Origin of the sequence: Pseudomonas sp. YQ_5, from assembly GCF_043103305.1 — a bacterium.
Lineage (GTDB): Bacteria > Pseudomonadota > Gammaproteobacteria > Pseudomonadales > Pseudomonadaceae > Aquipseudomonas > Aquipseudomonas putida_Y.
On the sequence record NZ_JBICJS010000001.1, the window covers coordinates 56,563 to 113,509 of the forward strand.

At 62.7% G+C, this 56,947-nt stretch carries 45 protein-coding genes and 2 pseudogenes (2 of these 47 running past the window's edge); 19 read left to right on the forward strand and 28 right to left on the reverse strand.

Annotation, left to right across the window (positions count from 1 at the left end; genetic code table 11):
* The 5 genes from ACF8EA_RS00250 to ACF8EA_RS00270 form a co-directional block, all read right to left on the reverse strand.
* Positions 1 to 267, reverse strand: partial view of an FAD-binding oxidoreductase gene (locus ACF8EA_RS00250; RefSeq protein WP_103444271.1) — the beginning only. The gene continues 978 nt to the left of window position 1, outside the view; 267 of the gene's 1,245 nt are visible here — the first part of the coding sequence; the start codon lies at positions 265 to 267; its stop codon lies off the left edge, out of view.
* A gap of 16 nt (positions 268 to 283) precedes the next feature.
* On the reverse strand, positions 284 to 994 hold the full coding sequence (locus ACF8EA_RS00255; RefSeq protein ID WP_021781694.1) for an ABC transporter permease: 711 nt from the start codon (positions 992 to 994) through the stop codon (positions 284 to 286).
* Entirely contained in the window at positions 991 to 1,710 is a 720-nt protein-coding gene (locus ACF8EA_RS00260; RefSeq protein ID WP_021781693.1) for an ABC transporter permease, read from the reverse strand. The genes ACF8EA_RS00255 and ACF8EA_RS00260 overlap by 4 nt, the downstream gene beginning before the upstream one ends.
* A gap of 84 nt (positions 1,711 to 1,794) precedes the next feature.
* Positions 1,795 to 2,547, reverse strand: a complete 753-nt coding sequence (locus tag ACF8EA_RS00265; RefSeq protein ID WP_392520907.1) for a transporter substrate-binding domain-containing protein — start codon at positions 2,545 to 2,547, stop codon at positions 1,795 to 1,797.
* A gap of 22 nt (positions 2,548 to 2,569) precedes the next feature.
* On the reverse strand, positions 2,570 to 3,442 hold the full coding sequence (locus tag ACF8EA_RS00270; protein WP_392520908.1) for a MurR/RpiR family transcriptional regulator: 873 nt from the start codon (positions 3,440 to 3,442) through the stop codon (positions 2,570 to 2,572).
* Positions 3,443 to 3,584: 142 nt separating this feature from the next.
* On the opposite strand from ACF8EA_RS00270, the gene ACF8EA_RS00275 reads away from it, so the two are divergent.
* The 3 genes from ACF8EA_RS00275 to ACF8EA_RS00285 all read left to right on the forward strand — a co-directional run bounded on the left by ACF8EA_RS00275 (position 3,585) and on the right by ACF8EA_RS00285 (position 7,829).
* On the forward strand, positions 3,585 to 4,610 hold the full coding sequence (locus tag ACF8EA_RS00275) for an Ldh family oxidoreductase (RefSeq protein ID WP_103444273.1): 1,026 nt from the start codon (positions 3,585 to 3,587) through the stop codon (positions 4,608 to 4,610).
* Between the two features lie 162 nt (positions 4,611 to 4,772).
* The gene (locus tag ACF8EA_RS00280; protein ID WP_103462591.1) at positions 4,773 to 5,969 is read left to right on the forward strand and encodes an amino acid aminotransferase; all 1,197 of its coding nucleotides are present in this window, start codon (positions 4,773 to 4,775) and stop codon (positions 5,967 to 5,969) included.
* Between the two features lie 579 nt (positions 5,970 to 6,548).
* Positions 6,549 to 7,829, forward strand: a complete 1,281-nt coding sequence (locus tag ACF8EA_RS00285; protein ID WP_392520909.1) for a serine/threonine transporter — start codon at positions 6,549 to 6,551, stop codon at positions 7,827 to 7,829.
* 71 nt (positions 7,830 to 7,900) lie between these two features.
* Here the strand turns inward: ACF8EA_RS00285 and ACF8EA_RS00290 are convergent, their stop codons facing one another.
* The 3 genes from ACF8EA_RS00290 to ACF8EA_RS00300 are packed head-to-tail and all read right to left on the reverse strand — an operon-like array spanning position 7,901 to position 11,070.
* On the reverse strand, positions 7,901 to 9,088 hold the full coding sequence (locus tag ACF8EA_RS00290) for a Bcr/CflA family efflux MFS transporter (protein ID WP_367251256.1): 1,188 nt from the start codon (positions 9,086 to 9,088) through the stop codon (positions 7,901 to 7,903).
* Complete coding sequence (locus ACF8EA_RS00295; RefSeq protein ID WP_392520910.1) at positions 9,085 to 10,011, reverse strand: diiron oxygenase; 927 nt, start codon at positions 10,009 to 10,011, stop codon at positions 9,085 to 9,087. Before ACF8EA_RS00295 ends, ACF8EA_RS00290 begins: the two co-directional genes overlap by 4 nt.
* A 3-nt stretch (positions 10,012 to 10,014) precedes the next feature.
* Complete coding sequence (locus ACF8EA_RS00300; RefSeq protein WP_392520911.1) at positions 10,015 to 11,070, reverse strand: SagB family peptide dehydrogenase; 1,056 nt, start codon at positions 11,068 to 11,070, stop codon at positions 10,015 to 10,017.
* Between the two features lie 550 nt (positions 11,071 to 11,620).
* On the opposite strand from ACF8EA_RS00300, the gene tpx reads away from it, so the two are divergent.
* The 6 genes from tpx to ACF8EA_RS00330 all read left to right on the forward strand — a co-directional run bounded on the left by tpx (position 11,621) and on the right by ACF8EA_RS00330 (position 23,690).
* Positions 11,621 to 12,121 carry a thiol peroxidase gene (tpx, locus tag ACF8EA_RS00305; protein WP_323601591.1) on the forward strand — a complete coding sequence of 167 codons (501 nt, stop codon included), beginning with the start codon at positions 11,621 to 11,623 and terminating at the stop codon, positions 12,119 to 12,121.
* A gap of 332 nt (positions 12,122 to 12,453) precedes the next feature.
* Entirely contained in the window at positions 12,454 to 13,764 is a 1,311-nt protein-coding gene (locus ACF8EA_RS00310; RefSeq protein WP_021781685.1) for an MdtA/MuxA family multidrug efflux RND transporter periplasmic adaptor subunit, read from the forward strand.
* Entirely contained in the window at positions 13,761 to 16,859 is a 3,099-nt protein-coding gene (locus tag ACF8EA_RS00315; RefSeq protein ID WP_392520912.1) for an MdtB/MuxB family multidrug efflux RND transporter permease subunit, read from the forward strand. Before ACF8EA_RS00310 ends, ACF8EA_RS00315 begins: the two co-directional genes overlap by 4 nt.
* Entirely contained in the window at positions 16,856 to 19,963 is a 3,108-nt protein-coding gene (locus ACF8EA_RS00320; RefSeq protein WP_274102262.1) for an efflux RND transporter permease subunit, read from the forward strand. Before ACF8EA_RS00315 ends, ACF8EA_RS00320 begins: the two co-directional genes overlap by 4 nt.
* Positions 19,960 to 21,450 carry an efflux transporter outer membrane subunit gene (locus ACF8EA_RS00325; RefSeq protein WP_274102263.1) on the forward strand — a complete coding sequence of 497 codons (1,491 nt, stop codon included), beginning with the start codon at positions 19,960 to 19,962 and terminating at the stop codon, positions 21,448 to 21,450. Before ACF8EA_RS00320 ends, ACF8EA_RS00325 begins: the two co-directional genes overlap by 4 nt.
* Before the next feature lie 131 nt (positions 21,451 to 21,581).
* Entirely contained in the window at positions 21,582 to 23,690 is a 2,109-nt protein-coding gene (locus ACF8EA_RS00330; RefSeq protein ID WP_392520913.1) for a putative bifunctional diguanylate cyclase/phosphodiesterase, read from the forward strand.
* A gap of 57 nt (positions 23,691 to 23,747) precedes the next feature.
* Here ACF8EA_RS00330 and ACF8EA_RS00335 read toward each other — a convergent pair whose 3' ends face one another.
* Positions 23,748 to 24,008 carry a DUF1652 domain-containing protein gene (locus ACF8EA_RS00335; RefSeq protein WP_003247746.1) on the reverse strand — a complete coding sequence of 87 codons (261 nt, stop codon included), beginning with the start codon at positions 24,006 to 24,008 and terminating at the stop codon, positions 23,748 to 23,750.
* Positions 24,009 to 24,282: 274 nt separating this feature from the next.
* Positions 24,283 to 24,930 (reverse strand): DUF1345 domain-containing protein, encoded by a 648-nt coding sequence (locus tag ACF8EA_RS00340; protein ID WP_021781680.1) that lies wholly within the window; start codon positions 24,928 to 24,930, stop codon positions 24,283 to 24,285.
* Between the two features lie 173 nt (positions 24,931 to 25,103).
* On the opposite strand from ACF8EA_RS00340, the gene pgm reads away from it, so the two are divergent.
* The 4 genes from pgm (at position 25,104) to ACF8EA_RS00360 (ending at position 30,746) form a co-directional block, all read left to right on the forward strand.
* On the forward strand, positions 25,104 to 26,741 hold the full coding sequence (pgm, locus tag ACF8EA_RS00345; RefSeq protein ID WP_392520914.1) for a phosphoglucomutase (alpha-D-glucose-1,6-bisphosphate-dependent): 1,638 nt from the start codon (positions 25,104 to 25,106) through the stop codon (positions 26,739 to 26,741).
* A 78-nt stretch (positions 26,742 to 26,819) separates the two neighbouring features.
* Positions 26,820 to 27,332: a sigma-70 family RNA polymerase sigma factor gene (locus tag ACF8EA_RS00350; protein ID WP_021781678.1), complete on the forward strand. Its 513-nt coding sequence runs from the start codon at positions 26,820 to 26,822 to the stop codon at positions 27,330 to 27,332.
* Positions 27,329 to 28,273 (forward strand): FecR domain-containing protein, encoded by a 945-nt coding sequence (locus ACF8EA_RS00355; RefSeq protein ID WP_392520915.1) that lies wholly within the window; start codon positions 27,329 to 27,331, stop codon positions 28,271 to 28,273. The genes ACF8EA_RS00350 and ACF8EA_RS00355 overlap by 4 nt, the downstream gene beginning before the upstream one ends.
* 67 nt (positions 28,274 to 28,340) lie before the next feature.
* Entirely contained in the window at positions 28,341 to 30,746 is a 2,406-nt protein-coding gene (locus tag ACF8EA_RS00360) for a TonB-dependent siderophore receptor (protein WP_392520916.1), read from the forward strand.
* A gap of 93 nt (positions 30,747 to 30,839) precedes the next feature.
* Here ACF8EA_RS00360 and ACF8EA_RS00365 read toward each other — a convergent pair whose 3' ends face one another.
* From ACF8EA_RS00365 to ACF8EA_RS00375, 3 genes are read right to left on the reverse strand one after another with little or no spacing between them, the layout of a single operon-like run.
* Positions 30,840 to 31,256, reverse strand: coding sequence for a RidA family protein (locus ACF8EA_RS00365; RefSeq protein ID WP_014590706.1), 417 nt, complete (start codon positions 31,254 to 31,256; stop codon positions 30,840 to 30,842).
* Complete coding sequence (locus ACF8EA_RS00370) at positions 31,256 to 32,575, reverse strand: flavin-containing monooxygenase (RefSeq protein ID WP_392520917.1); 1,320 nt, start codon at positions 32,573 to 32,575, stop codon at positions 31,256 to 31,258. The genes ACF8EA_RS00365 and ACF8EA_RS00370 overlap by 1 nt, the downstream gene beginning before the upstream one ends.
* Positions 32,576 to 32,589: 14 nt before the next feature.
* Positions 32,590 to 32,793: a hypothetical protein gene (locus ACF8EA_RS00375; RefSeq protein WP_392520918.1), complete on the reverse strand. Its 204-nt coding sequence runs from the start codon at positions 32,791 to 32,793 to the stop codon at positions 32,590 to 32,592.
* A gap of 99 nt (positions 32,794 to 32,892) precedes the next feature.
* Here ACF8EA_RS00375 and ACF8EA_RS00380 point away from each other — a divergent pair, with 99 nt between their 5' ends.
* Positions 32,893 to 33,570: a DUF1028 domain-containing protein gene (locus ACF8EA_RS00380; RefSeq protein WP_103462584.1), complete on the forward strand. Its 678-nt coding sequence runs from the start codon at positions 32,893 to 32,895 to the stop codon at positions 33,568 to 33,570.
* Entirely contained in the window at positions 33,563 to 34,723 is a 1,161-nt protein-coding gene (gene argE, locus ACF8EA_RS00385) for an acetylornithine deacetylase (protein ID WP_392520919.1), read from the forward strand. The genes ACF8EA_RS00380 and argE overlap by 8 nt, the downstream gene beginning before the upstream one ends.
* A 41-nt stretch (positions 34,724 to 34,764) precedes the next feature.
* Here the strand turns inward: argE and ACF8EA_RS00390 are convergent, their stop codons facing one another.
* The 3 genes from ACF8EA_RS00390 to ACF8EA_RS00400 all read right to left on the reverse strand — a co-directional run bounded on the left by ACF8EA_RS00390 (position 34,765) and on the right by ACF8EA_RS00400 (position 39,173).
* Complete coding sequence (locus tag ACF8EA_RS00390; protein WP_392520920.1) at positions 34,765 to 36,033, reverse strand: carbohydrate porin; 1,269 nt, start codon at positions 36,031 to 36,033, stop codon at positions 34,765 to 34,767.
* 109 nt (positions 36,034 to 36,142) lie between these two features.
* Entirely contained in the window at positions 36,143 to 38,560 is a 2,418-nt protein-coding gene (locus tag ACF8EA_RS00395) for a glucose/quinate/shikimate family membrane-bound PQQ-dependent dehydrogenase (RefSeq protein WP_392520921.1), read from the reverse strand.
* 262 nt (positions 38,561 to 38,822) lie between these two features.
* Positions 38,823 to 39,173: a cupin domain-containing protein gene (locus tag ACF8EA_RS00400; protein ID WP_392520922.1), complete on the reverse strand. Its 351-nt coding sequence runs from the start codon at positions 39,171 to 39,173 to the stop codon at positions 38,823 to 38,825.
* A 117-nt stretch (positions 39,174 to 39,290) separates the two neighbouring features.
* On the opposite strand from ACF8EA_RS00400, the gene ACF8EA_RS00405 reads away from it, so the two are divergent.
* Both ACF8EA_RS00405 and ACF8EA_RS00410 read left to right on the forward strand, forming a co-directional pair.
* Positions 39,291 to 40,196: a LysR family transcriptional regulator gene (locus ACF8EA_RS00405; protein ID WP_135192588.1), complete on the forward strand. Its 906-nt coding sequence runs from the start codon at positions 39,291 to 39,293 to the stop codon at positions 40,194 to 40,196.
* A 106-nt stretch (positions 40,197 to 40,302) separates the two neighbouring features.
* Positions 40,303 to 41,502, forward strand: a complete 1,200-nt coding sequence (locus tag ACF8EA_RS00410) for an MFS transporter (protein WP_135192587.1) — start codon at positions 40,303 to 40,305, stop codon at positions 41,500 to 41,502.
* 48 nt (positions 41,503 to 41,550) lie between these two features.
* Here ACF8EA_RS00410 and ACF8EA_RS00415 read toward each other — a convergent pair whose 3' ends face one another.
* Positions 41,551 to 42,162 (reverse strand): LysE family translocator, encoded by a 612-nt coding sequence (locus tag ACF8EA_RS00415; RefSeq protein WP_392520923.1) that lies wholly within the window; start codon positions 42,160 to 42,162, stop codon positions 41,551 to 41,553.
* 104 nt (positions 42,163 to 42,266) lie between these two features.
* On the opposite strand from ACF8EA_RS00415, the pseudogene ACF8EA_RS00420 reads away from it, so the two are divergent.
* Positions 42,267 to 43,279 (forward strand): annotated as a pseudogene (locus ACF8EA_RS00420) (GlxA family transcriptional regulator).
* On the opposite strand, the gene ACF8EA_RS00425 reads toward ACF8EA_RS00420, so the two are convergent.
* From ACF8EA_RS00425 to ACF8EA_RS00460, 8 genes and pseudogenes are all read right to left on the reverse strand, one after another.
* On the reverse strand, positions 43,246 to 44,097 hold the full coding sequence (locus ACF8EA_RS00425; RefSeq protein WP_021781664.1) for a CAP domain-containing protein: 852 nt from the start codon (positions 44,095 to 44,097) through the stop codon (positions 43,246 to 43,248). The pseudogene ACF8EA_RS00420 and the gene ACF8EA_RS00425 overlap by 34 nt on opposite strands.
* A gap of 206 nt (positions 44,098 to 44,303) precedes the next feature.
* Positions 44,304 to 44,915: a cell wall hydrolase gene (locus ACF8EA_RS00430; RefSeq protein ID WP_392520924.1), complete on the reverse strand. Its 612-nt coding sequence runs from the start codon at positions 44,913 to 44,915 to the stop codon at positions 44,304 to 44,306.
* Between the two features lie 34 nt (positions 44,916 to 44,949).
* Positions 44,950 to 45,867, reverse strand: coding sequence for an AEC family transporter (locus ACF8EA_RS00435; RefSeq protein ID WP_392520925.1), 918 nt, complete (start codon positions 45,865 to 45,867; stop codon positions 44,950 to 44,952).
* Positions 45,868 to 46,002: 135 nt separating this feature from the next.
* Complete coding sequence (locus tag ACF8EA_RS00440) at positions 46,003 to 46,866, reverse strand: LysR family transcriptional regulator (RefSeq protein WP_252459178.1); 864 nt, start codon at positions 46,864 to 46,866, stop codon at positions 46,003 to 46,005.
* Between the two features lie 93 nt (positions 46,867 to 46,959).
* Positions 46,960 to 47,808: an ABC transporter permease gene (locus ACF8EA_RS00445; RefSeq protein WP_392520926.1), complete on the reverse strand. Its 849-nt coding sequence runs from the start codon at positions 47,806 to 47,808 to the stop codon at positions 46,960 to 46,962.
* Positions 47,805 to 48,821 (reverse strand): ABC transporter substrate-binding protein, encoded by a 1,017-nt coding sequence (locus tag ACF8EA_RS00450; protein WP_392520927.1) that lies wholly within the window; start codon positions 48,819 to 48,821, stop codon positions 47,805 to 47,807. Before ACF8EA_RS00450 ends, ACF8EA_RS00445 begins: the two co-directional genes overlap by 4 nt.
* Positions 48,822 to 48,916: 95 nt before the next feature.
* A complete protein-coding gene (locus ACF8EA_RS00455) occupies positions 48,917 to 49,672 on the reverse strand; it encodes a methyl-accepting chemotaxis protein (RefSeq protein ID WP_241792063.1) in 756 nt (251 codons plus the stop codon).
* A gap of 102 nt (positions 49,673 to 49,774) precedes the next feature.
* Positions 49,775 to 51,061 (reverse strand): annotated as a pseudogene (locus tag ACF8EA_RS00460) (HAMP domain-containing protein); the annotation flags it as partial.
* Between the two features lie 247 nt (positions 51,062 to 51,308).
* Here ACF8EA_RS00460 and ACF8EA_RS00465 point away from each other — a divergent pair.
* Positions 51,309 to 52,628, forward strand: a complete 1,320-nt coding sequence (locus tag ACF8EA_RS00465) for a Na+/H+ antiporter family protein (protein ID WP_252459174.1) — start codon at positions 51,309 to 51,311, stop codon at positions 52,626 to 52,628.
* Between the two features lie 13 nt (positions 52,629 to 52,641).
* Here ACF8EA_RS00465 and ACF8EA_RS00470 read toward each other — a convergent pair whose 3' ends face one another.
* The 3 genes from ACF8EA_RS00470 to ACF8EA_RS00480 form a co-directional block, all read right to left on the reverse strand.
* A complete protein-coding gene (locus tag ACF8EA_RS00470) occupies positions 52,642 to 53,649 on the reverse strand; it encodes a FecR family protein (RefSeq protein ID WP_392520928.1) in 1,008 nt (335 codons plus the stop codon).
* Positions 53,650 to 53,922: 273 nt separating this feature from the next.
* On the reverse strand, positions 53,923 to 55,692 hold the full coding sequence (locus ACF8EA_RS00475; RefSeq protein ID WP_392520929.1) for an acyl-CoA dehydrogenase C-terminal domain-containing protein: 1,770 nt from the start codon (positions 55,690 to 55,692) through the stop codon (positions 53,923 to 53,925).
* A gap of 92 nt (positions 55,693 to 55,784) precedes the next feature.
* Positions 55,785 to 56,947: the 3' portion of an acyl-CoA synthetase gene (locus tag ACF8EA_RS00480; protein ID WP_019437073.1), read on the reverse strand. 460 nt of this gene lie beyond the right edge of the window; 1,163 of the gene's 1,623 nt are visible here — the last part of the coding sequence; its start codon lies off the right edge, out of view; its stop codon occupies positions 55,785 to 55,787.

The window sequence follows — 56,947 nt, forward strand, 5'->3', positions numbered from 1 at the left end:
CCACGGTGCGGCCTTGGGCAGGTGCGCCAGGCTGTAGCGCACATCGGGCTGGCGGTTCAGGCCGTAGCGCAGCAGTGCGCTCAATTGCCGTGGAAAGGCATAGGGGATGACACTGGAGCGCTCGATCAGCCCGGCGTTGCCATGGCTGGTGCCGCTGCCCGGTTCGTCGCGGTCGATCAGAATTACCTGGCGCCCGCGTGCCTGCAGGTGCAGCGCGGTGCTGACGCCGACAATGCCGGCGCCAAGGACAAGGGTCTGGCAATGCATGAAACGTATCCTTCGGTCAGTTCAGGTGGCGGCCCAGGCGGGCTTCCAGGTGTTTCAACAGGCGCCGCACCAGTTCGACGATCACCAGGTAGAGCACGGCGGCCCACAGGTAGATCTGGAAGTCGAAACTGCGCGAGAAGGCCAGTTTGGTCACGCCCATCAGGTCGTAGATCGTCACCAGCGAGGCGATCGCGCTGGCCTTGATCATCAGGATCAGTTCGTTGCCCAGCGGGCCAATGGCCACCAGCAGCGACTGTGGCAATATCACCTTGAAGAAGGTGGTCGAGCGTTTCAGGTTCAGCGCCCGAGCCGCTTCATGCTGGCCAGGCGCAACCGCCATCAGGCTGCCGCGGAAAATCTCGGCCTGATAGGCGGCGGTGTTCAGAGTGAACGCCAGCAAGGTGCAGAACCACGCTTCGCGGAAGAACCACCACAGGCCGACGTCCTGCCAGAAGCCCTTGAGCGAACCCAGGCCGTAATACAGCAGGAACAATTGCGCCAGCAGCGGCGAGCCACGGAAGAAGTACACGTAGCCGGCAGCCATGCGCTGCAGCAACAGGCTGTGAGACATGCGTGCAAGGGCCAGCAGAAGGCCGAGCACAGCGCCCAGGCTGAAGGAAATCGCCACCAGTTTGGCGGTTACCAGCAGGCCGTCGATGAAGCGTGGGCCGTAGCGCTCCAGCAGGTCGGGGTCGAGCACCATTGCCAGCAGTTGATCGAAGCTCATGCGCGTGCTCCTTGCAGGTGGCGGTTGCTGCGCCGTTCGATGTAGGCGAATACGCGCCCGGACAGTGCCGCGAACAGCAGGTAGCCCAGGCAGGCGACGCCGTAGAAGAACATCGGCTCCTTGGTTACGCTGACCGCCAGGTTGGTCTGGCGCATCAGGTCGACCAGCGAGATGGTCGACACCAGCGAGGTGTCCTTGAGCAGCGACAGCCAATTGTTGGACAAACCGGGCAGGGCGATGCGGGTCAGTTGCGGCAGCAGCACCTTGAAGAAACCGGTGCGCTTGCTCAGGCCAAGCGCCGAGCAGGCTTCCAGTTGGCCCTTGGGCAGGGTCTTGAAGGCGGCCAGCCAGATCTCGCTGGAAAACGCGGCGAACACCAGGCTGAAGGCGATCATCGCGGCGAGGAAGGTGTTGATGATGAACTCACCTTGATAACCCATGGCGGCGAGGATCTTCTGTGCGGCGATCTGGCAGCCGTAATAGATGATCAGCAACGTCAGTAGCTCGGGCAGGCCGCGGAACACGGTAGAAAAGGTGGTGGCCCAGGCCCGTGGCAGGCGTTTGCGTGAGCGCGCCGCCAGCGCGACCACCAGGCCCAGTGGCAGGCCGATGGGCAGGCAGGCCAGGGCCAGGGAAACGGTAACCAGCGCGCCGGCCAGCAACGCCTGGCCCCAGCCTCCGCTGGCGAAAGACAGCAAGGACAATTGATCGAGCATGACGAACCCCTAACTTGGAGGGGCGCTCACCCTTGCAGGCGCGGGCAAGCCCGTGCCTGCAAGGGTGAGGCGCAAGGCCAGTGGTCAGTTATAGATATCGAAAGCGAAATATTTGCTGGCGATTTTCTGATAGGTACCGTTGGCCACGATCTGTTGCAGCGCGGTATTCAGGCGCTGGCGCAGGGCTTCGTCGTCCTTGCGCACAGCGATGGCGGCATCGGCTTTGGTGTCGGCCACGTCGCCAAGGATTTTGCAGCAATCCCCGCCGTTCTTGTTCATCCACTCGTGCAGCGGGAATTTGTCGGCAATCACACCGTCCAGGCGGCCGGCCGCCAGGTCTGCGTTGGCTTCGTCCATGGTCGGGTACAGTTTTACGTCGGCACCGGCCTTGCCATACACGTCTTCGGCGTAGATGGCCTGGGTGGACGAAGACTGCGCACCGACGGTGTAGCCGACAAAGTCGGTCTGGGCGCTGTCGATCTTGCTGTCCTTGGCAACCGCCACGGTCAGTGGCGTGCGGTAGTAGTGGTTGGTGAAGGCGATCTTCTTGCGTCGCTCTTCGGTGTCGATCATCGACGCCACCACGGCGTCATACTTGCGCGCCATCAGGGCGGGGATGATGCCTTCCCAGTCCTGGGCCACCAGCGTGCATTCGACTTTCATCTGCTCGCACAGGGCGTGGGTGATGTCGATATCGAAGCCATGCAGCTTGTTATCGGCGTCTACATAGTTGAAGGGCGGGTAGGCACCCTCGGTGGCGAACCGCAGGGTTTCAGCGCTGGCGGCACCCGCCAGCAGCAGGGCGCACGCACCCACCAAGGCCATGGACTTGTTCATCTCGCACCTCATTGCACTCTTGCTATTGTTGTTTGCCCGTCGACCACGAGGTGTAGCCGACGAATTCGTTATGTAGAGCGGCAGTTGCTTCCAAGCGTTTTTCAACATCCGGTCCGAGCTTCTTGCAGACCTCGTTGACCATCAGATGCACCCACGACAGCATCGTCGAGGTGGATTCCCAGAACAGGTTGAACTCGGTGGGGATGCGGAACACCTCGTCGGCATTGGCATCCGCCCAGTCACAGAAAGTGTCGGTCACCAGGGTGACCGCAATGCCAGCCTCGCGCGCCTTCTGGCACAGCATCAGGGCATGGCGGGAATAACGGCGCGCCTCGAACACCACCAGGGCGCTGTCTTCGGCACGGCCCAGCAACACCTCACCGAAGTGCCCGGCGCTGATGTCGACCAGTTGCACGCTATCGCGCAGGTATTGCAGCAGGTGGCTCATGCACATGGCGATGCCACGCTCGGTCTGGAAGCCGGCGATGAACACCCGCGGTTTGCTTGCCAGGCGTTGCGCCACGTTGTGCCAGGCCGGGCTCTGGCGGTACTCGTGTACGCGCACCAGGGCGGCGATTTCCAGTTCCAGGCTGCCGGCGTTGTCGCTGGCGTCCTGGTTCTGGCGGTAATCTTGCAGGCGATCACCTACCAACCACGGGCCATCGCCCAGATCGTTCTGCAGGTCTTGCTTAAGCGCCTTGAGGTGGGCATAACCCAGTGAGCGACAGTAGCGCCCGACGCTGGATTCGCTGACGCCCAGCTTGGCGGCAATGCTGGCCGAGGTCTGGAACGGCAGTTCGTGCAGGTTGGCAAGCATGTAGGTGGCGATCTTGCGACCGGAGGCAGCGGCCCCTTCGAGGCTGTTTTCCAGGCGTTGCTTGATCAGTTGGCTCATGCTGCGGCTCCAAGGGTGAGGCATGGGAAGAAAATGAATGTTTTCTGTCATCAAGTCAACATTTGACAGATTGCTGTCACATGAAGGAAAGTTTTTGTCGTTGCAACGCTGTAGCCATTCCAAAATCAACAAGGAGCTTCAGATGTCCGCACCTTCCACCAGCACCGTTGTACGCATGCCGTTTACCGAGCTGCAAAGCCTGTTGCAGGCCATTTTCCAGCGCCATGGGTGCAGCGAGGCCGTAGCCCGGGTGCTGGCCCACAACTGCGCCAGCGCCCAGCGTGATGGCGCCCATAGCCATGGGGTGTTCCGCATGCCCGGTTATGTCTCGACCTTGGCCAGCGGCTGGGTCGATGGCCAGGCCACGCCACAGGTCAGCGACGTGGCCGCCGGTTATGTGCGTGTCGATGCTGCGGGCGGTTTTGCCCAGCCAGCACTGGCGGCGGCCCGTGAGCTGTTGGTGGCGAAGGCGCGCAACGCAGGCATTGCCGTGCTGGCGATCCACAACTCGCACCACTTCGCTGCGTTGTGGCCGGATGTAGAGCCGTTCGCCGAAGAGGGCCTGGTAGCCCTCAGCGTGGTCAACAGCATGACCTGCGTGGTGCCGCATGGTGCGCGCAAGCCACTGTTCGGTACCAACCCCATCGCTTTTGCTGCGCCTTGCGCCGAGCATGACCCGATTGTTTTCGACATGGCCACCAGTGCCATGGCCCATGGCGATGTGCAAATTGCCGCGCGTGCCGGCCAGCAATTGCCGGAGGGCATGGGGGTGGACGCCGATGGCCAGCCGACCACCGACCCAAAGGCGATTCTGGAAGGCGGGGCCTTGCTGCCATTTGGCGGGCACAAGGGCTCGGCGTTATCGATGATGGTCGAGTTGCTGGCGGCGGCGCTGACCGGCGGTCATTTCTCCTGGGAGTTCGATTGGTCCGGGCATCCGGGGGCGAAAACGCCATGGACCGGGCAGTTGATCATCGTCATCGACCCGGGCAAGGCCGAGGGCGAGCGCTTTGCCCAGCGCAGCCGCGAACTGGTGGAGCAGATGCAGGCAGTCGGGCTGACCCGCATGCCGGGTGAGCGCCGCTATCGTGAGCGCGAGGTGGCCGAGGAGGAGGGAGTGGCGGTGACCGAGCAGGAGTTGCAAGGCCTGAAAGAGCTGCTTGGCTGAGCCGGCCCTTTCGCGGGTTACCCGCGAAGAATCCAGCACTCATCCCCGGCCATGCAATGTTGCATAGACAACCTTGCACAATAGTGGATGTTCCTGAGCCCGCTCTCCGGGTATGCTCAGGGCTGACTTTCCGTACCGTCCTGATCCAAGGAGCTGCACGCTGTGTTCAAACATGTCGATGCCTATGCCGGCGACCCGATCCTCTCGTTGATGGAAACCTTCAAGGCCGACCCGCGCGCCGACAAGGTCAACCTGAGTATTGGCCTGTACTACGATGAGGCCGGCGTGGTGCCGCAACTGGCGGCGGTGGATGCGGTGGAAAAACGCATTGCCGGTCAGGACCACGAAGCCTCCCTGTACCTGCCGATGGAAGGCCTGGCCAGCTACCGCCAAGCCATTCAGGCGCTGCTGTTCGGTGCCGATCACCCGGCCGTGACCGGCGGCCGTGTGGCCACCGTACAGACCGTGGGTGGCTCCGGCGCCCTGAAGGTCGGTGCCGACTTCCTCAAGCGCTACTTCCCGCAGTCCGAAGTCTGGGTTAGCAACCCGACCTGGGACAACCACCGCGCCATCTTCGAAGGTGCGGGCTTCAAGGTGCACACCTACCCGTACTTCGACCAGGCCACCCGTGGCGTGGACTTCGACGGCATGCTGGCCACCTTGCAAAGCCTGCCGGCCAACAGCGTGGTGCTGCTGCACCCGTGCTGCCACAACCCTACCGGTGCCGATCTGGAGCAGCACCAGTGGCAACAAGTGGTCGAAGTGGTCAAGGCGCGCCAGCTGATCCCATTCCTCGACATCGCTTACCAGGGCTTCGCCGAAGGCCTGGTAGAAGATGCCTACGCTATCCGCGAAATGGCCCGTGCGGGCGTTCCGTGCCTGGTCAGCAACTCCTTCTCGAAAATCTTCTCGCTGTATGGTGAGCGGGTGGGCGGCCTGTCGGTGGTGTGCGATGACGAGGCCACTGCCCAGAGCGTGCTTGGCCAGCTGAAGGCCACCGTGCGCCGCAACTACTCCAGCCCGCCCAACTTCGGCGCCCAGCTGGTTGCCGGTGTACTGAGCGATGCTGGCCTGAATGCCCAGTGGGCCGAAGAAGTCGAAGTGATGCGCAAGCGTATCCTTGACATGCGCCAGGCGCTGGTCGATGCCCTGGCCGTGCTGCTGCCGGGCCAGGACTTCCAGTTCTTCCTGCGCCAGCGCGGCATGTTCAGCTACACCGGCTTCAGCGTCGAGCAGGTACGTCGCCTGCGTGACGAGTTCGGCGTTTACCTGATCGACAGCGGCCGTGTGTGCATGTCCGGCCTGCGCCCGGCCAACCTGCAACGGGTTGCCGAAGCGTTCGCTGCCGTTCAGAAGTAACACCACCAAGGGCCTGCGCGGCCCCTCTGTGGAAGCGGCCTTGCGTCGCGAAAGGGGGGCGTAGCGTAATGCCAGTCAGTTCGCCGGGGTGGGGCTGGTAGGTGTTGGGCGTGGCATTTGCATCGCCTGTGAAATCGAGCGCCGCCCGCGCGGCGCATCGCGAGCTGTGCTCGCTCCTACGTTTGTTTCGGGCCAGTGACGCTTGTGACAGGCGCGCGCGACCCCCTTGTTTGTACGACACGATATCGAGCCATGCGCCAAGGCGTACGCGCGCAAATCCCACAGAAATAACTGGCCCGAAACAAACGTAGGAGCGAGCGCAGCTCGCGATGCGCCGCGCGGGCGGCGCTCGATTTCACAGGCGCCGAAAGAGCCACGGCCAACACCCAGCCAGCCCCACCCCGCAGCCTGTTGGTATAACCCGCTTGTAAAGACAAGTGCAACCGCTCCTCGGAAAAGGGCTTCGCAAGTGCAACCTTTCCGTGCACAATCGCGCCCCTCTTTTCCGGTTGAGTTGGGCGAAAGGTCTATTTCGCCATTCTCAGCCTGTTGCAGTCTTGCGAGTGGAGCTTCACCGGAATGAATGAGCAGGCCCCAAGCGTTGAACAACGCTTTGCAGAATCGACCCCCGCCACCCTAGGCACCTGGGCGCGTCAAGACACTACCTGGATGCTGGGCCTGTTCGGCACAGCCATCGGCGCCGGGACACTGTTCCTGCCGATCAACGCGGGCCTTGGTGGCTTCTGGCCGCTGCTGATCCTGGCCGTGCTGGCCTTCCCGATGACCTATTTCGCCCATCGCGGGCTGACCCGTTTCGTCCTTTCCGGGCGCGATGGGGGCGACATCACCGAAGTGGTCAAGGAGCATTTCGGCGTCACCGCCGGCGCCTCGATCACCGTGCTGTACTTTTTCGCGATTTTTCCGATCCTGCTTATCTACAGCGTGGCACTGACCAACACCGTGTCCAGCTTCATGGAGCACCAGCTGCACATGCAGCCGCCGCCTCGGGCAATCCTGTCATTCGTGCTGATCCTCGGTCTGCTGGCCATCGTGCGCTGCGGGGAGCAGGCCACGGTCAAGGTCATGAGCCTGCTGGTCTACCCGTTCATCGTTGCGCTGGCGTTGCTGGGCCTGTACCTGGTGCCGCACTGGACCGGTGGCATTCTCGACAGCGCCACTCAGGTGCCGCCGGCCTCGGCCTTCCTGCATACCCTGTGGCTGGCCATTCCGGTGATGGTGTTCTCGTTCAACCATTCGCCGATCATTTCGGCCTTTGCCGTCGATCAGAAGCGCCGTTACGGCGCGCACGCCGACGAGCGCAGCGGCCAGATCCTGCGTCGTGCCCACCTGCTGATGGTGGTGATGGTGTTGTTCTTCGTGTTCAGCTGCGTGCTCACCCTGAGCAGCGCCCAGCTGGCCGAAGCCAAAGCGCAGAACCTGTCGATCCTGTCGTACCTGGCCAACCACTTCAGCAACCCGACCATCGCGTTCGCTGCGCCGTTGATCGCCTTCGTGGCCATCGCCAAGTCGTTCCTCGGCCACTATATCGGTGCTAGCGAAGGCCTGAAGGGCATCATCGCCAAGACCGGCGCGCGCCCGGGCGCCAAGGCCCTGGACCGCGTGGTCGCTGCACTGATGCTGGTGGTGTGCTGGATCGTTGCCACGCTCAACCCGAGCATTCTCGGCATGATCGAGTCGCTCGGCGGCCCGATCCTCGCGGTGCTGTTGTTCCTCATGCCGATGTACGCCATTCGCCGTGTGCCATCGATGCGCAAGTACAGCGGTGCGGCCTCCAACGTGTTCGTCGTTGTGGTCGGCCTGGTTGCGCTGACCTCTGTGGTGTACGGCCTTGTAAGCTGATTCACCCGTTTCATTCAAGAATGCCCGGGGCGCTTGTCGTCACCCGGGCATTTTTTTGCCTGATCAAAGTTTCAGCAGCGTTGCATTCCATCGTCCTTGGTGCATGCAAGCAGCCACCACCCGCACAGGCTGGCCACCACGAACAGCACGCCCAAGCCTGCCGGTAGCGCGCTTTCCAAACCTGCGACCACACTGCTCGTCAAACCGGCACCGGCGAACAGCAGCGTCGTATTGAGCGACGCTGCCGCACCTGCCTGACGTGGATAGCGCGCCAAAGCCTGGGTCGTTGCGGCGGGGCGTACCAGGGTTGTCCCGGTGGTACAGACAATCATCGGCAGTAGAACCCCCAGCACAGATAAATCTGCCACCCATTGCCACATCAAAAGGGTGATGCCCGCAGCACTTATAAGCAGCAAGCCTGCTTTTATTTGAGCTTGCGGGCTTACGCGACTGTTCAAGTAGGTCGCAGCCATGCCGCCGACGATGTATGCCAACCCATAGCCGATAAAGACCAGAGAGAATTGATAGGCCGTCAGCTCCAGCCTGCCCATCAGCAGCAAGGGCGCTATGACGATAAAGGAAAAATGGCAGGCAAAGGCGAGGCTGGACAGCATGGAATGCGCGAGATAGTCCGTGTCTCGCAGCATCACCCGATAACTGGACATACTGGGCGCCCGGTCGCGCGTCGCAGGTGTGTCATGAAGCAGCACACACGATAGAAGTGAAACGATTGCAGCGATGATCACGAATACCGTAAAGCTTGCCTTCCAGCCAAACGACTGTTGAAGAAAAGCACCTGCCAGCGGTGACAGTGAGATGAACAACCCGCTCGCGCTTGTTAACAGGATGCGCATGGCATTGCGTTGTGTACCGCTGTAGAGGTCCTGCACAAGCGCCTGGCCTAGCACGAGGCTGCCGCAACCCAGGGCCTGCACCAAGCGAAAGGCCATGAACGTTTCATAATGAGTTGAAAATACGCAACCGAGCGCCCCCACAATGGATACGCTCAACCCAGCGAGCAACAAACGCTTGCGCCCGATGCCATCCGACAGTGGGCCGATCACGATTTGCGCCATGGCCACACCGACAGCAAAAAAGCTCACTGAGTACGCAATCTGTTTTGTGTCGACCCGAAACTCATCTGAGAGCGCCGGGAATGATGGGAGGATCACGTCCAGAGGAAACACACCCAGCAGACATAACAAAATCAGCAACGTCGAGCACAGGTGGCGCCGAAGCGAACCAATGGGGCGGTTCATGCTATCAACCCCGCCGATTGGAATTGCAAGAAATAGCCTTCATCATCCAGCAAATCAGTGTGCTGAATTGCTCGAAGTGTCGGCCCGCAAATCTCGATCATTCGGATCGTCCAGTTTGCCTCCATATAAGCAGAAATTTCGTCTCCTAGGTCTGGTCGGTTTCTGAGTAGCATTCGCAAGCATGATAGGTCGGGCTGGCAGAAAGCTATGAGCACCTCAGGTAAAATTTGAGCCACATAGTCCTTCTCCATCTTGGAAATATTTCGCCACAAGCTGACGAAGCACTCGGAAAAGAAGACTGCATGGCGGCCTTCATCATGCAAGTGATCCCTCAGCATGTTCGTCACTGGGCCAACGAGTGCCTCGCTAGATAACTTAAGGAGTTCGTGAGTGATCAAGGTTTCTGACACAAATCCGATGCAGAAGCGGGTTAAACATTCGAGCGCTGGAGGGCTTTTATCTATAACACGATCTAGCCTATCTAGGCGAGCGGGCCTGATGCGTACTAAGTTGAAATGCTGTGCTACGTGATCTGCAATATCTTTTGAAAATAATGCGTGATACGCTTCATCCGCGTATATTTTTAAGGCGATGCGGCGCTCTTTGTTCTCAAAGTATTTGCTCAGGCTTCCAGTTACAATGCAACGTACAGCCTCATTGACATGCGTCATCTCTAGTGCTGTGGTATAGTCCATAAAATATACTAGATGAGATGCATGTGCGATCAGCAATTCTTTTTTGGGAAGGGATTTTATTGCATCATGAGCCAGTGCTGGACTGAGTGCGATGGGGAACCATAAGCCGGGGTCTGTCTGAGCGAAATCCGCTTTTGTGAATTGATAGGCGTAGGGTCGCGAACGGACAGCGCTGGAGGAGTGCCAATTCCGAAACAAGGTTATACTGCGGTTGGCTAACTTGTTCATATGTCAGCTCGCCTCGGTTTTTTTCAAGATGGACTTTAGGCAGTCGGGAATGGCGGACCCATCACTGTAGCCGCAGCCGACAAAGAAAAGGACCTGCTCATTCGCGTTTATAGGGTTCAGCAGTGGTTCAATCAAGCACTCATTCAATGCGCCAGTTAGCCAGGTATTCATTCCGCAGGCGGTAGCAGCCAGCTGAAAGGTCTGTGCCACATGGCCTATCTCGATCAGTGCCATCCGATAAGCACGCGAATGTTCGTACTTCCACCACAACTTATCGAATCTGGAGGTAAGGAATAATCCCACTGATATATCGTTGGCGAAATGTTGTCCAGAGAGCAAGTCACCCAATCTTGGAGGCAGCGGATTACGCCAGTATAACTGATGCATGTGAGGGTCATACCGGTAAATTCCTGGCGCTATACCTTCGACATTCGCTATGTATACATAGCCTTCGGTGGCATTCAATCCTCCTGCTGATGGACTGCAACGCCGCTTGTTGAATTGCTCAATCCCTCCTTCTTCATGATCCAGGGCTCGAGTGTCAATAAAGCCTAGCGTATGGTGTAAAATTTGCCCTAGTTCAGCTATTGGAATTAATGAGCGATGAAAGTTTCTCACGGTTGCCCGCCGCCCGAGAGTTTTATCGAACTCACTGGCGTTGCTTGTGGTTGGCAGTTGGATGCCTGCTGTTGGCTCATCGGCGGCGGCAGGAGATATTTCACTCAATACTTCATTGCAATGTTCCAGGTATTGGTTGGCCCATTGATGCGTACTGGTTGGTTGATCGTCTAGCGGTATGTTTTTGGTTCCGATATGAAAGATTCTAGAGAGAATGTCCCATCCCCAAGCGTTTTCATCCGTTGTGCGGTCAGTGATTATCTCGCAGCGCTTCAGATCTTTGAGTGTGGGATCAGTTGGGTCATTGCAGGGTTGGCCGTAAATGATCGATATCAGTTTTTCTGCGTGCTCGGCTGAAAGTTCATACTGCTTGTGATTGTTGAAGTCCCAGCAGATCAGAGCGTTATCCTTGGCGATAAAAAAACAGTCTCTGCTTACCATTTTTCCTCCTTTGGCTAAAGCGCAGGCCGGCACTGCGCTTCAGCATTCATCGGATAAGGCTTACTGGCTCTTTTTGACCAGAAGGGCCAGGTTGGCCAGTTTTGTAGACTCCATCTTGATGGTTTTCATATTTGAATCTCCATTTATGCGTCGCGGTATTGCGACTTGTCTGATGTTAGCGTCACTTTGAAGATGTACAAGGCAAACTTTGTAGCGAAACTTCCGATGAAGTTGTAGGATTTGTTACCCTTATAGTCACGAGGTGCCAATCCAACTGCGTCGTAAAGCCTCTGGCACAAACCTCACAGCGATTTTGGGAGCAGCGTTGTACCGCCCATATCAATTAGCTCACTGTGCTCCGCACTCGGAGTGGGAGGTGTGGATGGGCGGTTGTGAACTGTGAGGCAACTGGCCGTAACCGCGGCTATCGGCATTTTTTGTCCACAAAATTCGTCCGGCAATGGAACAATTTCACCTGCCACCCATAGGCACCCGGCTGCCTTCATGCTTAACTCAGTGTCCTTTTCAAACCCCGCATAAGGATTTCGTCATGGCTCAAGTGACTCTCAAAGGCAACCCGGTCCAGGTCAACGGCAACCTGCCACAGGCCGGCGCCCAGGCTCCGGCTTTCTCCCTGGTAGGTGAAGGCCTGGCTGACAAGTCGCTGAAAGACTACGCCGGCAAGCGCAAGGTGCTGAATATCTTCCCGAGCGTCGATACCCCGACCTGCGCCACCTCGGTGCGCAAGTTCAACGCCCAGGCCAACGACGTCGCCAACACCGTGGTGCTGTGCATCTCGGCTGACCTGCCGTTCGCCCAGGCACGCTTCTGCGGCACTGAGGGGCTGGACAACGTGAATAACCTGTCGACCCTGCGTGGTCGCGAGTTCCTCGAAAACTACGGCGTAGCCATCGCCGACGGCCCGCTGGCCGGCCTGGCCGCCCGCGCCGTGGTGGTGCTGGACGAGAACGACAAGGTGCTGCACAGCGAACTGGTTGGCGAAATTGCTGACGAGCCGAACTACGACGCGGCGCTGGCTGTACTGAAGTAAGGATTACGTGGGGCAGGGCGGCTGAGTCCTGTTTCGGCCTCTTCGCGGGTCAACCCGCTCCTGCCAGTGTTCAAAGCCTGTGTTGTCCCTGTAAGAGCGGGTTCACCCGCGAAAGGGCCAGACCAGGCAACCGAACCTTCAGGCCCGTCACTGCTCCAAGCAACACCCTGTAACGGCCCGGAACACGTTCCGGGCCGTTTTCATTTAAAATTCCGCCTCTTGGCAACGTCAGGCAAAGGTAAACCTCTGGTAAAGGCCCTTTGCTAAAACGATGGCAGTGCTTATCGTTCATCCTCCCCAAGTCGTCATTCCGAACAAGGTTCGTTCAACCCATGCAAGCGTCCAATTCCCGTTCCCTCCGTCGCTGGCTCGTCGGCCTGCTGATCCTGCTGCTGGTGGCTGCACTGGCCTGGTGGCTGTGGCCCGCAGCGACGCCTGCGCATAAAGAGGCCAGTGGCGGGCGCGGTGGCAAGGGCATGGGCATGATCGGCGGCCGCCCAGGTTTTGGCGGTTCCAGCGACCCGGTGCCGGTACGCGTCGTGCCGGTGCGGACAGGCGACTTCCCGCTCTACTACAAAGCCTTGGGCACGGTCACCGCGACCAATACAGTCAATGTGCGCAGCCGTGTGGCTGGCGAGCTTGTGAAAATCCACTTCAAGGAAGGCCAGCGCGTCAAGGCCGGCGACCTGCTGGCCGAAATCGACCCGCGCCCTTATCGCATCGCCCTGCAGCAGGCCGAAGGTACCTTGGCGCAGAACCAGGCGCAGTTGAAGAACGCTCAGGTCGACCTGGCCCGCTATAAAGGCCTGTACGCCGAAGACAGCATCGCCAAGCAAACCCTGGACACTGCCCAAGCCCAGGTTGCGCAGTTCCAAGGGCTGGTCAAGACCAATCAGGCACAGGTCAACGACGCCCGCCTGAACCTCGATTTCACCCAGATCCGTGCGCCGATCAGTGGCCGGGTGGGCCTGCGCCAGCTCGATCTGGGCAACCTGGTGGCCGCCAACGACACCACCGCGCTGGTAGTGATTACCCAGACCGAGCCGATCAACGTCGCCTTCACCCTGCCGGAAACCGAACTGAGCACGGTGCTGGAGCGCTACCGCAGTGGCGCCAGCCTGCCGGTCGAGGCCTGGGACCGCAGTGACAGCAAGCTGCAGTCCACCGGTGTGCTGGGCAGCATCGACAACCAGATCGACACCACCACTGGCACACTCAAGTTCAAAGGCCGTTTCGAGAACAAGGACCTGGCCCTGTTCCCCAACCAGTTCGTCAACGTGCGCTTGCTGGCCGACACCCTCAAGCAGGTGGTCATGGCGCCGGCCGCGGCCATCCAGTTTGGCAACGATGGCACCTTCGCCTATGTGGTCAACGAGCAGAGCACCGTCAATGTCCGCAAGCTGAAGGTGGGCGCCAGCGATGGCGAGAACAGCGTCATTCTCGACGGCCTGAAGGCCGGCGACCGCCTGGTGCTGGAAGGCACCGACCGCCTGCGCGAAGGCACCAAGGTGGAAGTGGTCGAAGACAGCTCGCAAGTGCCGACCAGCCCAGGCCAGCACCTGCAAGGGCAGGAAGCCAAGGGCGCGGCCCAAACAACAGGTGAAGCACAACCCGGCAACGCAGCAGGCAAGGCGGGCGCATGAACCTCTCGCGCCTGTTCATCCTGCGCCCGGTCGCCACCACGCTGAGCATGCTGGCCATCGTGCTGGCCGGCCTGATCGCCTACAAGTTGCTGCCGGTTTCCGCCTTGCCGCAGGTGGATTACCCGACCATTCGCGTCATGACCCTGTACCCCGGCGCCAGCCCGCAGGTGATGACCAGCGCCGTCACCGCGCCACTGGAGCGCCAGTTCGGGCAGATGCCGGGCCTGGAACAGATGGCCTCGACCAGTTCTGGCGGCGCGTCGGTGCTGACCCTGCGTTTCAACCTCGACATGAACATGGACGTTGCCGAGCAACAGGTGCAGGCCGCGATCAACGCCGCCAGCAACCTGCTGCCCAGCGACCTGCCGGCACCGCCGGTATACAACAAGGTCAACCCGGCCGACACCCCGGTGCTGACCCTGGCCATCTCCAGCAAGACCATGCCGCTGCCCAAGCTCAACGACCTGGTCGATACCCGCGTGGCGCAAAAGCTTGCGCAAATCAGCGGCGTGGGCATGGTCAGCATTGCCGGTGGCCAGCGCCAGGCGGTGCGCATCAAGGTCAACGTCGACGCCCTGGCGGCCAATGGTTTGAACCTGGATGACGTGCGCACGCTGATCGGTGCCTCCAACGTCAACCAGCCCAAAGGCAACTTCGACGGCCCGACCCGGGTGTCGATGCTCGACGCCAATGACCAGCTGCGTTCTCCCGAGGAATACGCCAACCTGATCCTGGCCTACAACAACGGTGCGCCGCTGCGCCTGAAAGATGTGGCCGAAATCGTCGACGGCGCCGAGAACGAGCGGCTGGCCGCCTGGGCGAACCAGAACCATGCAGTGCTGCTGAACATCCAGCGTCAGCCGGGCGCCAACGTGATCGAAGTGGTCGACCGCATCAAGGGCCTGCTGCCGTCGATCACCGACAACCTGCCGGCCGGCCTCGATGTATCGGTGCTGACCGACCGCACCCAGACCATCCGTGCCGCGGTCAAGGACGTGCAGCACGAGCTGCTGATCGCCATCGTTCTGGTGGTAATGGTCACCTTCGTTTTCTTGCGCCGCTTCAGCGCCACCCTCATTCCGTCGATTGCCGTGCCACTGTCGCTGATCGGGACGTTCGGGGTCATGTACCTGGCAGGGTTCTCGGTCAATAACCTGACGCTCATGGCCCTGACCATCGCCACCGGCTTTGTGGTCGATGATGCCATCGTCATGCTGGAGAACATCTCCCGGCATATCGAAGAGGGCGAGACGCCCATGCAGGCGGCGCTCAAGGGCGCCCGGCAGATTGGCTTCACCCTGATTTCGCTGACCTTCTCGCTGATTGCGGTACTGATCCCGCTACTGTTCATGGCTGACGTGGTCGGACGCTTGTTCCGCGAGTTCGCCATCACGCTGGCAGTGGCTATCCTGATTTCCCTGGTGGTGTCCCTGACCCTGACACCGATGATGTGCGCGCGTCTGCTCAAGCGCGAGCCCAAGGAAGAAGAGCAAGGCCGCTTCTACCGTGCCAGTGGCGCCTGGATCGACTGGCTGATCAAGCACTACGGCAGTGCCCTGCAGTGGGTGCTCAAGCATCAGCCGCTGACCTTGCTGGTGGCGGTGGCCAGCCTGGTGCTCACGGTGTTTCTGTACATGGTCGTGCCCAAGGGCTTCTTCCCGGTGCAGGATACCGGGGTGATCCAGGGTATTTCCGAGGCGCCGCAGTCCACCTCGTTCGCCGCCATGAGCGAACGTCAGCAGGCCCTGAGCAAGGTCATCCTGCAAGACCCGGCCGTGCAAAGCCTGTCGTCCTACATTGGCGTAGACGGCGACAACGCCACGCTCAACAGCGGTCGCCTGCTGATCAACCTCAAGCCCCACGGCGAGCGCGATGTCAGCGCCAGCGAAGTGATCAGCCGCCTGCAGCCGCAAGTCGACCGGCTGGTGGGCATCCGCCTGTTCATGCAGCCGGTGCAAGACCTGAGCATCGAGGACCGGGTCAGCCGGACCCAGTACCAGTTCAGCCTGTCGTCACCGGACGCCGACCTGCTGGCGCAGTGGAGCGGCAAGCTGGTGCAGGCGCTGCAGCCGCGCCCGGAACTGGCCGATGTGGCCAGCGACCTGCAGGACAAGGGCTTGCAGGTGTACCTGGTCATCGACCGTGACATGGCCAGCCGCCTGGGGATCAGCGTGTCGCAGATCACCAATGCCCTGTACGACGCCTTCGGCCAGCGGCAGATCTCGACCATCTACACTCAGGCCAGCCAGTACCGCGTGGTGTTGCAGGCCAAGGACGCCGCCACGATCGGCCCGCAGGCGCTGGAGTCGATCCACGTCAAGGCCACCGATGGCGGCCAGGTGCGCCTTTCGGCGCTGGCGCGGATCGAGCAGCGTCAAGCCCAGCTGGCTATTTCCCACATCGGCCAGTTCCCGGCAGTGATCTTGTCGTTCAACCTGGCCCACGGCGCGTCGCTGGGCGAAGCCGTGCAGGTGATCGAGCAGGTGCAGAAGGACATCGGCATGCCGCTGGGTGTGCAAACCCGCTTCCAGGGTGCGGCCGAGGCCTTCCAGGCGTCGCTGTCGAGCACTTTGCTGCTGATTCTGGCGGCGGTGGTGACCATGTACATCGTGCTGGGGGTGCTGTACGAAAGCTACATCCACCCGGTCACCATCCTCTCGACCCTGCCGTCGGCGGCGGTCGGTGCCTTGCTGGCCTTGCTCATCAGCGGTAACGACCTGGGCATGATCGCCATCATCGGCATCATCCTGCTGATCGGTATCGTCAAGAAGAACGCGATCATGATGATCGACTTTGCCCTGGAGGCCGAGCGCCATCAGGGCATGAGCCCACGCGATGCCATCTACCAGGCGGCGCTGCTGCGCTTTAGGCCGATCCTGATGACCACCCTGGCCGCGCTGTTTGGCGCGGTGCCGCTGATGCTTGCCACCGGTTCCGGCGCCGAGCTGCGTCAGCCACTGGGCCTGGTGATGGTCGGCGGGCTGCTGGTCAGCCAGGTGCTGACGCTGTTCACCACCCCGGTCATCTACCTGTACTTCGATCGCCTGGCCCGCCGCTGGCGCCCGGCCACTGACGTGAAGCAGGCTCAGGCATGAACCTGTCCGGGCCTTTCATCCGTCGCCCGGTGGCGACCATGCTGTTGAGCCTGGCGATCATGCTGCTGGGTGGGGTCAGCTTTGGCTTGCTGCCGGTGGCGCCACTGCCGCAAATGGACTTCCCGGTGATCGTGGTGTCGGCGAACCTGTCTGGTGCCAGCCCCGAGGTCATGGCTTCTACCGTGGCCACACCGCTGGAACGCAAGCTGGGCAGCATCGCCGGTGTCACCACGCTCACCAGCAGCTCCAGCCAGGGTTCGACACGGGTAATCATCGGCTTCGAGATGGGCCGTGACATTGATGGCGCAGCCCGTGAGGTGCAAGCGGCGATCAACGCAACCCGCAACCTGCTGCCCAGCGGCATGCGCAGCATGCCCACCTACAAGAAGATCAACCCGTCGCAGGCGCCGATCATGGTGCTGTCGCTGACCTCGGATGTATTGCAGAAAGGCCAGCTGTATGACCTGGCCGACACCATCCTTTCACAGAGCCTGGCTCAGGTATCGGGGGTAGGGGAGGTGCAGATCGGTGGCAGTTCGCTGCCGGCCGTGCGCATTGCCGTCGAGCCGCAACTGCTCAACCAGTACAACCTGTCGCTGGACGAGGTGCGCACTGCGGTGTCCAACGCCAACCAGCGCCGGCCCATGGGCTTTGTCGAGGACGCCGAGCGCAACTGGCAGGTGCGGGCCAACGACCAGCTGGAAAGCGCCAAGGACTACGAGCCGGTGGTGATTCGCCAGCAGAACGGCACCATTTTGCGCCTGTCTGACGTAGCGACCGTCACCGACGGCGTTGAAAACCGTTACAACAGCGGCTTCTTCAACGACCAGGCAGCGGTGCTGCTGGTGGTCAACCGCCAGACCGGCGCCAACATCATCGAAACGGTCGACCAGATCAAGGCCCAGCTACCGGCACTGCAGTCGCTGCTGCCAGCCAGCGTGCAACTGAACGTGGCCATGGACCGCTCGCCCGTGATCAAGGCCACCCTCAAAGAGGCCGAGCACACCCTGCTGATCGCCGTGGTGCTGGTGATCCTGGTGGTCTACCTGTTCCTCGGCAGCCTGCGCGCCTCGCTGATCCCCAGCCTGGCGGTGCCGGTATCGCTGGTGGGTACATTCGCGGTCATGTACCTGTGCGGTTTCTCGCTCAACAACCTGTCGCTGATGGCGCTGATCCTTGCCACCGGGCTGGTGGTGGACGATGCCATCGTGGTGCTGGAAAACATCTCCAGGCACATCGAGAACGGCCAGCCGCCGATGAAGGCGGCCTTCCTGGGCGCCAAGGAAGTGGGCTTCACCTTGCTGTCGATGAACGTGTCGCTGGTGGCGGTGTTTGTCTCCATCCTGTTCATGGGCGGCATCGTGCGCAACCTGTTCCAGGAGTTTTCCATCACTCTGGCGGCGGCGATCATCGTCTCGCTGGTGGTGTCGCTGACCCTTACGCCGATGCTCTGCGCCCGCTGGCTCAAGCCGCACAAGGCCGAGCAGAGCCGCCTGCAGCGCTGGAGCGACAAGCTGCATCAGCGCATGGTTGCTGCCTATGACCGCAGCCTGGGCTGGGCCCTGCGCCACAAGCGCCTGACCCTGCTCAGCCTGCTGGCCACCATCGGCATCAACATCGCCCTGTACGTGGTAGTACCCAAAACGTTGATGCCCCAGCAGGATACCGGCCAGTTGATGGGCTTCATCCGTGGCGACGACGGCCTGTCGTTCAGCGTGATGCAGCCGAAGATGGAAATCTACCGCCGCGCCTTGCTGGCCGACCCTGCCGTGCAGAGCGTTGCCGGTTTCATCGGCGGCAACAGCGGTACCAACAACGCCTTTGTGCTGGTGCGCCTGAAACCGATCAGCGAGCGCAAGATCGATGCGCAGAAAGTGATCGAACGCCTGCGCAAGGAACTGCCCAAAGTGCCCGGCGGGCGCCTGTTCCTGATGGCCGATCAGGACCTGCAACTGGGTGGCGGTGGGCGTGACCAGACCTCTTCGCAGTACCTGTATACCCTGCAAAGCGGCGACCTTTCGGCATTGCGCGAATGGTTCCCCAAGGTGGTCGCTGCGCTGCGTGCACTGCCTGAGCTGACCGCCATCGACGCCCGTGATGGCGCCGGTACCCAGCAGGTGACCCTGGTGGTCGACCGTGACCAGGCCAAGCGCCTGGGCATCGACATGGACATGGTCACCGCAGTACTGAACAACGCCTACAGCCAGCGGCAGATCTCCACCATCTACGACAGCCTCAACCAGTACCAGGTGGTGCTGGAGATCAACCCGAAATACGCCTGGGACCCGAGTACGCTCGAGCAAGTGCAGGTGATCACCGCCGACGGCGCCCGGGTGCCGCTGTCGACCATCGCCCACTACGAGAACAGCCTGGCCAACGACCGGGTCAGCCACGAAGGCCAGTTCGCTTCGGAAGACATCGCCTTCGACGTCGCCGAGGGCTACAGCCCCGACCAGGCCATGGCGGCGCTGGAACGCGCGGTGGCCAAACTGGGCCTGCCCGAGGAGGTGATTGCCAAGCTCGGCGGCACTGCCGATGCCTTTGCCAAGACCCAGCAGGGCCAGCCATTCATGATCCTTGGCGCACTGCTGCTGGTGTACCTGGTGCTGGGCATTCTGTATGAAAGCTACATTCACCCGCTGACCATTCTCTCGACACTGCCTTCGGCGGGCGTCGGAGCCTTGCTGGCGCTGTACGTTACCGGTGGCGAGTTCAGCCTGATCTCGTTGCTGGGGCTGTTCCTGTTGATCGGCGTCGTGAAAAAAAATGCCATCCTGATGATCGACCTGGCCCTGCAACTGGAGCGCCATCAGGGCTTTTCGCCGGAAGAGTCGATACGCCGGGCCTGCCTGCTGCGCCTGCGGCCGATCCTGATGACCACCCTGGCGGCGATCCTTGGCGCATTGCCATTGCTGTTGAGCCAGGCTGAAGGCGCAGAAATGCGTCAGCCGCTGGGCCTGACCATCATCGGCGGCCTGGTGTTCAGCCAGATCCTCACCCTTTATACGACGCCGGTGGTTTACCTGTACCTGGACCGCCTGCGCCACCGCTTCAACCGTTGGCGCGGCGTGCGCACCGACGCCGCCCTGGAAACCCCGCTATGACTTTTGCCCAGACCCCACTTCACCGTGCCCTGCAAGCACTGACCCGTGGCCGTGGCTCGCGCCTGCTCAGCGCCGGGTTGTGCGCGGCCTTGCTCAGTGCCTGCACCCTGAGCCCCGACTATCACCGCCCCGAGCTGAACAGCACGGCGGCGCAGTTCAAGCATGCTGAAGGCTGGACCCAGGCCTCGCCCTCCGACGCCATCGCCCGCGGCGCCTGGTGGGAAATCTACGGCGATGCCGGGCTCAATGCGCTGGTCGAAGAGCTTAACCGCAGCAACCAGACCGTGGCGCAATCAGAAGCCCAGTACCGCCAGGCCCAGGCACTGGTGCGCAGCAGCCGCGCGGCGCTGTTCCCCAGCCTGGACCTGAGCGCCAGCAAGAACCGATCGGCGCAGGGCACCGGCAGCTCCAGTTCCAGCCTGTCCAATAACAGCAGCGGCATTCGCAACACCTACAACGCGCAGTTGGGCGTGAGCTGGGAGATCGACCTGTGGGGCAAGCTGCGTGAAACCCTGAATGCCAACGAGGCCAGTGCCGAAGCCAGTTTCGCCGACCTTGCGTCGATCCGCCTGAGCCAGCAGTCGGAACTGGTGCAGAACTACCTGCAATTGCGGGTTATCGATGAGCAGAAGCGCTTGCTGGAAGCCACCGTGGCGGCTTATGAACGCTCACTGCGAATGAACGAAAACCAGTACCGTGCCGGGGTCGCCGGCCCGGATGCCGTGGCCCAGGCCCGCACCCAGCTCAAAAGCACCCAGGCTGACCTGATCGACCTGATCTGGCAGCGTGCGCAGTTCGAAAATGCCATCGCCGTGCTGCTGGGCAAGGTTCCGGCCGACTTCGCCCTGGCCGACAGCAAGGCTATTCCCGCGTTGCCGCAAATACCGGTTTCGCTGCCTTCGCAACTGCTGGAGCGACGCCCGGACATCGCTGCGGCCGAACGCAACGTGATGGCGGCCAACGCCAACATCGGGGTGTCGCGGGCGGCCTACTTCCCGGACCTCAGCCTGAGCATGAGTGGCGGATATTCCAGCAGCAGCTTCAGCAACTGGATCGAGCTGCCCAACCGCTACTGGTCGGTAGGCCCGCAGTTGGCGCTGACCCTGTTCGACGCCGGCAAACGCAGCGCCGAGGTCGACCGCACGGTGGCCGTGTATGACCAGACGGTGGCGCAGTACCGCCAGACCGTGCTAGACGGCTTCAAGGAAGTGGAAAACCTGCTGGTTCAACTGAAAGTGTATGGCGATGAAGCCAGGGTGCGCCAAGAGGCGCTTGATGCCGCCCGTGAGTCGTTGCGCCTGACCGAGAACCAGTACCGCGCCGGGCTGATCGGCTATCTGGATGTGGTCAACGTGCAAACCACGGCGCTGAGCAACGAGCGCAGCGTGCTGAACCTGCTGCAAGGGCGCCTGGTGGCCAGTGTGCAACTGGTGGCCGCGTTGGGCGGCGGCTGGGATGCAGAGCAGGCGTTTGCCGAGCAGAAATGACCATGCGCAGAGGGGGGGCATTTGCAGTTATTGGGTCCATTCCCATCCGCAAAAACCCCGTGCGTTTCGCTTAAGCTTGAGTACAATCGTCAGCTTTTGCCGGGCCCCCTGTCCCGGCGCTGGAACTCTCAATGCTGACCGGTAGCTACTCTTCTTCGCTGGTGTTGATTTCGCTGTGCGTGGCGATCCTGGCATCCTATACCGCTCTTGACCTGACTGGCCGCATCGCCACGGCCAAGGGCCGCGCTGCCTACCTGTGGATGGGCGGCGGTGCGTTGGCCATGGGCATCGGCGTGTGGTCGATGCACTTCATTGGCATGCTTGCCTTCAGCTTGCCCATCGACCTGGGTTACGACCTGGCCCTGACCGCGTTCTCGCTGCTGATCGCCGTGCTTTCCTCGGGCTTTGCCCTGTGGCTGGTCAGCCAGCCGAGCCTGCCAGCGCTGCAGTTGGGGTTCGGCGCGCTGATCATGGGCGCCGGTATCGCCTGCATGCACTACACCGGCATGGCCGCGCTGCGCATGCTGCCGGGTATTGATTACGACCCGACGTTGTTTGGTGCTTCGCTGCTGATTGCCGTAGGCGCCTCGGCGGCGGCATTGTGGATCGCCTTCCGCCTGCGCACACACACACCCTATGTACGGCAGATCCGTGGCCTGGCGGCGGTGGTGATGGGTTTTGCCATCGTTGGTATGCATTACACCGGCATGGCCGCGGCGAACTTCCCCGAGGGCAGCTTCTGCGGCGCGCTGGGGGGCGGTCTGCAAGGTGACAGTCTGGTTTACCTGGTGCTGATCACCACGCTGGCAGTTCTGGCAGTGGCGCTGCTGACTTCGGTGCTGGACGCGCGCCTGGAGGCACGTACTGCCGAGTTGGCCCGCTCGCTGACCTTGGCCAACCAGGAGCTGACCCAACTGGCCCTGCACGACACCCTCACGGGTCTACCCAACCGTACCTTGCTCGCCGATCGCATCGAACAGGCCATCGCCAAAGTGGCGGAGCAGGGCGGCTGTTTTGCCCTGATGTTCATTGATCTGGACGGCTTCAAGCCGGTCAACGATGCCTTTGGCCACCATATCGGAGACCTTCTGCTCAAGGCAGTGGCGGCCCGCCTGCGCGGCCACCTGCACAGCCAGGATACGCTGGCACGGATTGGCGGCGACGAGTTCGTTCTGCTGGTGGAACTGCAGGAGCCGAACGATGCCATGGACGTGGCGGTCAAGCAGGTCAACCTGGTGTCCCGGCCTTTCCGCGTGGCCGAGCACGACCTGCAACTGTCGGCGAGCCTGGGCATCGTCCTGTACCCGGGCAACGGCCAGGACCAGCACGAGCTGCTGCGTAACGCCGACGCTGCCATGTACCATGCCAAGAGCGCAGGCAAGAACGGTTACAGCTTCTTCGATGTGTCGATGAACAGCAATGCCCGCCAGCAGTTGCAACTGCTGCAGGACTTGCGCCTGGCGCTGGAGCAGCGCCAGTTCCGCTTGCATTACCAGCCCAAGTTCGACGCCCATACCTGCCAGCCGATTGGTGCCGAAGCGCTGCTGCGCTGGGAGCACCCGCAGCAAGGCCTGCTGCTGCCTGACCGCTTCATCGGCCTGGCGGAAAAGACCGGCCTGATCATCCCCATTGGCGAGTGGGTACTCATCGAGGCCTGCCGTCAGATGCGCCAGTGGCTGGACCAGGGCCACCTTGGCTGGCGCATGGCGGTGAACCTGTCGGCTATCCAGTTCTGCCACGCCGGCCTGGTCGACAGCGTGGCCCGCGCCCTGCAGCAGAACGGCTTGCCGGCCAACTGCCTGACACTGGAAATTACCGAAACCACCGCCATGCACGATGCCGACGCCAGCCTGACCGTGCTGCAGCGCCTGTCCGACATGGGCGTGGACTTGTCCATTGATGACTTTGGTACGGGCTATTCCAGCCTGATGTACCTAAAGCGCCTGCCAGCCAACGAGCTGAAAATCGACCGCGGTTTCGTGCGCGACCTGGAGCAGGACAGTGACGATGCAGCGATTGTCTCGGCAATTGTCGCACTGGGCCAGGCGTTGGGCCTGCGTATCGTTGCCGAGGGAGTTGAAACCGACAAGCAGCAGGACTTCCTGACTCGCCTGGGCTGTGATTCGTTGCAGGGCTACCTGCTGGGCCAGCCCGTGCCGGCCGAGCAGTTCATGAGCAAGTTGCAGGCCATGGGCCCGGAATTCACTGCTGCGGGCCAGGCGCTGTATGAAAAGCCTTGATACTCGGTGATGCTGCGTTGAAAACAGACCCTAGTGTGGTGTTTCAGAAATACCACACTAGACTGCGTCGCGCAGGGTGAAGGCGGGTATGAAGGCATCCATCTCCGCCTCGACGGCCTCGATGATGCGCTCTACATCGGCGGCGGCCATGATCGCTGCACAGGGGATGCCCGCAATCGCCAGCAGGGTCTCACCGCTGGCGCGGTCGAACAGCCGTGCAACCATGCTGCGTGGCGCATCCATGCTGGCCTCGAAACCCAACGGATGGAAATGCCAGCGCATCACCTGGCAGGCGTTGGGGAACGTCATCTTGTTCATGCCAGCCTCCTTGTCCGTACCTGGACGTGATGAGCGGGTGGCCACATCGATGCGGCCGCCGGGAAAGTAAAGATAGCACCTGCTACGTGCGATTTTCGGTTGCAAGTACGACAAATGTGCGAATGCATGACAGGGGGCACACCCATGTTACGGGCGCAGTGTGTCGGTTGACTGCATGGCAAACGTTTTCCCGACCGCAAGGTGTCAGGTAACCATTGGGTTTGGTGGATTTCGCTGGCGCTAGACGCGCAGGTTTTTCAGACGAGCGGCTTGGTCAACCTAGCAACCCGGCGGCGATGTTGATCGTGAACCCGAGAATCGCCGTATTGAATACGAAGCCCACCAGCGAATGCGCCAGCACCACCCGCCGCAACCCTCGTCCGGCGACGCCAACGTCTGAGGTTTGCACCGCCACGCTGATGGTGAACGAGAAGTAATGGAAGTCCCAGTAATCAGGGTTGCGCTCGCCATCAGCGAAGCGTAGCGGCAGTTCGTGGCTTTGCCCGGTGTAGAACAGGCGGGCGTAATGCAGGGTGAATATGCAGCCGATCAGCAGCCATGAACCGGCGACGGTCAGGCCGGTATAGAGATAGTGCACGGCCAGGTCCGTGCCTTGCAGGCCGCGACTGGAGACCAGTTGCAGGGTGACCGCGGCAAGGCTGGCGATGGCGGCGATGCACACGGTCAGCAGGACCAGGCCCGCGTTCTCGTCTTCGACGCCGGCGACCTTGCGGACCTTTTCCGGGCTGGCTGTCCAGCTCAGGTAGAGCACCAGCAGCAGGTACAGCCACACCCCCAGGTTCCAGCCAGCGAGGATGTGTTGCACGGTATCACCGGCGGGGATCAGCCAGGCGCCAGCGAGGCCGACTATAGTGGCGAGGCTCAGGCGGGGGTGTGTGCGGGTCAGACGATGGAAAGCCATAGAGCCTTATTCACAATGGGTATGGCTTGAACTCTAGACCGTCATAGGGTTGGGCGGGGTGCGCTGTACCCAGCAGGGACCGGGGTTTCTTTGATGCCCCCATCGCACGGCATTGCAACTCTCAGTACACTGCACGTTCCAACACCAACATCCGTTGAACTCGAGGTTTTTGCATGACGCTCAGTCCTTTGGCAGGCAAGCCGGCTCCGGCCAGCGTGCTGGTCGATATTCCCCGGCTGCTCACCGCCTATTACACCGGCCGCCCAGATGCTGCCGTGGCGGCCCAGCGCGTGGCCTTCGGCACCTCGGGGCACCGGGGCAGTTCGCTTGAATTGAGTTTCAACGAGTATCACGTCCTGGCCATTAGCCAGGCTATCTGCCTGTACCGCCAGGAAAAAGGTATCGATGGCCCGCTGTTCATCGGCGCCGATACCCACGCCCTGTCAGCTCCTGCGGCCGCCAGTGCCCTGGAAGTACTGGCCGCCAACGGCGTGCAGGTGATGCTGTCCAAGGATGACGAATACACGCCCACACCGGCTGTGTCCCACGCCATCCTCTGCCACAACCGTGGCCGCACACAGGGTCTGGCTGACGGTATCGTCATTACCCCGTCGCACAACCCGCCACAAAGCGGTGGCTTCAAGTACAACCCGCCCAACGGCGGGCCGGCCGACAGCGACGTGACCAAGTGGATCGAGGGCAAGGCCAACGAACTGCTGGCCGCTAACCTGGCCGGCGTCAAGCGCATGGACCATGCCCAGGCGCTGCTGGCGCCGACCACCCACCGCCACGACTACGTCAGCACCTATGTGGCCGACCTGGAAAACGTCATCGATTTCGATGTGATCCGTGGCGCCGGGTTGCGCCTGGGCGTCGACCCGCTGGGCGGGGCAGGGGTACGCTACTGGTCGGCGATTGCCAAGCACTACCAGCTGGACCTGGAAGTGGTGAACACCGAGGTCGACCCGACCTTCCGCTTCATGACCGTCGACTGGGACGGCCAGATCCGCATGGACCCTTCCTCGCCGTATGCCATGCAGGGCCTGATAGGCCTGCGTGAGCGCTTTGACGTGGCCTTCGCTTGCGACCCGGACCACGACCGCCACGGCATCGTCACCCCTGATGGCTTGCTGCAACCCAACAACTACCTCGCCGTGGCCATCGACTACCTGTTCCGCCACCGCCCGCAGTGGCGCAGTGATGCCGCTGTGGGCAAGACCGTGGTCTCCAGCGGCCTGATCGACCGCGTTACCCAGCGTCTGGGCCGAGATCTCTATGAGGTGCCGGTGGGCTTCAAGTTCTTCGCTCAGGGCCTGTTCGACGGTTCGCTCGGTTTTGGTGGCGAAGAAAGTGCAGGGGCTTCGTTCCTGCGCCGCGATGGCTCGGTGTGGGCCACCGACAAGGACGGGTTGATCCCGGCCTTGCTGGCCGCCGAAATGACCGCCCGTACCGGGCGTAACCCGAGCCAGGCCTATGCTGACCTGACCGAGGCGCTGGGCAAGCCGTTCGCCACGCGTGTCGAGGCCAAGGCAGATGCGCGGCAGAAGGCGTTGCTGAGCAAACTGGCGCCGGAGCAGGTGAAGTCGACCGAGCTGGCCGGTGAGCCGATCGTGCAGATCCTCAGCCACGCCCCAGGCAATGGCCAGGCGATTGGCGGGCTCAAGGTGATGACGGCCAATGGCTGGTTCGCCGCGCGCCCGTCGGGTACTGAAGACATCTACAAGATCTACGCCGAAAGCTTCATCGACGAGGCGCATTTGCAGCGTCTGGTGCAGGAAGCACAAGTGCTGGTTGATGAAGCAATCGCCTGACCGGTAACAAACCGCTTGGTTCTGTGGCGCGATGTAAATTAGAATTAATCTTATTTACTCCGCCGCAGGACTCTCCTCATGATCGACGCCGCGCCGCCACCGGAGCCTGGCCTGCCTGCCCTGTACCGGGAGCATCGTGGCTGGCTTGAAACCTGGCTGCGCCGGCGTATGGGCAATGCCTGGGATGCCGCCGACCTCAGTCAGGATACTTTTCTGCGCATTCTGGCCAGCGCCCAGCCGCTGGCAGACATACGCGAACCACGCGCCTATCTGCTGACCGTGGGCAAGCGTTTGCTCAGCAACTTCCACCAGCGACGTAGCCTGGAGCAGGCCTACCTTGATGCCTTGGCGCAGTTGCCCGAGCAACACGTGCCGTCGCCAGAACAGCGCTGGGTACTGCTGGAAACCCTGCAGGCACTGGATGAATTGCTCGACGGCCTCAAGCCGGCGATACGCAAGGCCTTTCTCTGGCACCAGCTGGAAGGTTTGGGCTACGCCGAGATTGGCCAGCGCCTGGGCGTTTGCCAGCGCTCGGTGAAACGCTACATGGCGCAGGCTTACGAACATTGCCTGTTGGCCGAGTTGCGATGAGCCCCCACACCCCAGAAACCCGCGAGGCGCTGGGTGCTGCGGCCCGTTGGCTGGCACTACTGGATTCTGGCGACGCAAACGAAGCTGACCTGCTGCGCCTGGCGCAATGGCGCGCCAGCAGTCCCCTGCACGAAGACGCCTGGCAAAAGGCATCCCTGCTGCGAGCGCGGTTTGCCGGGTTGCCCGGCGCATTGGCGATGGCCGCCCTGGATCGCCCGGATGCCGGTCGTCGGGCACTGCTCAAACAAGCCCTGGGTGTGTCGGCGTTGCTGCCGGTGGCCTGGCTGGTGAGCCGTGAGCTGCCGCTGGATGCCTGGACCGCCGACATGCGCACCGCAGTAGGAGAGCGTAGGCAGGCTCTGCTGAGCGACGGCACCTTGTTGCAGTTGAACACCGACAGTGCGGTCGATATCGAGCTGGGTCCAGGCCGCGTGGCACTGCTGCGCGGTGAAGTGGCCGTCAGCGTGCCCGCTAACCTGAGCCTCACCTTGCAGGTGCCTTACGGCCGGGTAGTGATCAGCGAGGGCGAGGCGTGCCTGCGCCTGCTTGATGAGGCCTGCCGGGTGTCGGCGATCAAGGGTGCAGTCAGCCTGCAACCGCTGCGTGGTCCAGCCGTGATGCTACAGGCCGGCCAACAGGCCAGTTTGCAGGCGGCCGGCGTTGGCCCTGTCAAAGCCTTCGACGAATGGCAACTGGGCTGGCGCGAAGGCGCGCTACGGCTGGACGACCGCCCGTTGGGCGAGTTGCTGCGCGAACTGCGCAGGTATCGCCCCGGCGTACTGCGCTGGGCACCAGAACTGGAGCGCTTGCGTGTGACCGGCACGTTCCGCCTTGACGACACCGACCGGGTGCTGGCCCTGCTCGCCGCCAGCCTGCCGTTGCAAGTGCAGACCCGCACGCGTTATTGGGTGAGCCTGACCGCACGAGAAAAACGAGCATGAGGCTGTCCCCTTTTTTTCACTCGCCGGTCATTACCGGTAGGAGAAAATAAAAGGGGAGCCTTGTTCAATGCCTGCAGTAAAATCTTGCCGCCTGCGCCCACTGGCGCGCGCAGCACATCCATTGTTCGCGATGAGCCTGCTGTTGTGTGCACCCACCTGGGCCGATGAGCCGGCCCGGCGTACGTTCCAGGTAGCGCCAGCCAGCCTGGGTGCCGCTTTGACCCATTTCGCCGACCAGGCCGGTGTCAGCCTTTCGCTGGACCCGGCATTGGTAGAGGGCCGGCAAAGTAACGGCTTGTCCGGTCGTTACAGTGTCGATGAAGGCTTCAGCCAGTTGCTGCGCAGTAGCGGCCTGCAGGCGCTGCCGGTGGGTGAGGGGGCCTTCACCCTGATGCCAGCCCCCCAGGCCAGTGGCGCTCTGGAAATCGCCCCCACCAGCATCGTCGGCGGCCTGGCCGCAGGCAACGAAACGCAGCCGTATGCCGGTGGCCAAGTGGCACGCCAGGGAGCACAAGGCTTGCTCGGTTCGCGCGACTTCATGGAAACCCCGTTCAGCATCACCAGCTACACCAGCGACCTGGTCAAGAACCAACAGGCGCGCACCTTGGGCGAACTGATTGCCAGTGACCCTTCAGTGCGTGCTACCAACCCGGCGGGCGGGCGTTTCGAGCAGTTCACCATTCGCGGCTTCAGCCTGTTCAACAGCGATGTGGCCTACAACGGCCTGTATGGCATCTTGCCGACGTATTCGATCGACATGGAAATGGCTGACCGGGTCGACATCATCAAAGGCCCCAGCCAGTTGATCAACGGCATTTCGCCGCGTGGCAGCGTGGGCGGCGGTATCAATGTGCAGCCCAAGCGAGCTGCTGACAAGCCGATCACCGAATTCACCGGCAGCTACGCTTCGGCCGGCCAGGCTGGCGGCGCAGTGGATATCGGCCGTCGCTTTGGTGAAGACCAGCAGTTCGGCGTGCGCTTCAATGGCGTGAAGCAGGCCGGTGACACCGAATGGGATCACCAGCGCGTTGACCGCGAAATGGCGGTGCTGGGCCTGGATTTTCGAGGCGAGCGCCTGCGGCTCTCGGCGGACCTTGGCCACACCGAACGCGACACCGACGCCCCGCAGGAGCGTGTGCTGGTCGGTGCCAATGCCAAGGTGCCCAATGCCAATGACGTACGCCACAACTACGCCCAGGCCTGGAGCAAGGCGCGTACCAACGACACCTTCGGTGCGCTGAACGCCGAGTACGATATCAGCGAGTCGCTGCTGGCCTATGGTGCGGTCGGCGCGCGCAAGAGCAACCACGACTTCCTGCGCCATAACGTGTCGATCACCAACGATGCCGGCGACTTCACCGTGCAGCCGCGTGACTTTACCCGGGACGAGTCAGTGCGCACCGCCATGGCCGGTTTGCGTCACTGGTTCCATACCGGGCCGGTGAGCCACGAGCTGAACCTGGCCGCCAGCTATTACTACATGGACTTCACCAACGGCGGTGCGCGCTATGCCTCGGCACCGAGCAACCTCTACAACCCGGTGGCCGCACCGACACCCGCTACGCCAACCCGCCTCGACCCCGAGGTCTACACGGAAAACCGCTTCTCCGGGGTGGCCCTGGCCGATACCCTTGGCTTTTTTGACGATCGCCTGCTGTTGACCCTGGGGGCGCGCTGGCAACGGGTGCAGGTGGATGACTGGAGCGACGGCGTCAAAGGCGATACGGGCTATGACGAAGAAAAGGTCTCGCCTTCTGGGGGCGTATTGCTCAAGGTCACCGACCAGCTCTCGTTGTATGCCAACTACATGGAGGGCTTGAGCCAAGGCAAGATCGCCCCCTCGACCTCGATCAACGAAGACCAGATCTTCCCGCCGTTCACCAGCCGCCAGATCGAAGTGGGGGCCAAGTACGACCTCGGCCAGGTGGCCTTTACCGCCAGCGCCTTCCGCATCCGCCAGCCAGCCTACGAGACCAACCCCGCCTCGCGGGTATTCGGCCCCAATGGCAAGCGTGACAACCGCGGAATCGAACTGAGCGTCTTCGGTGAGCCGGTTAAGGGCGTGCGGGTACTGGGTGGGGTGATGTATATCGACAGCGAACTCACCGACACTGTCGGCGGTGCCTACGATGGCAACCGTGCGCCGGCCACGCCCGAATACAACGTCAATCTGGGGGCTGAATGGGACGTGCCAGGGGTGAACGGCCTGACATTCACAGCGCGCGGCATTCACTCAAGTTCCCAGTACCTGGACCAGAACAACAGCAAGCGCATCGACGGCTGGGAGCGTTATGACCTGGGTGCACGTTATGCCTTCAAGGTGGACGCCACCGAGGTTACCTTGCGGGCCAGTGTCGAGAATGTGCTGGATGATCGCTACTGGAGCTCGGCGGGGGCGTCGGATGACAGTGAGCCGGGGTTGACCCTTTCCACGCCGCGTACTTACCTGTTATCGGCAACCTTGGGCTTCTAGCTCAAAGCGCCGGGGCCGCTTTTCGCGGCCCGGGGGCACTCAGGCGTACCTGGACGGCAGGTGGCAGTCACCACCCGCCGTTCAGGCCTGCGATCATTGCTGATCGGGTACCACGGCGATCACGTCGATCTCCATCAGCCACTCGGCCTGGGCCAACCCGGCCACCACCAACCCGGTGGAAATCGGGAACACGCCCTTGAGCCACTTGCCCACCTCTTTGTACACCGGCTCGCGGAAGCGCGGGTCGGTGATGTAGGTGGTGGTCTTGACGATGTGCGACAGGTCCGAGCCGGCTTCTTCAAGCAGTTGCTTGACGTTCTTCATCGCCTGTTCGGTTTGTGCGCGCGGGTCACCCAGGCCGACCAGTTTGCCTTCGAAGTCGGTACCGACCTGGCCGCGCACGTAGATGGTATTGCCCGCCCGCACGGCCTGGCACAAGTCGTTGTCCAGGGTCTGGTTGGGGTAGGTTTCCTTGGTGTTGAACATGCGGATGCGAGTATGGGTAGGCATCAGTGGGCTCCGAGGGTGCTGATATTGCTGATCTTGGCAGTTTGCTGCTCATCCGCTGCGCGTTGCTCGCGGTCGCGGTAGGCGGTGTAGGTACGCTGCGTGGCAATGTGGCCGGCGACGTGCTTGGCGTCGTGCCACACCCCCCAGATGAACGATGAACCACGGCGCGACAACCACGGCAGGCCGAGGAAGTACACGCCCGGTTCGCGGGCCACACCACGCTGGTGCTGGGGCTTGCCGTTGGCATCGAAGGTGTCTACCTGCAGCCAGCTGAAGTCCACGCCGTAACCGGTGGCCCAGATGATGCTGCTGACGCCGGCCTTGGCCAGGTCCAGTTGCTGCAGCGGGTTGCGCATGCACTCCGGGTCGGCCAGGCGCTGGCGGGCTTCGGGCTCTTGCGGCAGGTCCAGGCCGTTGCGTTCGATGTAGGCATCGGCCGCATCCAGCAGGGCCAGGTAGTTTTCGTCGCCGCGGTTGATGTTCTCGACCAGGTTGTCCTGGAAGCGCGCTACACCGTTTTCGAACGACTGGGTCAGGCCGACCAGGGTCATGCCCTGGTGGGCGAGGGCGCGGAAGTCCACGGTGTGGCCACCGCGGGCGCCGCTGACCGCGATGGTCACATGCTCGCGACCGGGCTTGGCAATTTCTGCGTCCCACTCGCCCAGTACGCCCAGCCACCAGCAGAAGTCGCGGTTGCGGTAGGCACGCGGCGGGCGGTCGTGGGCGCCGACCGACAGGTACACCTGGCGTCCGGCACGCATCAATTCCTCGGCAATCTGCACGCCGGAGGAACCGGCACCGACCACCAGTACCGCGCCTTCAGGCAGCTGCTCTGGGTTGAAGTAAGCGGCGGAATGAATCTGGTGCAGGTTGCTGTCTTTCGGCGCGATGGCCGGGATCACCGGCTTCTGGAACGGGCCGGTGGCGGCGACTACGCGGTTGGCGCGAATCACGCCTTCATTGGTTTCGATGGTGAAGCCTGGGCGGTCGCTGTTACGCACCACGCGCTTCACTTCAATGCCGGTGCGCACGGGCAGGTTGTACTTGCGTACGTACTGCTCGAAGTAGTCGGCCACCTGGTCCTTGCCGGCGAACGCATCGGCGTCGAGGTTGAATTCCAGCCCCGGGAAGCGGTCGTGCCAGGCCGGGCCGTTGGCGACCAGCGAGTCCCAGCGGCCGGTACGCCAGGCCTGCGCGATGCGGTTGCGCTCCAGTACCAGGTGCGGCACGCCAAGCTTGCTCAGGTGTTCGCTCATGGCCACGCCGGCCTGGCCGGCGCCGACGACGAGGGTGTCGATTTCGAGGTTGTTCAGTGTCATGTCCGAGCCCTTGTTCAGGCGGTTTTTGTCAGGTCGGTTTGGAGGACCGCCGTTGCCTGGAGCCAGACTAGGGATGCCGTGGAAATGGCGAAAATAGTATTTAGCTGGTGCTTGCCGATAAAACGGCGAAGGCCTTGAGTTCTCTGGCCTGCGGGGTTGGTTGCCAGGGTGGGTGAGGTGGTTTTTCGAGCGGGTGCAGAGAGCGGCGCCTTGAGCATAGTTTTTTCCTGCCTACCCCCTCGGAAAAAGGTCGTTTCGCCCGCCAGAAGGTTCCACTCAGAATGCCGTGTATCGCACAGCACAACAGGAACCATGACATGACGTTCTCCATCATCGGTCGTTGCCAGGAAACCGGCCAGGTCGGTATCGCCATCAGCTCGTCGAGCATCGCCGTGGGTGCCCGTTGCCCCTGGGTGCGTGCCGGTGTGGGCGCGGTCTCTACCCAGAACATCACCCTGCCGGCGCTAGGCCCGCAGATTCTCGATGCCCTTGAGCATGGCCAGTTACCGCCTGCCGCTGCGCTGGACAGGGTGCTCAGTGCCAATGGCTGGAGTGAATACCGCCAGGTCACGGTGATCGACAGTCACGGCCAGGTGGCATTGTTCACCGGGCGAGAAGCACTGGGCACGCACAATGCAGTGGCCGGCGAACAATGCGCGGCGGCTGGCAACCTGCTGTCCTCGACCCAGGTGATCGAAGCCATGGTGCTGGCCTTCGAGCAGGCCGGCGGCCATCTGGCCGATCGCCTGCTGGCAGCCATGCACGCGGCGATGGCAGCGGGTGGCGAAGCCGGGCCCGTGCACTCGGCGGCGCTGAAGATTGCGGGCGAGCTGACCTGGCCGCTGGTGGACCTGCGCGTCGACTGGGCCGATAGTGACCCGATCGGCGTGCTTGATGGCCTGTGGCAAGCCTATCGCCCCCAGATGCAGGATTACGTTACCCGCGCCCTCAACCCGACCGCCGCGCCAAGCTATGGGGTGCCGGGCGATGAGTGAGTTTGCCAGCCGCGCGCTGCTGGCCCGGCTGATCGGCTTTGCCACGGTGAGCCGCGACTCCAACCTGGCGCTGATCGGTTTTATCCGTGATTACCTGGCCGAGTTGGGAGTGGAATGCGAGCTGTTCCATAACCCGGAGGGCACCAAGGCCAACCTGTTCGCCACCATCGGCCCCAAGGATGTTGGCGGTGTGGTGCTGTCTGGCCATACCGATGTGGTGCCGGTGGATGGTCAGGCCTGGACGGTCGAGCCGTTTGCCCTGAGTGAGTGTGACGGCCGCCTGTATGGCCGCGGCACGGCCGACATGAAAGGCTTTATCGCCTCGGTGTTGGCTGCTGTGCCCGCTTTTCTCGCCCAACCGTTGCGCATGCCGGTACACCTGGCATTTTCCTATGACGAAGAAGTCGGTTGCCTGGGCGTGCGCTCGATGCTGGCTGCCCTCGAACAACGCCCGTGTAAACCACGGCTGTGCCTGATCGGTGAACCCACCGAGCTCAAACCGGTGTTGGGGCACAAGGGCAAGCTGGCAATGCGTTGCCAGGTACAGGGTGCGGCGTGCCATTCGGCGTACGCGCCGTATGGGGTGAATGCCATCGAGTATGCAGCGAAACTGATTGGCAAGTTGGGTGACATCGGCGATGCCCTGGCACTGCCGGCTCATCACGATGAGCGCTTCGATCCGCCGTTCTCCACGGTGCAGACCGGGGTGATCAAAGGGGGCAGGGCGCTGAACATCGTGCCGGCCGAGTGCGAGTTCGATTTCGAAGTACGCGCGCTCCCTGGGTTCGAGGCGCAGGCGGTGGCCGACCAGTTACAAACGTATGCTGAAGCCGAGTTGCTGCCGCGTATGCGCAAGGTCAATACCGCCAGCGCCATTCGCCTGGAGCCGCTGAGTGCCTATCCGGGGCTGGCGACACCGGAGGACAGCGAGGCTGCGAGGTTGGTGGCGTTGCTCAGTGGCTCGGATGCGTTTGGTACCGTAGCGTTTGGTACCGAAGGTGGCTTGTTCGACCAGGCGGGCATCCCCACCGTGGTGTGCGGGCCTGGCAGCATGGACCAGGGCCACAAGCCGGATGAGTTTGTCAGTGTCGAACAGTTGCGGGGCTGCGATGCCATGCTGCTGAGGCTGGTGGACTACCTCAAGCAGGCTTGAGGGTTGCGACGGTGGATGGGCCGCAGCGCGGCCCCGGTGACTCAGAAGGTCGCCTTGACCTGCAGGCCAACCACCAGTGCGTTGTCGATGTCTTTGCCCGAAAACGCCCCTGGCTCGATGATGTATTGCACATCCGGGCGCAGGTTCAGCCATGGCGTGGCCTGGTAGCCGTAGCTCAGTTCGATCAACTGCTCGGCGCTGTCGATATCCGGGAACTGCTGGCCCGCGTTGAAAGCGGCATCTTCCAGCACGTCGCGGCTACGCGGGTTGGGCACGGCCCGGCCGTAACCCAGTGCCACGGTATCCTTCGGGCGGCCTTCGAACGGTTTGTACAGCACCACGCCGGCGCCATACCACTTGGTGAACGGCGAAGCAGCCTTGCTTGACGCCGAGTACTGGCCGAAGGCGTGCAGGCTTCGGCCTGGGGAGGCCTGGTCGTTCCACACTGCCTGGTCGACCAACAGGTAATGGCCACCTCGGCCGGACACTTCATCGTCGCTGCCGATGCGTTTCACATCGGAGCTGTCGTAGTAGTAGCCCAGCTTGTACTCACCTGGCAGTTCACCTTGCAGCTTGTAGATAAGCTCTACCGGTACCACGGTGCCGGTGGTGTGCTTGGGCCCCAGGTGCCAGGCGCGGCTGGAGTTGCCGTTGCTTTCGGGGTCAACGTTGAACGCCGCCACGCGCAGTTGCCAGGCAGGCGACAGGTCGTACTTCACCCGCACGCCGAGGTGGGCGTTGGGGTAGTTGGCCCAGCCACTGCCGCCGGACATGTTCAGCGGGTGGCCGCAAAAGCCGGCGTTCATGAAATTGCACAGGATGCCGCTGTCCAGGCCGCCGAGGTCGTTGCCCATGGCCATGTAGCCGAGCTTGACGTTGAGCACCGGGGTGAACAGCATGCGCTCGTAGCTCAGCTCGGTCAGGCGGGTGTAGAGGCCGCCGTAGTTTTCCTGGATCGGCAGGCGGTTGCCTACCAGGTCTTCCGAGGCGCTGTTACCGCGGCGGTCGTTGATGGTCAGCTGGACCTTGCCGCCGTTGTCCAGGCCGTACAGTTTCGACAGGTCGAACTGCACGCCCAGCTTGACGTTCTGCGAATAGCGCGCCGAGCGGTGCAGGCCACCGTGGGCGTTGTAGGCGGTTTCACCGCTGTAGTCGCCGGTGATCTTGACGCCGTCTTCTTCGAGTTGATGGCGCAGGCCGCCCCAGTCACCGGTCAGGGTGCTGCGGGTCAGCAGGTCGTCGTTGGCAAGGGCAGTGGTGCTGGCCAGGGCCAGCAGCAGGGTGGGGGCGATGCGAATTGCGGATGGCATTACAGAATCTCGGATTGTCTTTGAGGGGCATTCGCGGGCAAGCCCGCGCCTACAGGGCCGGTGTAAGCCTTGTAGGAGCGGGCTTGCCCGCGAAGCAGGCGACGCGGTCTTACGGCAGAGCGTAAGAAATCACGTAGTCGCCACGATCAGTCGACTGGCGTGCACCGCCAGCCGTGATCACCACGTATTGCTTGCCGGTTTTCGGCGAGACGTAGGTCATCGGGCCGCCCTGGCTGCCAACGGGCAGGCGAGCCTTCCAGATTTCCTTGCCATTGCTGCTGTCGTAGGCGCGCAGGTAGAAGTCCTGGGTGCCGGCGATGAACACCAGGCCGCCTTGGGTCGACAGGGTGCCGCCAAGGGTTGGCAGGCCGATCTTGATCGGCAGGTGCATGCGGATGCCGAGCGGGCCGGTGTCTTCAACGGTGCCGACCGGTACCTGCCAGGCTACCTGGCGGGTCTTCATGTCGATGGCGGTCAGGGTGCCGAACGGCGGTGCCTGGCATGGAATGCCGGCGACCGACAGGAAGCGGTTCTTGTTCACGGCGTACGGGGTGCCCTTGAGCGGTACCGCGCCCATGCCAGTGTTCAGTGCTTCACCACCGGATGCTGCACCACCTTTGTTCTGCGAAGGAATCATCTGGATCCACAGGCCCAGACGCATGTCGTTGACGAAGATGAAGCCATGTACCGGGTCGGTAGAAATGCTGCCCCAGTTCATGCCACCCAGCGAACCCGGGAAGCTCAGCGACAGGTCGGTGCCCGGCGCGGTGTACAGGCCGTCGTAGCGCATCTTCTTGAAGTCGATGCGGCACAGCAGCTGGTCGTACGGGGTGGCACCCCACATGTCCGATTCGGTCAGGGTCTGCGCGCCAATCTGCGGCATGCCCACCGACTTGGGCTGGGTAGGGGAGTACGGCTCGTTCGGGATGTTGCTTGGCTTGACCGGTACTTCGTCGACCTGGGTCAGCGGTTTGCCGGTGGCGCGGTCGAGCACGTAGATCTGCCCGGCCTTGGTGCCGATCACCACCGCAGGTACCGACTGGCCGTCGTCCTTGGTGAAGTCGATCAGGCTTGGCTGCATGGGCAGGTCGAAGTCCCAGAGGTCGTTGTGCACGGTCTGGAACACCCATTTCTGGTTGCCGGTTGTGGCGTCCAGGGCCAGCACCGAAGCGCCGTAAGTGTGGTCCAGTTTGCTGCGCTCTACGCCGTAGATGTCAGTGGACGACGAACCCATCGGCAGGAACACGGTGTTCATCGCCGGGTCGTAGGACATCGGCGCCCAGCTGTTCGGGGTGCTGCGCACGTAGGTGCTGTTGGCCTGTGGTGCCTGGCGATCTTCCGGGTTGCCCGGGTCGAAGGCCCAGCGCATTTCACCGGTGATCACGTCAAAACCACGGATCACGCCACCTGGCATGTCGGTCTGGACGTTGTCGGCAACACGGCCGCCGACCACTACGGTAGTGCCGGCCATCAGTGGTGCCGAGGACAGCTGGTAGTAGGAGTCCGGTACATCACCCAGGCCGGCCTTGAGGTCAACCTGGCCATTGTTGCCGAAGCCCTGGCAGAACTCGCCGTTGTCGGCGTCAACGGCAATCAGGCGGCCGTCGATGGTGTTGGTCAGCAGGCGACGCTGGCAGTTGGCACCGGCCGCTACGCTAACGCCGGTGATCGGCGAGCTGTTCGGCTGGGTTGGCTGGGCGATGGCGGCAGTGGCGTCGAAGTAGGCCATGCCACGGCAACGCTGCCAGACCTTGGACTGGGCGTTGATTTCGTTCTTCCACAGCTCTTTGCCGGTGTCGGCATCGAGTGCGATCAGGTTGTTGTGCGGGGTGCAGATGAACACCTTGCTGCCGATCTGCAGCGGGGTGAGCTGGTCTTCGGCCCCGTTGCCGTCACTGATCGCGACGTCGCCGGTGTGGTAGGTCCACGCTACCTTCAGCTTGTTGACGTTGTCACGGTTGATCTGGTCAAGCGCGGCGAAGCGGCTGCCACCTTCGGTGTTGCCGTAGTGGGCCCAGTCTTTTTGTTCCTTGCCGGTTTCGACCGGGGTCATGCCAGGGCCTTTGCCGTTGGGAGCAACGCTTGGGTGGGCAACGAACATGTTGCCGACAGCGACCACCAGCACCACGGCCATTACCCCGGCGACGCTGTAGGCACCGCGCCCGGCGCTGGCGCCGTTGGCACGCGCCAGCAGCGGGTAGACCAGCGCCACGACCATGCCGATTGCGCCGAACATGAACAGGCGCGAGAACAGCGGCCAGAACACCAGGCCCGCATCGATCAGTGCCCAGATGGCAGTACCGACCAGGAACACGGCATACAGCCAGGCGCCAGCCTTCTTGCGGCGAGCAATGAGGACACCGGCGATGGCCATGGCCAAGCCGCCGATCAGGAAGTACCAGGAACCGCCCAGACCGGCGAGCTTGACGCCGCCAGCAGCCAGGAGGAGGCCGAGCAGGGCGATGATCACGCCCAAGCCGACCAGGATGAAGTGTGTGGCGCCAGAGGCGCGCGGTGTTTCTTTCATGCCAGGGATCTCAGCAGGTGGAATGCGCGCAGTTTAAGCCCTTAGCTTGCTAATTAACAAGTTGGTACATAATTGAGCGGGGCTGATTGTCGCAGGGCTGAACTTACGAAGATGTGGCTAAAAGTATAGATAAGGTGCTGAAAAGCGCATTGAACGGGGCGTTTATGAGGCCTCTTCGATTTGTATTCATGCTTTGGTCGTAAGCCCAACCTTGCACGGCGGCGTGACAACTGCGCCTTGTGCACGGGCAGGCATGGCCCCTTCATGCCGGCCATGGGGTGCTGCTGCTATAGAACACGGCGAGCCAGATGGTGGCTGTGCCAGGCGCGGTCCATTCCACGCGGTGGCGGTGGTGCGGGGGGATGTCCAGACAATCGCCCGGCGCCAGCAGGCGGGTGTGGTGCTCGTGCTCGAAACGCAGGGCGGCAGCACCACTGAGCAACATGATCCACTCGCCTTCGGCCTGGTCGTACCAGAAGCCGGGTGGGCTTGCCTGCCCGCTGGAGACGATACGCTCCACGCGTATGCCCGGGCGGCTGAGCAATTCGTCGACACGTTCGGCGCTGGCGGGATCGCAGGGCGGCAGGGCGGTCAGCAGGTTGTTCAGGGTCATGGCAAGCCTCCTTGGAATTGGGTTGATTTCACTATGGACGCAATCGCCTTGGCGCGCGCTGCTTGACCCGCCCGGCTGTTTGTAAGAACTTTCCGGTTTTTGGAAGACGGGCTGAACATGGACAAGCTGCTGGCGATGAAAATGTTCGTGGCCACTGTCGATGCCCAAGGCTTTTCTGCTGCCGCGCGCAGGCTAGGGCTGGCGACATCGTCGGTGACACGTCTGGTCGATGCCCTGGAAGCGTCGTTGGGCGCCACCTTGCTCAACCGTTCGACGCGCCAGGTCAGCCTGACCGAAGCCGGCGCCCGTTACTACGAGCGGGCACGGGGCATTTTTGAAGCACTGGACGAGGCTGATGCCAGCATCGCCGATCGCGGCGAGGAGCCTGTTGGTGTACTGCGCCTGAGCCTGCCCGTGGAGTTCGGCAGGCGGGTCATCGCCCCGCACCTGGGGCCGTTTCTGGCGAAGCACCCGGCACTGGAACTGGACATCGACCTCAGCGACCGCCTGGACGACTTGCTTGACGGGCGCTATGACCTGTCGATTCGCCTGGGCGACCCCTCGCCCAATGACGAGCTGGTGTGCCGCCGGCTCGGCGGTTTTCAGCGTTGGCTGGTGGCCAGCCCGGCCTACCTGGCCGGGCGTGAGCCTCTGCAGCATCCCCGGGAGTTGCTTGACCATGCCTGCCTGCGCTTTCGCTATGGGCAGAAAGCGCGCCCCTGGCGCCTGACCTGTGGCCAGGACAGCCTGGAGCTGGATGTAAGCGGGCCATTGCGCAGCGCCAATGCCGACATGTTGCGTGAAACGGCACTGGCAGGCAGTGGTATCGCACTGCTGGCCGACTGGCTGGTACGCGAGGATGTGTTGGCGGGGCGCCTGCAGCGGGTTTTCCCCGACTGGCAGGCCAGCCCTGGCACGGCCAATAGCAGCATCAACGCCTTGTACATGCCCAACCACCGGGGCTCACGGCGGGTAAACGCATTCATCGACTTTTGCGAAAATTTGCTCATACGCGGCAACTAGTGTTGCGCTGTGCGCAAAGCCGCATTGCGCCACCGCCGGATTCTCGGCGATGTCGTGCATGGGTAAGGTGGCCAGCATCTCCCCATCCCTTGTCGAGGAACTTCGCATGAACCCCTCCCTTGCGACAGCGCAACCGGCAGCCGCCAGCCTGAGCCGGGCTCTGGTAGTGCTACTGGCGTTCTGCTGCGGCGCGATCGTCGCCAACATCTACTACGCCCAGCCCATCGTCGGGCTGATCGCCCCGGACCTAGGGCTGTCCACCGAGCATGCCAGCCTGATCGTTTCTCTCACTCAGCTGGGATATGCCCTGGGCCTGTTGTTGCTGGTACCGCTGGCCGACCTGCTGGAAAACCGCCGCCTGATGGTGGGCACCGCGGTCCTGGCCTGCGTCAGCCTGCTGCTGGCGGGTACCAGCAGCAGCGGCCAGGGCCAGCTGTTCCTGGGTTACGCACTGCTGATCGGCTTCAGTTCAGTGTCGGTGCAGATGCTCATCCCGCTGGCAGCGCATCTGGCGCCGGAGCAGCAGCGTGGTCGTGTGGTTGGTAACATCATGGGCGGCTTGCTGCTGGGCATCCTGCTGGCGCGACCGCTGTCGAGCCTGGTGGCCGACCACTTCGGCTGGCGTGCGGTGTTCATTGGCGCCGCAGGGGTAATGCTGGCGATCATCCTGCTGCTGGTGTTGACCTTGCCGCAGCGGCGTCCCGAGCACAAAGCCAGCTATGCCGGGTTGATGCTGTCGCTGCTCACACTGCTGCGTCGTTATCCGCTGTTGCGCCAGCGTTCGTTTTACCAGGCACTGATGTTTGCAGCGTTCAGCCTTTACTGGACGGCGGTGCCGATGGCGCTTGCCGGTGAGCATGGCCTGTCACAAAGCCAGATCGCTGTGTTCGCCCTTGTCGGCGCGGTGGGTGCCGTTGCTGCGCCCATGGCCGGCCGCCTGGCCGATGCCGGGCATGCCCGGGCCGGCTCGCTGCTGGCGCTGTTGCTGGCGCCAGCGGCCTTGTTGCTGGGGCTGACAGTGCCGGGTTACAGCGTGATTGGCCTGGGCCTTACCGGCGTGTTGCTGGACTTTGCGGTGCAGATGAACATGGTCATCGGCCAGCGCGAAGTGTACGCACTGGACCCTGCCAGCCGCGGGCGGCTGAATGCGGTGTACATGACCAGCATTTTCCTTGGCGGGGCGCTGGGGTCGGCGGTGGCCAGTGCGCTGTTCAGCCAGTTTGGCTGGCAGGGTGTGGCACTGGTGGGGGCGGGGTTGCCGGGTGTAGCGCTGGTTGTGTTTCTACTCAAGGCACGCCGGGGTTGAACCGTTACGCGGTGCAGGGCACGGGCTTCGCCCGTGTTCGCGGGCCCGCTATCGGCCAAGCGGCAGCGCCAGGCCAATCAAGGCAAACAGGCTGCCGCAGCAGCGATTGAAACCTTTGCCACCCTTGGCCAGCCATGGCCGAATGCGAAACGCCAGGCGTGCCAGCAAATACTCGACCAGGAACTCGACGCTGGCAAAGGTCGCGGCCATCACAGCGAACTGCAGCAGCAGCCCTCGCTGTGGGTCGATGAACTGCGGCAGGAAGGCACCATAGAACAGCAACACCTTGGGGTTGGCCATGGCCGAAAGCAGGCCCTGGCGAAACAGCCCGGCATTGCCGCGCCGCGCGCTTTGCTCGGTCAGTTCCAGCTGCAGGCCTGGGCTGCGCCACAGTTGAATGCCCAGCCAGATCAAATAAGCCCCACCCACCCACTTCAGTACGCCCAGCACCGACGCCGAGGTTTGGAGCAGTGCGCTGAGGCCGTACATGGCCAAGGCGATGAGGGCGCTGAAACCCAATACCCCGCCCACGATGGTGAACAGCGTTCGTCGTGCGCCATATAGCGCGCCATGGGTCAACGCCAACAGGCTGTTAGGCCCCGGGGTCAGCGACAGACCGATGCTGGCCAGCAGGTAGATGAGCCAGGTGTCCAGTGCCATGTTGAAAACTGCCTTGTTCGAGAGAGGGCGACAGTCTATGGCGCAACGCTCAAGCTGGAAGAGTATTATCTGGTCATACAAGGGTCTTTTCTGGACGTGGTTTCATGCCGCCCGACATCCGCTTGCTGATCATGCCGTTACCGGATTTTGCCTTGCTGCCGTTTGGCGCCTTTCTCGACAAATTGCGCTTCAGCGCCGACGACGAGGACTACAGCCAGCAACGCTATTGCAGCTGGACGGTGGCGGGGCTCAGCCTTGAGCCGATACCGTCGAGCAGTGGCGCGGTACTGCAGGTCGAGGCCATTGCTGATCAGCTCGAGCTGAACTGTTTCGACTACCTGGTGGTGTTTGGCGGCCGCAGTGCCATGGCCACCGCAGCGCTGGCGCCACGTTACCAGGCTTTGCTCAGGCAGGCCGCCAAGGCGGGTGTCAAGCTGGTGGGGGTCGACAATGGCGCCTTCCTGCTGGCGGCCTGCGGCCTGCTGCAGGGGCACAAGGTGGTGGTGCACTGGCGTCACGAAGCCGAGTTTCGTGCTGCTTTTCCGCAGTTGCAGCTGCTGAGCGAGCAGTTGTACTGCATCGATGGCAATCGCATCACCTGCGCCGGTGGCACTGCGGCCATAGACCTGGCCGTCGCCCTACTTTCACGCGCTTGCGGGCGAACACGTGCGCTCAAAGGGCTGGCTGACATGCTGGTGGACGAGACCCGCGACAGCCGTCACGCCTTGCGCTCGCTGGAACTGGGTGCCGGTCAGGGGCGCCAGGTGCAGCGGGCGCAAGCACTGATGCGTCATCACCTGGGTACGCCGTTGGCCGTGGAGCAACTGGCTACGGAACTGGGCATCAGCCGGCGTCAACTGGACCGGCAGTTCCAGGCCAGCCACGGCATGAGCACCAAGGCCTGGTGGCTGGAGATGCGCTTGCAGCAGGCGCGCTGGCGTTTACTCAACTCCAGCCACAGCCTGGCGCAGATTGCCGATGAGGTGGGCCTGGGGGATGCCAGCTACCTTGGCAAATGCGTGCGGCGTCGGTTTGGTTGTACGGCCTTGCAGTTGCGTGCAGGCAATTGCCCCTTCACGTGACCTACTGCGGCGTCCCGAACACGCCTGTCCAGTAGATCCCGGCATCACTCTTGGGGTCCACCGCATAGGCAGCGCCCAGTTCACGGAAAGCCGGATTCATCAGCGTGGCGCAGTGCCCCGGGCTGTCCAGCCAGCCGTTGACGACCTTTTGTGCGGTGTCACGCCCGGCAGTGATATTTTCGCCGATCTGCTGGTACAGGTATCCGGCCAGTTCCGCCCGGTCACCGGGTGTGCGGCCATCTTTATCGATGTGGTCGAAGAAGTTCTGGTTGGCCATCGCCCGTGTGTGGTTGGCGGCGACCCCGGCCAGCACTGTGCTCCAGCTGAGTGCCGGGGCGGCGGCAAACGGCTGGCCGCCGCATTGCCGTGGCACCTTACGCGCGGCGTTGACCTCCTGCAGCACCTTCTGCCCCTCGGCCTGCCAGTCGCCCAGGCGGCCGGTGAGCAGCGGCCGTGCCAGCACGATGCGCCAGTCGCGGCCCTCCTGGCTGACGCCGATATCGACGAATTGCGGGTCGAGCACCACCTGGCAGAAGCTTTCCTCGATGGCATGCATGGCGGCGCGTGCATCGCGTGGCCCCGACAGGCTGATGGCCTGGACGCTGACCATTGGGTAGGCGGCGCGGGTCATGGCCTGTTGCAGGTCGCGGGTGCCCTCTGGCGACAGCGCCAGGCGTGTGTCGCTGTTGAGCGGCGGCAGTTCCAGCGACGCCCCGCCACCGCAGGGCTGGGCCTTGCTGCGGTAGACATTGATCGAATCGATCAACTGCGCCTCTTCGCCGGTGGCTGCCAGCGCTCCGGTCGAAACGACCAGGCCCAGTGACAAGGCGACAACGGATGTCAGGACGCGCATGTGGATCTCCCTATGACTGGCAGCGTCGTGGTGTGCGCTGCTCATCCTACACAAGCCCGCGGCTTTTGGCCCGAGGTCGTGCAAGGCAATGAAAACGCCGGCAATCGTTACTGGCGGCAAAAGAGGGAGTAGACCCCTGGTCGGTGGAAAAGTGCGGTCAGTTGCCAGTCATTCGCATCGGGCCAGCGTTGTTAGCCGTTTACGCGTCAATGGGCCAATGCCTGGTTCGGCTTGTAGAACAGGAAGTGGGTGGTCTGCGCGGTCTTGCGATAAGCCTTGGCCCAGTCGGGGCGCACCGTGCGGTCGTGAAAGTACAACGCACCGCCGGTGGGGTCTTTCAATTGCTGGTTCAGCGCCTTGCGTGCGATCTCTTTGGCAACGTCGTAGCGTTGCGGTTCCTCGACCTGGTCCGGGCGCCCGTCACACCACCATGAGAACTGACAGGCCTTGGTCTCCACACCCTGTGTGACTACCGCGCAGATGGTGTCGGGAAAGCCATCGTGGCCCAGGCGGTTGAGCACCACACTGGCCACTGCGGTCATGTCTTTGGTGTCGGCGCCTTTGGCTTCCCAGTAGATGGTACGTGCCAGGCAGGTGATGCTGTCATCCAGCGGCGCCTTGCCAGCCGGGTCCACTGCCCGCGCTTCGCCGGGGGTCAGTTTCTCCGCTTTTTTGGGGGGAGGTGCATCTTCAACGACCTTTTCTTCAAGCATTTCGGCCTTGTCCTCGGCAACGGCGGCTTTGGCCGGGTCAGCGGCATGCAGGGGGCCTGCGAGCAGGGCCGAGGTCAAGCCGATCAGCATGCAGTAAAGGCGCATGGGCGAACTACCAGGCGGTGGGCAGAATTTCAGTCTAGCCAAGCGTAAGCATTAACACCAAAGGCAGGGTAGCGGCGGCGGCCACGGTCTGCAGAGCGATGATGGTGGCCATCAGTGGCGCATTGCCGCCCATTTGCCGGGCCATGACATAAGATGACGAAGCGGTGGGCAGTGCCTGGAACAACACCGCCACCACCGCAGCCTGGCCACTCAGGCCGAGCAGCCGGCAAAGGCCCCAGGTGGTCAGTGGCATGACCAGGAACTTGAACGCCGATGCTGCCACCAGCGGCCGCACCTGCTGGCCGAGGCTGGCGCCACCCAGTGCTGCGCCGACACACAGCAAACCCAGAGGCAGGGCGGCGTGGCCCAAGGCCTTGACCGTGGCGTCGATACCGGCTGGCAAGCCCAGCCCCGAGACCCGTAGCATCAGCCCGCCAGCGCAGCCGACGATCAACGGGTTGGCGAAGATCGCCCGAAGCACTGTGGCAGGGGAACTGTGACGGGCGCTGAAGCGGGCAAACACCAGCACGCAGAGCAGGTTGACCAAGGGCACGATGGCCGCGTTGGCCACCGCCGCCAGGGCAATACCGGCGCTGCCATAGATGCCCGCAGCCAGGGTGGCACCAATGTAGTTGTTGAAGCGGATACCGCCCTGAAACACCGAGGTGAAATCGGCACCATCATGATTTGCCGTGCCCTGATACAGCACCAGCAATAAGGCACCGACCAAGGTTGAGAGCATCAGGGCACCTGCCATGCCCAGCACCGGTATGCCATCGAGGTTGGCGGTGGCCAGCCCATGAAGGAACAGCGACGGCAGCAATACGTAGTAGCTCAGGCGCTCGGCGCCAGGCCAGAAGCTCTCGGCAAGAAAACCGCGAATACGCAGGAAGGTACCCAGGGCAATGAGCAGGATGATGGGTAGCAGGGTGGTCAGCAGCAAGTGCAGCATGGTCAGCATTCCGTAGTCGGGTACGGGCATAGACTACGGGTGCGGATCAATCGGTAAAAACGTTGTTTTCTTCAGTGACCATTGAGAAAAAATGCATGTTGGTGGGCGCATACCGCGCTTTCGAGCAGCCTGGCTTCAGGCTTCCAGGGCGGTCTTCAACACCGCACTCAAATGCCGCCGCTGGCTTTTTTCATGTTCCAGCAACACCACCCGCCGCGTCAGTTGCGGCTCGCCAAACGGCAGGCAGGTGGCGGGTGGCAAGCGTTGCAGGTCGTCGTCCGCCATGGGGATAACCGCCACACCCAGGCCCATCACCGCCATGCGCGCCAGGGCTTCCTGGCTGTCCAGTTCCATCAGTTCGCTCACCTGCACATGCTGGCGGCGTAGCTCCTGCTCGATCTGCCGGCCGGCCCAGGCACGCTTGTCGAAGCGCAGGAAAGGCTGGCTGGCCAGCAACTGCGGCACGCTATACCCGGCCAGTTCAGGGCTGGCAATGGCCCAGAAACGGTCCTCGAACAGCGGTGTGAAGTCCAGGTTCTGCGGGTAAGGGCTGACCGGTTCGGTGGTGATCGCTGCATCGAGTTCACCGTCTTCCACGCGCCGCGCCAGCTCCGCCGACATGCCTGAGGCCACGCTGATGTGTAGCTGCGGGTGGTGAGCCTTGATCCACACCAGCGCCTTGGGCAAACGCCGCGCCAGCACCGTGTGGATCGCCCCCAGGCGCAAGCGGCCGCGCAGGCTCGGGCCGCTGGCCAGGGCATCGGCCAGTTCGTCATAGGCAGCCAGAAGGCTCTCGGCGCGGGCCACCGCCAACTGGCCGGCTTCGGTCAGCACCACCTGCCTGCGGCTACGGTCGAACAAGGCCACCTTCAGTTCGTCTTCGAGGGTTTTGATGTGCAGGCTGACCGCCGAAGGGGTGAGGCTGAGCAGGTCGGCGGCGCGGGCAAAGGTGCCGTGGCGGGCGATGGTCACCAAGGTGCGCAGGGCTTTCAGGGACATGCGGTTGAGGTCCGGTTCTCAGCTGACAGAAACGTATTGTCAGGCCCGGCCCTCTCGCAGCACAAGGCTGCTCCCAGGCACTGGCAACACGGCTCAGCGATTGCTACGCCCATAGGCCTGACTGATCCTGTCGATCACCATCGCCAGGGCGACAATTGCCAGCCCGGCCTCCACCCCTTGGCCAACATTCAAGGTCTGGATCCCCGCCAGCACATCCTCGCCCAACCCACGGGCGCCGATCATCGACGCCACGACTACCATCGACAAGGCCATCATCACCGACTGGTTGAGCCCGGCCATGATACTTGGCAGCGCCAAGGGCAGGGCGATGCGCCGCAACCGCTGCCAACGGCTGGCGCCAAGGCCGTGTGCGGCCTGCAACAACGAAGGGTCGATCTGGCTCAAGCCCAGTTCGGTCAACCGCACCAGCGGCGGCAGGGCGTAGATCAGCGTGGCGAACACGGCAGGCACCTTGCCCAGGCCAAACAGCATCAGCACCGGGATCAGGTAAACGAACGCAGGTAGCGTCTGCATCACATCGAGTACTGGCAACAGCAGCCGTCTGGCCAGCGGGCGGGCGGCCAGCAGGATGCCCAGCGGTACCCCCACCAGTACGCACAGGCCGGTACTGACCAGCACCAGGGCCAGGGTCTGCAGCAGCTTGTCCCAGAGCCCGAGCATACCGATCAGGGCCAGCAGCACGACCAGCACGGCGCTGCGCAGCAGGCTGCGGCTGGCGTGCCAGGCCAGCAGCCCCACCAGCAGCAACAGCAGCCACCAAGGCAACAGGCGCAGCAGGTTCTCCAGGCCGACCAGCAGTTGCAGCAACTGGTCAGAAAAACCGCGCAGGTGGTCGCCGTAGTTCAATACCAACCAGTCGACCAGGCGGTTGACGCTGTCGGCAAAGGAAAACTGCAAGGTTTGCGGGAAACCGCTGCTCACAGGCTGGCCTCGACCTTGGCGGCGATGTCCGACGGCAGCCAGGCTTTCCACACCTCGCGGTTATCGCGCAGGAAGGTGAGGGCGGCTTTGCGCGGGGGCGTGCGTTTTTCGCTCATGACAGCCAGGGCCTTGTTCAGGCGATCGATGGGCAGGTTGACCTGTTCGAACACGCTGACCAGGTCTGGGTAGTTTTCGCGGAAGGCTTTGGACACGCCAATCGACAACTTTGCCGGCAGCGAGCGGCTGCCCTTCGGGTTGGGATTGGCGGGGTCGGTGAGGGTGGCCCAGGCCTGGGCATCGAACGGTGGCTCTTCCAGCCGAATGAGCTTGTAGCGCCCCATCAGCGGGGTCGGGTTCCAGTAGTAGAACAGCACGGGTTTGCCACGGCGGATTGCCGAACCGATCTCGGCGTCCATCGCGGCACCGGAGCCACTGCGGAAGTTGCTGTAGAGGCCATCCAGGCCATAGGCCTTGAGCTTCTGACTGTTGACGGTTTCAGACGTCCAGCCGCTCGGGCTGTTGAGAAAGCGCCCTTTACCGGGCGATTCGGGGTCAGAAAAAACCTGCGGGTAACGCTTGAGGTCCTCGACACTGTGCAGCTCCGGCGCCACGGGTTTCAGATTGCGTGCGGCATCGCCCTCGATCACATAGGCCGGTACCCACCAACCTTCCTCTGCGTTTTTGACCGTATCGCCCAGTGCGAACACCTGGCCGGCCTGTTCGGCCTTGACCCAGGCAGGGCTGCGCCCGGCCCATTCCTCGGCGATCACTTGCAGGTCATTGCGTGCCAGGGCCACCTCCATGCTGACCGTGCTGCCAGGCAGGGTGTCGGTACGGTAGCCGTAGCCGCGCTCCACGATCAGCCGCAGGATCTCGGTAGTGAGGGCGCCGCTTTCCCAGCCGATGGCACCAAAATGGATAGGCGCAGGCTGTTCTGCCGATGCGGCGCTGTCGGTGCTGGCCAGGCCCACCGTCAACAGCAGCCCGGCCAGCAGCGCTGGAATTCTCTTCATGTAAACCTCGTCGTTCGCCACCCCTTGGCAGTGGGGGCAAGTGTAGACGACGAGGTTTTGTCGGTTTCAGGGCCACTGGCGTGGCCCCGTTTGCTTCAGACGCGGAACTGGTCCATCAGCGCTTGCTGCTGGTTGGCCAGGCTGTTCAGCGACTGGCTGACCCGCGCCGACTCGTTGGCCTGGCCAGACAGTGATTCAGTGACATCACGAATGGTCGCCACGTTGCTGTTGATTTCCTCGGCTACCGCGCTTTGCTCCTCGGCGGCAGAGGCAATCTGCAGGTTCATGTCGGTGATCACCGTCACCGCTTGGCCAATGCGCTGCAATGCCGTGACGGCTTGGCCGACCTGCTCCACGCCACCTTGGGCCTGGCGGTGGCTGTGGTCCATGGCGCCGACCACTTCGCGGGTGCCGTTCTGCAGTGCTTCGATGACCTGACGGGTTTCTTCCACCGACTCCTGAGTGCGCTGGGCCAGGTTGCGCACCTCATCGGCGACCACGGCAAAGCCACGGCCGGCCTCACCGGCGCGGGCAGCTTCGATGGCAGCGTTGAGCGCCAGCAGGTTGGTCTGTTCGGCGATCGAGCGGATCACTTCCAGTACCGAGCCGATCTTCTCGCTGTTCTGCGCCAGGCCTTCTATTTCGGCCATGGTGTCGCTCATGTTGGCGGCCAGTGCACCAATGCTGCTGGTGGTGCGGTCGATTACCGCCAAGCCCTCGCGGGTGGCCTGGTCGGCATCGCGTGCCGCCTGCGCAGCCTGGGCGGCGCTGCGGGCAACGTCCTGGGCGGTGGCGCTCATTTCATGCGAGGCGGTGGCCACCTGGTCGACCTGGCGGTACTGCTGCTCCATGCCGGTGCTGGTTTCAGTGGCAATCGCCGAGGATTGGTCGGCCGTGCCTCGGGCGGCCTGCACCGAGCTTTTGACCTCGGCGATGGTTGGCTGCAACTTGTCGAGGAAGCGGTTGAACCAGCCGGCCAGTTCGCCCAGTTCGTCTTGTTTCTGGTAGGTCAGGCGACGGGTCAGGTCGCCTTCGCCGCTGGCAATGTCCTTGAGCATGGCGGCCACGCCAAGGATTGGCCGGGTAACGCCGCGGGCCATCAGCCACACCAGCAGCAGGCCGGCAATGGCTGCGGCCAGGCCCAGGCTCAGTTCCAGCAGGGTGCCACTGGTGTTGAGCGCGTCAAGTTCCTGCTTCAGGGTTTCGGCCGGCCCGGTCAGGGCGTTTTCCGGCACATCCAGCAATACGCCCCAGGGCTGGGCGTCCGGGATTGGCCGGAATGCCGCCAGCACCTTCAAGCGCTGACGGTCGTGGAGGATGGTCAGCTTGCCATCGGCCAGCTTGCGCACCAGCTCGGCGCCTTTGGTCGGGTCTACCTGGTCGAAGCGCTGGGCCAGCTTGCTGGCATCGGCGCTGTAGCCTGCCAGCAGGCCGACCGGGGTAAGAATGCCGACCGTGGTGCGGCCTTCGTAAAGGCTGTGGCTGGCCTCCTGGCTCAGTGCCTGCAGGCTGTTGAGGTTGATGTCGATGGACAGGGTGGCAATGATCTTGCCGTTGACCGCCAGCGGGAACACGATGCTGGTCATCAGCACCTGCTGGCCGTCGATGTCGTAGAAGTAGGGCTCCACCACACACACCTTGCCGGATGTGCGAGGGCACACCCACCAGGTGTTGGCCGGCTGGCCGCTGGGGCCGATCTCGGTGTTGGCCATGTCATGTTCGGGCAGGGCCATCGAGGTCAGCTGGCCAGCGCGTGGCTGCGACCAGTACAGGGCAAAGCGCCCGGTTTCGTTGCTGCCCAGTTCTGCCTTGCCGGCAAACAGGCTGTCCTTGTCGTCCAGGGCATTGGGCTCGAACACCAGTGAGAGGCCGAGCAGGTCGGGGTTGGCTTGCAGTGCGGCGCGCACCTGGCGGGTCATGTCCTCGCGCAGGTCGAAGGCATCGAGAAAGCGCTTTTCGGCCTGCTCGCGGAGGAACAGCACCTGGCGGGCGAAGCCGGCGCCGTACTGGTAGGCATCCATGAACTGGCGGCGGATGTTCAGCGCTTGCACTTCACCTTGTGACTCGATACGCGACTGCGCCGCCTCGGTCAGCATCTGCATGCTGCTGGCCTTGACCAGGTCCGAACTGTGATCCATGCGGTACAGCGACAGGCCGACGAGCAAGGTGACGATACCGGCCAGACAGAGACCGGCGAGCAGGGTGATTTTCCACTGGATGGAAAGTTGTCGCAAAGGCATGGGGGCGGATCCCTTTTTGGCAGTAAGGGTTATGGCTTTATTTGCGGTGGGGCAGGGAGGCGCCAAAGCTCTCCAGCCAGGCACCTCGCTGCCTCCCACAGTATCGGCCTATGCCGTTTTTTCTTTATTCAAACATTCAATTTAAATTCGGCCACCCGTTGACGCGCCGCATCAAGGCGCTTTTGACATCTGCCGCCTACTGCTTCAGAGTTCGCGCTTTTTTCTGTCGTAATGAGGTAAGCCAACCATGAATGCAGTGATCGCCGCGGTCGGCATCATGCTGATACTCAGCCTGTCCCGCGTGCACGTGGTCATCGCCCTGATCATCGGCGCCCTGGTCGGTGGGCTGGTGGGCGGCCTGGGTATCGAAGGCACGCTCAAAGCCTTCAACGGTGGCCTAGGTGGTGGTGCCACGGTGGCGTTGTCCTATGCACTGCTGGGTGCCTTTGCCGTGGCAATCGCCAAGTCTGGCCTGGCTCATGCGCTGGCCGACCGCGCCCTGGCCATGATCGATCGGCGGGGCGACGCCAATGGCGGCAAGCTCAAATGGCTGATGATCGGCCTGATGCTGGTGGTGGCCGTGTCGTCCCAGAACATCCTGCCCATCCACATTGCCTTCATCCCGCTGCTGGTGCCGCCGCTGTTGTACGTGTTGACGCGCCTGCGCATCGACCGCCGGCTGATCGCCTGTGTAATCACCTTTGGCCTGATCACCCCGTACATGTTCCTGCCGGCGGGCTTCGGCAATATCTTCCTCAACGAGATCCTGCTGGCCAACGTTGCCCGCGCAGGTGTCGATGTGAGCGGCGTCAACGTCACCCACGCCATGGCCATCCCGGCCGCCGGCATGCTCGTCGGCCTTCTGGTGGCGGTGTTCATCAGCTACCGCAAGAAGCGTGACTACGACCTGACACGCATCCAGCAGGTGGAGCAGGTGAGCGTGCAGTACAACCCGCTGACCTTGCTGGTGGCCGGGCTGGCGATCGCTTCAGCCTTCATCGTTCAGCTGTTGCTGGACTCGATGATCATCGGCGCCATGGTCGGTTTCCTGATCTTCTCGCTGTCGGGCATCGTCAAGTGGAAAGATACCGACGACCTGTTCACCGAAGGCATGAAGATGATGGCCATGATCGGCTTCATCATGATTACCGCGTCCGGCTTTGCCGAGGTGATGAAGGCCACCGGTGAGGTGATGAGCCTGGTGGAAACCTCGGCGCAGTGGATCGACCACAGCAAGGGCATCGGTGCCTTGCTGATGCTGCTGGTAGGCCTTTTGGTGACGATGGGGATCGGCTCGTCGTTCTCCACCGTGCCGATCCTGGCCGCGATCTTCGTGCCACTGTGCGTGCAACTGGGCTTCGACCCGTTGGCCACGGTGTGCATCATCGGTACTGCCGGTGCATTGGGCGATGCGGGTTCGCCGGCCTCTGACTCGACCCTGGGCCCAACCTCGGGCCTGAACGTGGATGGCCAGCATCACCACATCTGGGACACCGTGGTGCCGACCTTCATCCATTACAACTTGCCGTTGATGGCGTTCGGCTGGTTGGCAGCGATGACCTTGTAAAGCGGGGAGGGCGTCAGCCCTTGTCGGGCGGCGGCGAGATGCGATTGAGCACGGTGCTGCCGTCCTTGCTGCGGGTCAGGTAGACCGGTAGGACTTTGGGCAGGTTGTTGACCAGGCGCCCCACGTCACGGGTGTTGTAGATGCCGCTGATGCGGATACGGCCGGTGCTGGCATCGGCCAGCAGCAGCGGGGCGTCGAGGTAGCGGTTGATCACCGGCAGCGCCTGTTCCAGGCTCAGGTTGTCGAGCACCAGCTTGCCGCTGCGCCATGCCAGGCTGTTGCCATAGTCTTCGCTCTGCTCCAGCTGCGGCTCGAAGTCGCCCTTGTGGTAACTGGCCTGCATGCCAGGGCCAAGGCGGTAGCCACCGGCACTGCCCACACTGGACACCAGCACTGAACCTTCCACCAGGGTGACCTTCACCTGGTCTTGGTACTTCCACACGTTGAACTGGGTGCCGGTGACCCGGGTCTGGCCACTGCCGGCACGCACGATGAACGGGTGGCTGCTGTCGTGTCGCACCTTGAAGAACGCCTCGCCGCGTTTGAGCGTGACCTGGCGCTGGTCCTTGTAGTTGAGGAAGGTGAGCTCGGTGTGGAGGTTGAGCTGTACCGTGCTGCCGTCGCTGAGCTCCACGGTCTGCATGCGGTCACTGGCTTCGAAGTGCTGGTAGTGGTTGGGCAACCAGCCCTGTTCCCACCCCATCCAGCCGGCCAGCGGCAGCACTGCCAGGGCGATGGCTGCAGCAGACGCCAGTGGCCGCCAGTTGCGAGGGCGGGCGGCGTGTTTGACGGGTGGGTTGAAGTCGATGACGGTGGCGCTGCGCGGCAGCAGGTCGGCGGTTTGCCAGATTTCCAGCATCGCCTGGTACTCTTCGGTATGCCGCGGGTCGGCCGCCAACCAGTCAGCGAATTCTTCATGCTCGGCCTGCGTGCAATCTTCGGCGTGAAGGCGCATGCACCAATGCGCTGCGGCGTCGGTGATGGCATCGTCTGGGTTGGGATTGAGGCGGTCGTGGTTCATTGCGGCTCCGGGTTTTGCGCATTCTACCCTTGCCGGAGGGCTCCCGAGAACCAATGTAATGGCGAATGACTATCAGTTGTGCCGGTTTTTCGTCGGATTAGCCATGGTTTTTCAGCGTTTGAGAACCCTTCGCGGCCACAAGACGATGTCTGCAATCGCTTCTGGAACGGGCTGATGCTGCGAAGAGATCAGTGAGTACAGATTCGTTAGTCTGCACCGGCCTCTTCGCAGCACACGGCTGCGCCTGCAAAAAGCGCGTCAGTGACACATCGCTCAGAACTGTGCGGCCTCTAGCCCATAAAGGCTGCCACTGCCGGCCCGAATACTCGCCTCCAGCCCCAGCCCTCGCGGCAAGACCCGCTGGAAATAGAACGCCGCACACGCAAGCTTCGCGCCATGAAACGCCTCATCCTCCTCACGTTTGGCCAACGCCACCGCTGCCATCCGCGCCCACATATATGCGTACGCAGTCAGCCCGAACAGCTGCAGGTACTCAACCGCCACCGCGCTGACCAGGTTGGCATCTTCGCCTGCCTGCTCCCGCAGCCAGCTGCTGGTGGCCTCCAGCCGCGCCAGGCTCGCCTGCAGGGCCTCGCGGTACAAGGGCGCATCCACACTGAAAGTTCGCACTTCGCTGGCAAAGCTGGCCAACGCCTGACCACCGTCGGCCAGCACCTTGCGCCCCAGCAGATCAAGGGCCTGGATGCCGTTGGTGCCTTCATAGATCTGTGCAATGCGCACGTCTCGCACCCGTTGCTCCTGGCCCCATTCGCGGATGTAGCCATGACCGCCATACACCTGCTGGCCAAGCACGCAGCTTTCCAGACCGTTATCGGTGAAGAATGCCTTGGCCACCGGTGTCAGCAGTGCCACCAGGCGCTGGGCATGCTCGCGCTCGCCGGCGTCCTCGGCATAGCGTGCCACGTCCAGTTGCTGGCCAACGTAGACGGCGAACGCCCGACCTGCTTCGGTGAGGGTGCGCATGGTCAGCAGCATGCGCCGGACATCGCCATGGTGGATGATTGGGTCGGCCGCCTTGTCGTGTGCCCGCGGGCCAGTCGCTGAGCGGCTCTGCAGGCGCTCGTTGGCGTAGCGGGCGGCGCTCTGGTAGGAGGCTTCGGCACAACCGATGCCTTGTATGCCGATAGACAGGCGTTCGTAGTTCATCATGGTGAACATCGCTGCCAGGCCCTTGTTCGGCTCGCCCACCAGGTAACCGATGGCACCATCAAAGTTCATGACACAGGTTGCCGAAGCCTTGATGCCCATCTTGTGTTCGATCGAGCCACAATGGACAGCGTTGCGCGCGCCCAGACGGCCATCGGCCTCGACCAGGAATTTGGGCACCAGGAACAGCGATATACCTTTGGCACCGGCGGGCGCATCCGGCAGTTTGGCCAGCACCAGGTGGACGATGTTCTCGGTCAGGTCCTGCTCGCCGCCGGTAATGAAGATCTTGCTGCCACTGATGCGCACACTGCCATCGGCCTGAGGCTCGGCGCGGGTGCGGATCAGCCCCAGGTCAGTGCCGGCATGGGGTTCGGTCAGGCACATGGTACCGGCCCAGCGGCCTTCATACAGCGGTGGCAGGTAAGTGGCCTTGAGGGTTTCGCTGGCGTGGGCATCGATCGCCAGGCAACTGCCGGCGCTCAACGCCGAATACAGGCTGAAGCTGCAGTCAGCGGCGTAGAGCATCTCTTCGAACAGCACGCCGAGCATCTTTGGCATGCCCATGCCGCCGTGTTCCGGGTTGCCGCCCAAGCCGACCCAGCCACCTTCGCGGTAGGTGCTCCAGGCCTCGCGGAAGCCATCAGGGGTGGTGACCTGGCCTGCGTCGAAGCACACACCTTGCTCGTCACCGTTGCGGCTGAGCGGGGCAATCAGCTGGCCGGTGACTTTGGCAGCTTCTTCGAGAATGGCGTCGGCAGTGTCGGCATCGATGCGTTCGGCCAGGGCGGGCAGGCGGGCCCACAGGTCCGAAGCGTTGAACACGTCATGCAGGACGAAGCGCATGTCGCGCAGGGGGGCGGAATAGGTGGTCATCGGCAGCTCTTGCAATAGTGGGGGATGGTTGGGCGTGCGCTGAACCTTCAGGCGCAGCCGTGTGCTGCGCCTGAAGCGGAGCGGCTACGGCATTAGAGGGCCTTGGCCCGGTCGCGCAACACGTATTTCTGGATCTTGCCGGTCGAGGTCTTGGGCAGCTCGCCGAACACCACGGTCTTCGGCACCTTGAACCCGGCCAGGTGCTCGCGGCACCAACTGGTGATGTCGGCTTCACGGGTGTCCTCCCGGCCTGGCTTCAGGGCAACGAAGGCGCACGGGGTTTCCCCCCATTTTTCATCCGGGCGCGCCACCACGGCGGCTTCCAGCACTGCCGGGTGCTTGTACAGGGCGTCTTCGACCTCGATGGTGGAGATGTTCTCGCCACCGGAAATGATGATGTCTTTGAGCCGGTCCTTGATCTCGATATAGCCGTCGGCATGCCACACGGCCAGGTCGCCGGTGTGGAACCAGCCGCCACGGAAGGCTTCGGCGGTGGCTTCAGGGTTTTTCAGGTAGCCCTTCATCACCGTGTTGCCGCGCATGAAGATTTCGCCCAGGGTATCGCCGTCGCGGGGCACCGGCTGAAGGGTTTGCGGGTCGGCGACCATCAGGCCATCGAGGGTCGGGTAGCGCACGCCTTGGCGAGACTTGATCCGGGCACGCTCTTCCAGCGAAAGCGCGTCCCATTCGTCATGCCAGGCACACACGGTCACCGGGCCGTAGACCTCGGTCAGGCCATAGGTGTGGGTGACCTTGATGCCCATTTGCTCCACAGCGCCGATGACCTTGGCCGGTGGTGCAGCGCCGGCGACCATGGCCTGCACCGGGTGCTCGATGGCTGCCTTGGCCGCCTCGGGCATGTTGACCAGCGCGTTGAGCACGATCGGCGCACCGCACAGGTGGCTGACTTTGTGCTCGCGGATCAGGGTCAGGATTTTCTGCGGGTCGACCCGGCGCAGAAACACGTGGGTGCCGGCCAGCGCGGTGATGGTCCAGGGGTAGCACCAGCCGTTGCAGTGGAACATCGGCAACGTCCACAGGTACACCGGTCGGTGGCCCATGGCCCAGGTCATCTGGTTGCCCAGTGCGTTCAGGTAGGCGCCACGGTGGTGGTAGACCACGCCCTTGGGGTTGCCGGTGGTGCCGGAGGTGTAGTTCAGTGATATGGCCTGCCACTCGTCATCGGGCCATTCCCAGGCAAATTCCGGGTCGCCTTCGTTGAGCAGTGCCTCATAGTCCAGCTCGCTGACCGCGC

What these genes read in the sequence shown, in the direction of transcription:
- ACF8EA_RS00405 (WP_135192588.1), top strand. Translation starts at nt 39,291, where the DNA reads ATGGACAAGCTGCTGGCGATGAAAATGTTCGTGGCCACTGTCGATGCC.
- ACF8EA_RS00365 (WP_014590706.1), bottom strand. Translation starts at nt 31,256, where the DNA reads ATGCCTACCCATACTCGCATCCGCATGTTCAACACCAAGGAAACCTAC.
- ACF8EA_RS00255 (WP_021781694.1), bottom strand. Translation starts at nt 994, where the DNA reads ATGAGCTTCGATCAACTGCTGGCAATGGTGCTCGACCCCGACCTGCTG.
- ACF8EA_RS00350 (WP_021781678.1), top strand. Translation starts at nt 26,820, where the DNA reads ATGATCGACGCCGCGCCGCCACCGGAGCCTGGCCTGCCTGCCCTGTAC.
- ACF8EA_RS00360 (WP_392520916.1), top strand. Translation starts at nt 28,341, where the DNA reads ATGCCTGCAGTAAAATCTTGCCGCCTGCGCCCACTGGCGCGCGCAGCA.
- ACF8EA_RS00395 (WP_392520921.1), bottom strand. Translation starts at nt 38,560, where the DNA reads ATGAAAGAAACACCGCGCGCCTCTGGCGCCACACACTTCATCCTGGTC.
- ACF8EA_RS00315 (WP_392520912.1), top strand. Translation starts at nt 13,761, where the DNA reads ATGAACCTCTCGCGCCTGTTCATCCTGCGCCCGGTCGCCACCACGCTG.
- ACF8EA_RS00410 (WP_135192587.1), top strand. Translation starts at nt 40,303, where the DNA reads ATGAACCCCTCCCTTGCGACAGCGCAACCGGCAGCCGCCAGCCTGAGC.
- ACF8EA_RS00260 (WP_021781693.1), bottom strand. Translation starts at nt 1,710, where the DNA reads ATGCTCGATCAATTGTCCTTGCTGTCTTTCGCCAGCGGAGGCTGGGGC.
- pgm (WP_392520914.1), top strand. Translation starts at nt 25,104, where the DNA reads ATGACGCTCAGTCCTTTGGCAGGCAAGCCGGCTCCGGCCAGCGTGCTG.
- ACF8EA_RS00475 (WP_392520929.1), bottom strand. Translation starts at nt 55,692, where the DNA reads ATGACCACCTATTCCGCCCCCCTGCGCGACATGCGCTTCGTCCTGCAT.
- ACF8EA_RS00470 (WP_392520928.1), bottom strand. Translation starts at nt 53,649, where the DNA reads ATGAACCACGACCGCCTCAATCCCAACCCAGACGATGCCATCACCGAC.
- ACF8EA_RS00300 (WP_392520911.1), bottom strand. Translation starts at nt 11,070, where the DNA reads ATGGTAAGCAGAGACTGTTTTTTTATCGCCAAGGATAACGCTCTGATC.
- ACF8EA_RS00275 (WP_103444273.1), top strand. Translation starts at nt 3,585, where the DNA reads ATGTCCGCACCTTCCACCAGCACCGTTGTACGCATGCCGTTTACCGAG.
- ACF8EA_RS00355 (WP_392520915.1), top strand. Translation starts at nt 27,329, where the DNA reads ATGAGCCCCCACACCCCAGAAACCCGCGAGGCGCTGGGTGCTGCGGCC.
- ACF8EA_RS00265 (WP_392520907.1), bottom strand. Translation starts at nt 2,547, where the DNA reads ATGAACAAGTCCATGGCCTTGGTGGGTGCGTGCGCCCTGCTGCTGGCG.
- ACF8EA_RS00270 (WP_392520908.1), bottom strand. Translation starts at nt 3,442, where the DNA reads ATGAGCCAACTGATCAAGCAACGCCTGGAAAACAGCCTCGAAGGGGCC.
- ACF8EA_RS00415 (WP_392520923.1), bottom strand. Translation starts at nt 42,162, where the DNA reads ATGGCACTGGACACCTGGCTCATCTACCTGCTGGCCAGCATCGGTCTG.
- ACF8EA_RS00335 (WP_003247746.1), bottom strand. Translation starts at nt 24,008, where the DNA reads ATGAACAAGATGACGTTCCCCAACGCCTGCCAGGTGATGCGCTGGCAT.
- tpx (WP_323601591.1), top strand. Translation starts at nt 11,621, where the DNA reads ATGGCTCAAGTGACTCTCAAAGGCAACCCGGTCCAGGTCAACGGCAAC.
- ACF8EA_RS00430 (WP_392520924.1), bottom strand. Translation starts at nt 44,915, where the DNA reads ATGCGCCTTTACTGCATGCTGATCGGCTTGACCTCGGCCCTGCTCGCA.
- ACF8EA_RS00380 (WP_103462584.1), top strand. Translation starts at nt 32,893, where the DNA reads ATGACGTTCTCCATCATCGGTCGTTGCCAGGAAACCGGCCAGGTCGGT.
- ACF8EA_RS00325 (WP_274102263.1), top strand. Translation starts at nt 19,960, where the DNA reads ATGACTTTTGCCCAGACCCCACTTCACCGTGCCCTGCAAGCACTGACC.
- ACF8EA_RS00370 (WP_392520917.1), bottom strand. Translation starts at nt 32,575, where the DNA reads ATGACACTGAACAACCTCGAAATCGACACCCTCGTCGTCGGCGCCGGC.
- ACF8EA_RS00450 (WP_392520927.1), bottom strand. Translation starts at nt 48,821, where the DNA reads ATGAAGAGAATTCCAGCGCTGCTGGCCGGGCTGCTGTTGACGGTGGGC.
- argE (WP_392520919.1), top strand. Translation starts at nt 33,563, where the DNA reads ATGAGTGAGTTTGCCAGCCGCGCGCTGCTGGCCCGGCTGATCGGCTTT.
- ACF8EA_RS00425 (WP_021781664.1), bottom strand. Translation starts at nt 44,097, where the DNA reads ATGCGCGTCCTGACATCCGTTGTCGCCTTGTCACTGGGCCTGGTCGTT.
- ACF8EA_RS00340 (WP_021781680.1), bottom strand. Translation starts at nt 24,930, where the DNA reads ATGGCTTTCCATCGTCTGACCCGCACACACCCCCGCCTGAGCCTCGCC.
- ACF8EA_RS00290 (WP_367251256.1), bottom strand. Translation starts at nt 9,088, where the DNA reads ATGAACCGCCCCATTGGTTCGCTTCGGCGCCACCTGTGCTCGACGTTG.
- ACF8EA_RS00330 (WP_392520913.1), top strand. Translation starts at nt 21,582, where the DNA reads ATGCTGACCGGTAGCTACTCTTCTTCGCTGGTGTTGATTTCGCTGTGC.
- ACF8EA_RS00375 (WP_392520918.1), bottom strand. Translation starts at nt 32,793, where the DNA reads ATGCTCAAGGCGCCGCTCTCTGCACCCGCTCGAAAAACCACCTCACCC.
- ACF8EA_RS00435 (WP_392520925.1), bottom strand. Translation starts at nt 45,867, where the DNA reads ATGCTGCACTTGCTGCTGACCACCCTGCTACCCATCATCCTGCTCATT.
- ACF8EA_RS00400 (WP_392520922.1), bottom strand. Translation starts at nt 39,173, where the DNA reads ATGACCCTGAACAACCTGCTGACCGCCCTGCCGCCCTGCGATCCCGCC.
- ACF8EA_RS00285 (WP_392520909.1), top strand. Translation starts at nt 6,549, where the DNA reads ATGAATGAGCAGGCCCCAAGCGTTGAACAACGCTTTGCAGAATCGACC.
- ACF8EA_RS00295 (WP_392520910.1), bottom strand. Translation starts at nt 10,011, where the DNA reads ATGAACAAGTTAGCCAACCGCAGTATAACCTTGTTTCGGAATTGGCAC.
- ACF8EA_RS00455 (WP_241792063.1), bottom strand. Translation starts at nt 49,672, where the DNA reads ATGGAGCAGCAGTACCGCCAGGTCGACCAGGTGGCCACCGCCTCGCAT.
- ACF8EA_RS00465 (WP_252459174.1), top strand. Translation starts at nt 51,309, where the DNA reads ATGAATGCAGTGATCGCCGCGGTCGGCATCATGCTGATACTCAGCCTG.
- ACF8EA_RS00310 (WP_021781685.1), top strand. Translation starts at nt 12,454, where the DNA reads ATGCAAGCGTCCAATTCCCGTTCCCTCCGTCGCTGGCTCGTCGGCCTG.
- ACF8EA_RS00320 (WP_274102262.1), top strand. Translation starts at nt 16,856, where the DNA reads ATGAACCTGTCCGGGCCTTTCATCCGTCGCCCGGTGGCGACCATGCTG.
- ACF8EA_RS00390 (WP_392520920.1), bottom strand. Translation starts at nt 36,033, where the DNA reads ATGCCATCCGCAATTCGCATCGCCCCCACCCTGCTGCTGGCCCTGGCC.
- ACF8EA_RS00440 (WP_252459178.1), bottom strand. Translation starts at nt 46,866, where the DNA reads ATGTCCCTGAAAGCCCTGCGCACCTTGGTGACCATCGCCCGCCACGGC.